At 73.3% G+C, this 43,493-nt stretch carries 34 protein-coding genes, 4 tRNA genes and 2 pseudogenes; 22 read left to right on the forward strand and 18 right to left on the reverse strand.

The window, feature by feature from the left end; genetic code table 11:
- Positions 1–489: DUF309 domain-containing protein (locus ABZZ04_RS35620; protein ID WP_356936380.1), on the reverse strand; the 489-nt coding region annotated here is incomplete at its 3' end.
- Between the two features lie 109 nt (positions 490–598).
- On the opposite strand from ABZZ04_RS35620, the gene ABZZ04_RS35625 reads away from it, so the two are divergent.
- The 5 genes from ABZZ04_RS35625 to ABZZ04_RS35645 all read left to right on the forward strand — a co-directional run bounded on the left by ABZZ04_RS35625 (position 599) and on the right by ABZZ04_RS35645 (position 6,777).
- On the forward strand, positions 599–3,154 hold the full coding sequence (locus ABZZ04_RS35625) for an AAA family ATPase (RefSeq protein ID WP_356936381.1): 2,556 nt from the start codon (positions 599–601) through the stop codon (positions 3,152–3,154).
- 49 nt (positions 3,155–3,203) lie between these two features.
- Positions 3,204–3,277 (forward strand) — tRNA-Pro (locus ABZZ04_RS35630).
- A 238-nt stretch (positions 3,278–3,515) separates the two neighbouring features.
- Positions 3,516–4,529, forward strand: coding sequence for a hypothetical protein (locus ABZZ04_RS35635; protein WP_356936382.1), 1,014 nt, complete (start codon positions 3,516–3,518; stop codon positions 4,527–4,529).
- 125 nt (positions 4,530–4,654) lie between these two features.
- Positions 4,655–5,791, forward strand: a complete 1,137-nt coding sequence (locus tag ABZZ04_RS35640; RefSeq protein ID WP_356936383.1) for a hypothetical protein — start codon at positions 4,655–4,657, stop codon at positions 5,789–5,791.
- Positions 5,792–5,931: 140 nt separating this feature from the next.
- Positions 5,932–6,777 carry a hypothetical protein gene (locus ABZZ04_RS35645; protein ID WP_356936384.1) on the forward strand — a complete coding sequence of 282 codons (846 nt, stop codon included), beginning with the start codon at positions 5,932–5,934 and terminating at the stop codon, positions 6,775–6,777.
- A 33-nt stretch (positions 6,778–6,810) separates the two neighbouring features.
- Here ABZZ04_RS35645 and ABZZ04_RS35650 read toward each other — a convergent pair.
- Positions 6,811–6,886 (reverse strand) — tRNA-Trp (locus tag ABZZ04_RS35650).
- Positions 6,887–6,989: 103 nt separating this feature from the next.
- Between ABZZ04_RS35650 and ABZZ04_RS35655 the strand changes: the two genes are divergently transcribed.
- Both ABZZ04_RS35655 and ABZZ04_RS35660 read left to right on the forward strand, forming a co-directional pair.
- Positions 6,990–8,396, forward strand: coding sequence for a hypothetical protein (locus ABZZ04_RS35655; protein ID WP_356936385.1), 1,407 nt, complete (start codon positions 6,990–6,992; stop codon positions 8,394–8,396).
- Positions 8,393–10,234, forward strand: a complete 1,842-nt coding sequence (locus tag ABZZ04_RS35660; protein WP_356936386.1) for an AAA family ATPase — start codon at positions 8,393–8,395, stop codon at positions 10,232–10,234. The genes ABZZ04_RS35655 and ABZZ04_RS35660 overlap by 4 nt, the downstream gene beginning before the upstream one ends.
- A gap of 53 nt (positions 10,235–10,287) precedes the next feature.
- Here ABZZ04_RS35660 and ABZZ04_RS35665 read toward each other — a convergent pair whose 3' ends face one another.
- The 4 genes from ABZZ04_RS35665 to ABZZ04_RS35680 all read right to left on the reverse strand — a co-directional run bounded on the left by ABZZ04_RS35665 (position 10,288) and on the right by ABZZ04_RS35680 (position 13,045).
- Positions 10,288–11,502 (reverse strand): ribonuclease inhibitor, encoded by a 1,215-nt coding sequence (locus tag ABZZ04_RS35665; protein WP_356936387.1) that lies wholly within the window; start codon positions 11,500–11,502, stop codon positions 10,288–10,290.
- Positions 11,499–12,854, reverse strand: coding sequence for an SDR family oxidoreductase (locus ABZZ04_RS35670; RefSeq protein WP_356936388.1), 1,356 nt, complete (start codon positions 12,852–12,854; stop codon positions 11,499–11,501). The genes ABZZ04_RS35665 and ABZZ04_RS35670 overlap by 4 nt, the downstream gene beginning before the upstream one ends.
- A gap of 38 nt (positions 12,855–12,892) precedes the next feature.
- Positions 12,893–12,965 (reverse strand) — tRNA-Ser (locus ABZZ04_RS35675).
- A 6-nt stretch (positions 12,966–12,971) separates the two neighbouring features.
- A tRNA-Gly gene (locus ABZZ04_RS35680) sits at positions 12,972–13,045 on the reverse strand.
- Between the two features lie 173 nt (positions 13,046–13,218).
- Here ABZZ04_RS35680 and ABZZ04_RS35685 point away from each other — a divergent pair.
- On the forward strand, positions 13,219–14,472 hold the full coding sequence (locus ABZZ04_RS35685) for a cytochrome P450 (RefSeq protein ID WP_356936412.1): 1,254 nt from the start codon (positions 13,219–13,221) through the stop codon (positions 14,470–14,472).
- Between the two features lie 94 nt (positions 14,473–14,566).
- On the opposite strand, the gene ABZZ04_RS35690 is transcribed toward ABZZ04_RS35685, so the two are convergent.
- The 5 genes from ABZZ04_RS35690 to ABZZ04_RS35710 all read right to left on the reverse strand — a co-directional run bounded on the left by ABZZ04_RS35690 (position 14,567) and on the right by ABZZ04_RS35710 (position 18,858).
- Complete coding sequence (locus ABZZ04_RS35690) at positions 14,567–15,061, reverse strand: FBP domain-containing protein (RefSeq protein WP_356936389.1); 495 nt, start codon at positions 15,059–15,061, stop codon at positions 14,567–14,569.
- 111 nt (positions 15,062–15,172) lie between these two features.
- Entirely contained in the window at positions 15,173–16,072 is a 900-nt protein-coding gene (locus tag ABZZ04_RS35695) for a hypothetical protein (protein WP_356936390.1), read from the reverse strand.
- Positions 16,069–17,082 (reverse strand): SPFH domain-containing protein, encoded by a 1,014-nt coding sequence (locus tag ABZZ04_RS35700; protein ID WP_356936391.1) that lies wholly within the window; start codon positions 17,080–17,082, stop codon positions 16,069–16,071. The genes ABZZ04_RS35695 and ABZZ04_RS35700 overlap by 4 nt, the downstream gene beginning before the upstream one ends.
- 53 nt (positions 17,083–17,135) lie before the next feature.
- Positions 17,136–17,963 carry an SDR family oxidoreductase gene (locus ABZZ04_RS35705; RefSeq protein WP_356936392.1) on the reverse strand — a complete coding sequence of 276 codons (828 nt, stop codon included), beginning with the start codon at positions 17,961–17,963 and terminating at the stop codon, positions 17,136–17,138.
- Positions 17,964–18,234: 271 nt separating this feature from the next.
- Entirely contained in the window at positions 18,235–18,858 is a 624-nt protein-coding gene (locus ABZZ04_RS35710) for a TetR/AcrR family transcriptional regulator (protein WP_356936393.1), read from the reverse strand.
- Positions 18,859–19,020: 162 nt separating this feature from the next.
- Here ABZZ04_RS35710 and ABZZ04_RS35715 point away from each other — a divergent pair, with 162 nt between their 5' ends.
- Both ABZZ04_RS35715 and ABZZ04_RS35720 read left to right on the forward strand, forming a co-directional pair.
- Positions 19,021–19,956, forward strand: coding sequence for a phosphatase PAP2 family protein (locus tag ABZZ04_RS35715; RefSeq protein WP_356936394.1), 936 nt, complete (start codon positions 19,021–19,023; stop codon positions 19,954–19,956).
- Entirely contained in the window at positions 19,953–20,957 is a 1,005-nt protein-coding gene (locus ABZZ04_RS35720) for a hypothetical protein (protein ID WP_356936395.1), read from the forward strand. The genes ABZZ04_RS35715 and ABZZ04_RS35720 overlap by 4 nt, the downstream gene beginning before the upstream one ends.
- A 218-nt stretch (positions 20,958–21,175) precedes the next feature.
- Here ABZZ04_RS35720 and ABZZ04_RS35725 read toward each other — a convergent pair whose 3' ends face one another.
- Complete coding sequence (locus ABZZ04_RS35725; protein ID WP_356936396.1) at positions 21,176–21,508, reverse strand: helix-turn-helix domain-containing protein; 333 nt, start codon at positions 21,506–21,508, stop codon at positions 21,176–21,178.
- Between the two features lie 156 nt (positions 21,509–21,664).
- Between ABZZ04_RS35725 and ABZZ04_RS35730 the strand changes: the two genes are divergently transcribed.
- Positions 21,665–22,630 (forward strand): DMT family transporter, encoded by a 966-nt coding sequence (locus tag ABZZ04_RS35730; protein ID WP_356936397.1) that lies wholly within the window; start codon positions 21,665–21,667, stop codon positions 22,628–22,630.
- 306 nt (positions 22,631–22,936) lie between these two features.
- Here the strand turns inward: ABZZ04_RS35730 and ABZZ04_RS35735 are convergent, their stop codons facing one another.
- Positions 22,937–24,952, reverse strand: coding sequence for an NADPH-dependent 2,4-dienoyl-CoA reductase (locus tag ABZZ04_RS35735; protein WP_356936398.1), 2,016 nt, complete (start codon positions 24,950–24,952; stop codon positions 22,937–22,939).
- A gap of 231 nt (positions 24,953–25,183) precedes the next feature.
- On the opposite strand from ABZZ04_RS35735, the gene ABZZ04_RS35740 reads away from it, so the two are divergent.
- Positions 25,184–25,711, forward strand: coding sequence for a DoxX family membrane protein (locus ABZZ04_RS35740; RefSeq protein WP_356936399.1), 528 nt, complete (start codon positions 25,184–25,186; stop codon positions 25,709–25,711).
- Positions 25,712–26,054: 343 nt separating this feature from the next.
- Here the strand turns inward: ABZZ04_RS35740 and ABZZ04_RS35745 are convergent, their stop codons facing one another.
- Both ABZZ04_RS35745 and ABZZ04_RS35750 read right to left on the reverse strand, forming a co-directional pair.
- Positions 26,055–27,698: an FAD-dependent oxidoreductase gene (locus ABZZ04_RS35745; RefSeq protein ID WP_356936400.1), complete on the reverse strand. Its 1,644-nt coding sequence runs from the start codon at positions 27,696–27,698 to the stop codon at positions 26,055–26,057.
- Between the two features lie 52 nt (positions 27,699–27,750).
- Positions 27,751–28,665, reverse strand: a complete 915-nt coding sequence (locus tag ABZZ04_RS35750) for a diiron oxygenase (RefSeq protein ID WP_356936401.1) — start codon at positions 28,663–28,665, stop codon at positions 27,751–27,753.
- A 243-nt stretch (positions 28,666–28,908) separates the two neighbouring features.
- On the opposite strand from ABZZ04_RS35750, the pseudogene ABZZ04_RS35755 reads away from it, so the two are divergent.
- Positions 28,909–29,508: pseudogene (locus ABZZ04_RS35755) on the forward strand (dienelactone hydrolase family protein); the annotation flags it as partial.
- A 107-nt stretch (positions 29,509–29,615) separates the two neighbouring features.
- On the opposite strand, the gene ABZZ04_RS35760 reads toward ABZZ04_RS35755, so the two are convergent.
- Complete coding sequence (locus ABZZ04_RS35760) at positions 29,616–30,116, reverse strand: nitroreductase family deazaflavin-dependent oxidoreductase (RefSeq protein WP_356936402.1); 501 nt, start codon at positions 30,114–30,116, stop codon at positions 29,616–29,618.
- A 226-nt stretch (positions 30,117–30,342) separates the two neighbouring features.
- Between ABZZ04_RS35760 and ABZZ04_RS35765 the strand changes: the two genes are divergently transcribed.
- The gene (locus ABZZ04_RS35765) at positions 30,343–31,434 is read left to right on the forward strand and encodes a PP2C family protein-serine/threonine phosphatase (RefSeq protein ID WP_356936413.1); all 1,092 of its coding nucleotides are present in this window, start codon (positions 30,343–30,345) and stop codon (positions 31,432–31,434) included.
- Positions 31,431–31,982, forward strand: coding sequence for a MarR family transcriptional regulator (locus ABZZ04_RS35770; protein ID WP_356936403.1), 552 nt, complete (start codon positions 31,431–31,433; stop codon positions 31,980–31,982). The genes ABZZ04_RS35765 and ABZZ04_RS35770 overlap by 4 nt, the downstream gene beginning before the upstream one ends.
- 48 nt (positions 31,983–32,030) lie before the next feature.
- Here the strand turns inward: ABZZ04_RS35770 and ABZZ04_RS35775 are convergent, their stop codons facing one another.
- A complete protein-coding gene (locus ABZZ04_RS35775; protein WP_356936404.1) occupies positions 32,031–32,777 on the reverse strand; it encodes an SDR family oxidoreductase in 747 nt (248 codons plus the stop codon).
- Positions 32,778–32,914: 137 nt separating this feature from the next.
- Positions 32,915–33,811, reverse strand: a complete 897-nt coding sequence (locus tag ABZZ04_RS35780) for an RNA polymerase sigma-70 factor (RefSeq protein ID WP_356936405.1) — start codon at positions 33,809–33,811, stop codon at positions 32,915–32,917.
- Between the two features lie 242 nt (positions 33,812–34,053).
- On the opposite strand from ABZZ04_RS35780, the gene ABZZ04_RS35785 reads away from it, so the two are divergent.
- From ABZZ04_RS35785 to ABZZ04_RS35815, 7 genes and pseudogenes are all read left to right on the forward strand, one after another.
- The gene (locus ABZZ04_RS35785) at positions 34,054–34,689 is read left to right on the forward strand and encodes a GNAT family N-acetyltransferase (protein WP_356936406.1); all 636 of its coding nucleotides are present in this window, start codon (positions 34,054–34,056) and stop codon (positions 34,687–34,689) included.
- Positions 34,690–34,878: 189 nt separating this feature from the next.
- On the forward strand, positions 34,879–35,448 hold the full coding sequence (locus ABZZ04_RS35790; RefSeq protein ID WP_356936407.1) for a hypothetical protein: 570 nt from the start codon (positions 34,879–34,881) through the stop codon (positions 35,446–35,448).
- Positions 35,449–35,472: 24 nt separating this feature from the next.
- Positions 35,473–39,447, forward strand: a complete 3,975-nt coding sequence (locus ABZZ04_RS35795) for an AAA family ATPase (RefSeq protein WP_356936408.1) — start codon at positions 35,473–35,475, stop codon at positions 39,445–39,447.
- A gap of 458 nt (positions 39,448–39,905) precedes the next feature.
- Positions 39,906–40,583 carry an urease subunit gamma gene (locus tag ABZZ04_RS35800; RefSeq protein ID WP_356936409.1) on the forward strand — a complete coding sequence of 226 codons (678 nt, stop codon included), beginning with the start codon at positions 39,906–39,908 and terminating at the stop codon, positions 40,581–40,583.
- Positions 40,576–42,603, forward strand: coding sequence for an urease subunit alpha (gene ureC / locus ABZZ04_RS35805; RefSeq protein ID WP_356936410.1), 2,028 nt, complete (start codon positions 40,576–40,578; stop codon positions 42,601–42,603). The genes ABZZ04_RS35800 and ureC overlap by 8 nt, the downstream gene beginning before the upstream one ends.
- A gap of 86 nt (positions 42,604–42,689) precedes the next feature.
- Positions 42,690–43,364, forward strand: coding sequence for an urease accessory UreF family protein (locus ABZZ04_RS35810; protein WP_356936411.1), 675 nt, complete (start codon positions 42,690–42,692; stop codon positions 43,362–43,364).
- Positions 43,365–43,406: 42 nt separating this feature from the next.
- A pseudogene (locus ABZZ04_RS35815) lies at positions 43,407–43,493 on the forward strand (urease accessory protein UreG); the annotation flags it as partial.

Below are 43,493 nucleotides of genomic sequence, written 5' to 3' on the forward strand. Positions count from 1 at the left end.
CCGCAGCAGCGGTGCCTCGACGGCGGCGTCGACGGGCCCGGCCCCCGCCGCCTCCCCGGCCGCCACCCGGCCGGCCAGTTCCCCGGCCCAGTCGACCAGCCCGCCGACGTCGAGCCCGTACGGGTGGTCCGGCACGAACGGGGCGAGCGCCGCCGCCCCGCGCCGCAACAGCCGGGCCCCGCCCGTCGCGTTGCCCCGGGCCGAGTGCGTCAGCCCCACGGCCAGCTGCGCCAGCCCCCGCCACAGCTCCCGCTCCGCCCGCGGACCCGACTTCCACGCGTCCTCGAACACCTCGTGCGCGTGGAAGGGCATGCCCGCGTCCAACAGCCGCTGGGCCTCCCGAACCGTCTCCCCGGGCGTACGGACCACGCCCTCGGGCTGCCGTTCGACGCCCGCCGCCCCACGGGGGAGGGGGCGCCCCAGCCCGTCACGGGGACGCGCGTTGCGCGCCCGGCCCTCGGCGTCCCGGTCCCTGCGAGTCTCGTCCACCCCACGATTGTGCCCCGCACCTGCGGTGAACTGTCGGAACCACTGTCCGTTGACCCTCGTGCACGACTAGTGTCGAAACCAATCCGTACCACCCTAGGGGAGGGTAGGCATGAAGCCGTCCCGGCCGCTGTACGAGCGTGAACCGGAACTTGCCGCTGCCGCACAGGCCGTGGACGCCCTATGCGGCGCCCAGGCCGCCGACCGATGCACGATCTGGTCCGCACGCGGCGGCGAAACGGTCACGTCCGTGCCGTTCCACGTCGTGCGCCAACTGCTGCAGCCCGCGCTCGACCAACTGCCGCCCGACGAGGTGCGCGCCCTGTTCGGGACCTGGTACGAGATCGCCGCGCCCGCGCTCGGACTCGCCGAGCCGAGCGGCCCGCAGCCGGACCCGCAAGGCGTGCGCGACGGCCTGGACTTCGTCGTCTCCCGGCTCGCGTCCCGGGTCAGCCACCGCCCGCTGCTGCTCATCGTCGACGACGCGCACTGGGCGGACGGCGAATCCCTCGCCTGGCTCGCCTCGTTCACCGCCCGCCTCGGCGAACTGCCCGTACTGGTCGTCCAGGCCCACCGCCCGGAGGAGCTGGCGGCGCGGCTGAAGGAGAGCGGGCCGGGCAGCGGCCACCCGTCCCAGGTACGGGTCGCGCTGCGCGCCCTCACCCCGGACGCCACCGCCGAACTGGTCCGCGCGGCCCTCGGCGAACACGCCGACGACCCGTTCTGCCGCGAGGTGTGGGCCGTCACCGGCGGCAACCCCTACGAGGCGGTCGAGCTCGTCGCCAAGGTGCAGGACCGCGAACTGGCGCCGCTGGAGGAATCGGCCGGACTCCTGCGCGAACTCGGTGCCTCCGCCCGCGGCAGCGGACTCGTCGCCCGGCTCGAACGGCTCGGGACCAACGCCAACCGCTTCGCCTGGGCCGCCGCCGTGCTCGGCACGGAGATCTCGCAGAGCCTCGCGGCCAGCCTCGCAGGCATGAGCCCGGCCGAGGCCGCCGACTGCACGGAGCGGCTGCGCGAGGCCCGCATCGTCACCGGCTTCGACCCGCTGGAGTTCGTCCACCCGCTGATCGCGAGCGCGGTGTACCGCTCCATCCCGCCGGCCACCCGCACCGCCATGCACGGCCGGGCCGCGTGGGCGATCACCCGGGCCGGGCTCGGCGCCGCCGCGGCCTCCAGACACCTGCTCGAGGTGCACCCGGACGACGACCAGGAACTGGTCGGCCAACTCCGCGAAGCGGCCCGGCAGCACCTCGCGGTCGGCGCCCCGGACGCCGCCCGCCGCTGCCTCGAACGAGCCCTGGAGGAACCGCCGAGCCCGCAGGTGAAGGCCACCCTGCTGTACGAACTGGGCTGCGCCACCCTGCTCAGCTCCCCGGCCACCACCGTCCAGCACCTGCGCGCGGCCCTCGACATGCCCGGCCTCGACGAGGAACGGCGGGTCGACGCCACCTACCGCCTCGCGGCCGCGCACTCCCACAACAACCAGCTGAAGGAGGCGGCCCTCGCCCTCGCGGCGGAGGCCGCGCGCACCGCCCCCGGACCCGGTCTGATGCGGCTTCAGGCCGGAGCCTTCCTCTGGGAGGGCATGCAGGCCACCGAGGACGACGGACCCGGCCGCTCCGCCCGGCTCGCCCGAAACGCCGACCACCTGCACGGCCGCGACAACGCCGAGCGCGCTCTGCTCACCATCCGTGCCTTCGACGCCATGTTGCGCGGAGAGAACGCCCAGCTCGTCGTCGACCTCTGCGAACGCGCCCTGGTCGACGGCCATCCCGCCCGGGGACTGGGCTGGACCGACGCGGAGTGGGGCTTCGAGCTGCCGACCCTCGTCGGCATCACCTACGCCTTCACCGACCAGCTCGACCGGGCCGAGCAGCTCTTCGGCGAGGCCGTCCGCGCCTTCGAGATCTCCGGCTGGAGCGGCGCGCACCTCGCGTTCGCCCACACCCTGCTCGGACTCGTCCACCGGCGTCGCGGCCGGCTGGCCGAGGCCGAGGGCTTCCTCCGCGAGGGGCTGCGCCTGGCCGACCGCGTCGGCAGCGGACTGCCCGTCCACTGGGACGCGGCCTGTCTGCTCATCGACACGCTCCTGGCCCGCGGCCGGGTCAAGGAGGCCCGCGAGATCGCCGACCGCTACGCCTTCGGCTCGCCCTACCCCAGCGCGATGGTGCTCCCCGACGGCCCGTGCGTACGCGGCCGGCTGCTGCTGGCCGAGGGCCGTACGAAGGAGGCGATCTCCGAACTGGAGGCGGCGGGCCAGGCACTCGAACCCCGGGGCAGGTTCAACGGGGTGTGGGCGCCCTGGGCCGGTGACCTCGCCCGCGCACTGGCCGAGGAGGACCCGGAGCGCGCGGCCCGACTCGCCGCGACGACCCGGACGCACGCCGAGCGCTTCGGCACGGACACCGCCATCGGCGAGGCCCTGCGCTGCGTCGCTTTCTTCGCGGAGCCCGAGGACGCCACCCATCTGCTCGCCGAATCCGTCCGGCACCTGGAGGCGTCCCCGTCGGCGTACGAGCACGCGCTCGCCCTCGTCGACTACGGCATCGCGATCCGCTCGCCGCGCGAACTCGCCAGGGCCCAGAAACTGGCCACCGCGTGCGGCGCCGAATCCCTGGCGAACCGTGCCCACCAGGCACGGGCGTCGATCCGGTCCTCGGAGTGAGGTAATGTTTGTCCTGCGCGGTCACCCGGGAACACCGGGGGATTCGCATCGGGACGTGGCGCAGCTTGGTAGCGCACTTGACTGGGGGTCAAGGGGTCGCAGGTTCAAATCCTGTCGTCCCGACTCGTGAGAGTCGCAGATCAGGGGTCGGTCCGGAGAAATCCGGACCGACCCCTCGGTCATTCCCGGGGACGGTCGAGATCGACATGCCCGGACGGGACCGACACGTCCGGGCGGTGTCGCGGGCGGCCGGTCCCGGCCGCCCCGCCCGGTTCCGGCCGCATCGGGACCGGCCTCCCCGGCCACCGCCGCAACCGTCACACCGCTTCGGCACCACGGAACCGACAGGAACGAGGAGCACATGAGCCCGCGCCCGCGCCGAAAGCACGTCGTCACTGCCGCGGCGGCGGCCCTGGCACTCGCGGGCGGGGCGCTCGCCCTGGGCATCGCCACCCGGGACGGGGCCGACGACGGCCTCGCCGACGCCTGTCACGGGTCCGTCGCCGTCGAGGAGGCCCGGAACTTCTTCGACGGCGCCGAGTTGGAAGGCAAGGGGCACACGGGGGAGTGGGTCGGCCACGAGACCGACTGGTGCTCGGTCTGGGCCAGGGACACGGACCGGAGCACCACGCTGCGGTTGCAGATACGGCCCGCCGCCGCGCACCGGAGCTCCGGAGCGGCCGAGGAGTCCGGCGCGGCGCCGATCGGGCACGGCTGGAACGGCTCGGTCGACGTCCGTGGACGCCCCCGGGCCGCCGTACTCGTGGACTGCGCCCCGCTCGCGGGCAAGGGACTGCTCGTCCTCAGCGAAGCGACGGAGGACGCCGACGAACTGACGGCCGGCCGGATACGTGATGTCGCCCGTCTCGCCACGGAGACCGCCCGCCGCGCGGCCGACCGCTTCGACTGCGAAGGGGCACTGGGCCAGCGGCCCGAAACGGTCGACCGCACCGGCGTCGCGACCCGCCCGGCCGCCGGGGCCGAAGCCACCTGCCGGGACGTCGTCAGCCCGCGCAACGCCCGGCTCGCACGCGTCACCACCGTCGACGAGTACCCGGCCGGCCGAGCCCTGACCGAGGAGTGCAGGGTGAACCGGGGCGAGCACGACCACGTGCGCCTCAACGCGTACTACGGCCCCTCCGCCCTGCAGGAGAAGTACCTCGACGACCGCTACCCCGGCAGCGTCACCGGTTCCCGCACCCGGTCGCACGCCTGCCGGGGCGGGCTGGGCACCGCGTACTTCAAGCTCACCCCTCCCAAGCGCGGCGACGGCCGGCCCGCCCCGGTCGACGCCCCGACGGCCGAGGTCTTCGACGAACTCCTCACGGCCTTCGCCAGGAGCTCCGGAGCGCGTCACGGATGTCCCATCAAGTGATGTCCCGTCAGGTCGCTTGATCCGCAGGAATGTTGCCGCGACCGTGATCCCCGTGTGATCAACGCGCCGTAGCCTTCACCCGGCCAGGGGGTCCGGGCGGACACGGTCGAGGCGGGGGACGACACATGACGTACCGGCGTGCGGTGATACCGGCACTGCTCGGAGGAGTACTGCTCACGGCGCTCCTGTGGTGGGCGGGGGAGAGCCTGCAGGCGCTGCGCCTGCAGGGCGCCACGGACGCGATCGGGGGCCGGGCCGCCGCCGAGCTCGAACGCTGGCTCGTCCCCTGGTCGTACGAGCCCCCGGCCGGGGCGTGGGCGGGCGTTGACGTGCCCGGGGGCCCGGCAGGGGGCGACGGGGCCCGCTACCTCGCGCTGCACGGGACCGCGTTGCGGATCAGGTTCGCCGCGGTGTTCGCCTTCTTCCTGCCCGGGGCGCTGCTCCTGGTCCGCGGGCTGCCGCCGGTGCACGGCCGGATGCCGGCCACCCTGCTCGCGGTGTGGGCCTGGGGAATCGTGGCGGGGACGCTGGCGGTGACCGTCTCCGCGCCGTGGCTGATCGCCTCGTACGGCCACGGCAGTTACCGTTTCCTGCCCCAGCTGGCGAGCGCGATCGCCGCCGGCCGGCAGATCCTGGTGGTGACCGCCCTGGCCGCGGCGGCGGTCGCGGTGCTCGCGGCACGGATCACCGTCAAGGGTGCCGGTCCGCTGCCGGGGGAGTCCGTCCCGGCACACGCCGCCCGGTCGGCCGCCACCGCCGGGACCGCGGTGATCGCGCTGTCCCTGGTGGTCCTCTCGTACCAGCCGGTCGCCGCCGCCGTCCAGACGGCCTTCCCCGGCAGCGGGCTGCTCGCCGAACCGGGCGATCTGCTGCGCCAGTGGCTGCTGCTCGGCGCCTGGTCGGACCCCGGGGGCTCCGACATCGGTGCCTGGCTCCTGTACCGCGCCGCCGATGCGTTGCTGCTCGTCGTGGTGTGGTGGGCGCTGCGGTCGCTGCCCGGACTGCTCACCCGGACCACGGTCCCGGCGATGGCGGTCGGCGCGGTCTGCGCGACCGTCCTCGGCCTGCCGGCGGGCCGGCTGCTGCGGGCGGCGACGGACGGCACGGCTGCGCACGGGGGACTGCCGCAGCTGTTCGCCACCCTCGGCGACGGCGTCCCGGCGGCCCTCACCTGCGGGATTCCGGCGGGAATCGCGGCGGCCGCGACACTGAGGGCGGCCTGCCGCAGCCGTGGTCCCGCCACCGGCCCGCAGGCTCCGTGAAACGGCCGCCGTGGCCCGTCCCGTCACGGGACACCACGGGCACGAGGGGGGTTCTGCCTGGTGGGGCGGGGTCCCGTACTCTTTCCCGGGGCCGGCCCGATCGGGGCGGGCGCGGCCCGGGAACGCGAGGGGGCGGAGCCATGCGGCACGACCGCGATACGGACAGGGCACTCGACGTACTGGTCTGTCTGGCCGGGGCGGACGACGTGCGGCAGGCGGTGCGGGAGCGGATCGGGGTCGCGGAGCGGCCGAGCGGGCTCGTTCCCGAACTTCACTGGACCAACCTGTCACGGCTCTCGGCCGACGCGCTGCCGGTCTCCGCCCGGCTGTGGGTCCTGGAGGAGGACCGGGCGGACCTGAACGAACTCCTCGTCCTGGCCGACGGGTTGCCCCCGGGGCTGAAGTCGGCGGTCCTCCGCGGCGAATCCTTCGGGCCCGGCAGGAAGGAACCCGTCCCGCTGCCGGAGACGCTGCGGTACCGACTCCGCACGGAAGGCGCCGAGCAGCTTCCCGCGGCGGAACTGATCCCCGCGCTGCGGGCCGCGAGGACCATGCGCCAGGGCCGCCGGGCCGCCCGCTCGACGGGCCGCGGGGACTGGCCGCGCGTCATCGAGGCCGACACCGAGCAGCAGTTGCCCGGGTACACGCGATGGGCGCTCGCGCTGCGCCCCGACTGCCCCCCGGTCCTGCGGGAACGCTTCTCCACCCACCCGGGCTACGCCCACCGGGTGCGGCTCGCGGGCATCATCGACGGCCCGGAGAGCTACGTACGGGAGTGGCGTTCGGCCCGCACGGTGCTGTGCGCCCTCGACACCGGCCGCTGGGCGTTCCCCACCAGGGAGAAGGAGGCCGAGGACGTACTGCGGCCCCTGGTGCGCGACTCGTTGGGGGCGAACGTCGAGGCGTGGGCCGTCCTGGCGCAACTGCTGCCGACGTTCACGGGAACGGTCCCGGAACTGATCGTGACCGCGGGCGCCATCGCCTGAGCCCCGAGACCTGGTGGCGGGTGAGGGGAGGGAGGCGGGGCGGCTGGAGTCGAACCAGCGTGTTCCGGTTCTGGAGACCGGTGCGACTGCCCCTGCGCTACGACCCCGCCCTGCCGCCGATCCTAGGCGAACCGTCCGGGCAGAAACACCGTCGCCCGTGAACAGGCACTCCTGATAAGCAAGGACGACGGGGTACGGAGGGGGCATCCGGGATGGCGTACGGGGAGCGCGGGGAACGGCAGCGCCATGTGATCGACCTGGCGGACCGGCACGCGCTGGAGCGGTGGCTGCCCGCCGACGGGGCGGTGATCGAGGAGGCGCGGCGGCTCAAGGAGGCCGCGCTGCTGGACCTCGGACTGTCCGGTTCGGTGGTGGCCTCCTGGATCCACGCCAAGTGCCGCCACCAGATACCGACCACGGCGGTGGAGACCGCCGCGGTGGTGGCGAGCGGCGACGGAACCTGCCTGCTCGTGTACAACCCGGAGTTCTTCGTCGACCTCGGCCTCGACGGGGTGAAGTTCGTCCTGTTCCACGAGGCGCGGCACCTGGTCCACCGGCACCTGTTCGTGGAGGCGGAACTGCGGGACGACCCGGTGTTCACCCTGGCGGCGGAGGTCTCCATCAACCACGTGGCGATGGTCCGGCTCGGCACGGAGGCACTCCCGCTCCGGGACGGCAGCCCGGTGGGCGTCGACCCGCGCGAGATCCACGCGCTCTACCGGGAGGACCTGCTGACGCACGGTCTGGACCCGGTGGACTACCCGGTCTTCGTCGCCACGGACATGTCGGTGTACGGCGAGCTGAAGCGGATGGCACACCCGTTGGTACCGGGGTCCGCGCTGTGCGTCCGGCTCTCGCACACCCACGTACCCACCGACCAGGAGACCGTCGACACCGTGGTGTCCTCCGTACTGCTCAACTCGCTGCTCGCGGCCCGCCGCGGCCACGCGGTGGCGGAGGCGGAACTCGGCGACCTGGTGGACCGCACGGACGGGGCGTCGGAGCGGGTGAGCCGGATGTGGGGCAGGCTCGGCGCGGGCCTGCTGCGCGGACGGACCCCGCGCACCGGGCGGGTCGACTGGTGGCAGCGGTGGCTGGTGGACGTCGTCGCCTCGAAACTGCGGGACGGCGAGCGGCTGGTGTACCCGAAGAAGCGGGGCGCGCTGCTCGCCGCGCTCGGGCACGACCCGCTCCTCTCGCGGCGCGGCCCGGTGCGGGACAAGGTGCTCGTCATCGCGTACGACACCTCGGGGTCGATGCCGGACCACGTGGTCCACTGGCTGACCGAACTGGTCGGCGGGATCGACGGGGTGGAGGCGCACTGGCTCTCCTTCGACGCCGTGGTGATGCCGTTCCGCCCCGGCGAGCGGGTCTACGGCGGCGGGGGCACGAGCTTCTGGTCCGTCGCCGAATACGTGGAGGGGCGGACGCTCGTCGACGGCCGGCCCTTCGAGGAGACCCCGGACGCCGTCGTGGTGCTCACCGACGGCCACGCGCCCCCCATCACCCCGGCCGAACCCGACAAGTGGATCTGGCTGATCACCGAGGGCGGCGACGACTGGCCCGACTCCCACAACCCCCCGATGGCCTGCCATCGCGTCACGACAGGATCGAGATGACCACGCCCCGCACCGTTCCGTGGCGGCCCGACGCCACCTACCCGCGACCGCCCGAGGGCTGGACGGGGGTGTCCCGGCTGGCGTCCTTCATCGACGCGATGATCGACATGGGGCAGACGGGCCAGGTCTTCGGCGGGCACGGCGTCGGCAAGACGGCGACGTTCTTCTCGCACGTCGCCGAGGCGTACCCGGACGCCGAACTGGTCTTCGTCCCGGCCGCCAACCTCACCCCGGACGACCTGCTGGTCAACGCCCCGGTGCGGGACGGGCGGACCGGGGAACTCGTGCTGCGGCAGCTGGTGATGGACCGGCTGCGGCCGGGGAAGCCGTTCGTCCTGCTCATCGACGACTCGCTGCAGGCCGGTGAGTCGGTCCAGTCGCAGCTGATGCAGATCGCCTGCAACTGGACGCTCGGCGGATACGACCTGCGGGCACTGGGCTGCATCGGAGTCTTCCTCACCGACAACGAGTCGCTGAACGAGACCGCCGCCCGCCGCGGCGACCTGGCGATCCTGGACCGGATGGTCACCATCAGGATCACCGCGAACGACACGGCCTGGCGGCTGAAACTGGCCGCGAAGTACCGCGACCGTGACCTCGGCGGGGTGTTCTCGCTGTGGGCGTCGCTGAGCTCCGCGCTGCGCGAGCTGCTGTCGCCGCGCACCCTGGACCACATCATCGCCAACGCCCAGGAGGGTTTCCCGCTGAGCTGGGGGCTGCCCCTGGTCAACGGGGAGCGGCTGAGGCTCTCCGAACCGCTCCCAGACGGCCGCCCGGGACCGAACCGCACCCAGGAGATCCTGGACCGGATCGCCCACGAGCTGGGCGTGCCGAACCCGGCCCGGATCGCCGACCCCGTGCGCCGGGTGGTGCGGGCGGCGCTGCGCAACCGGTGGACCGTGCTGCTCCAGGGGCCGCCGGGATGCGGCAAGACCGAATTGGTCCGGCAGACGGTCCGGGAGGGCCTGGACGGGCGGGAGCCGCTGTACTTCTCGCTGCCGGTGACCAACGTCGAGGACCTCTGCGCACCGATCCCGACCCCCGACGGGTCCCTGGAGAACCTGCTGGCGGCCGTGTTCACGGACGCGGGGCCGAAGGCGATCGTCTGGGACGAGTACAACCGCCCCAAGGACCGGGCGGCGTTCGCCAAGCTGATGGAGATCACCCAGGAGTGGTCGCTGGCGGGCCGGCCGATCGACGGGCTGCGGGCACAGATCGCGGTGCAGAACCCGCCGTACCACCTGGGCCGCAAACTGCTCGTGGCGCGGAACAACATCGCCCAGGCGACCCGGTTCACGGCCTCGCTGACGGTGGAGCCCGGCGACATCCCGGCCAACGAGTGGCTGATCGAGAAGTACGGGGCGGTGGCCGAGACCGTGCTCGAATGGTGGAAGCACGACATCGACGAGGACGGCCGGGCCTGGATCACCAAACGGACCATCGAGCGGCTGATCAAGCTCCACCAGCGGGGACTTCCGCTGGAGATGGGCATGGTGTACCTCGGGGACGGCGAATACGCCCCGGTGCAGTTGACCAGTCTCGTCGAGCGGCTGAACGACCGGCCGGTGACCGGGCTGCGGGAGCTGGCCCGGCAGGTGGACGCCTGGGAACGGCGGCTGCGGCGGGCCGCTGACCGGTCGTCGGAGGGCGGCGACGACAGCGACGTGGTGCACCAGATCATCGCCAACGCCGAGCTGTCGCAGCTGAAGAAGCACCGCAGGGCGGTGACCAGGCTGGTGGCGCTGCTGCCGCCGAAGCTGCGCTCGACCTACCTGGTCGGTGCTCCGGAGCCGTACCAGCGGTTCTGGATCGAGGTGTTCGCCGCGCTGCCCCGCTGAGGGCCGCCCGCGCCTCCCGGCGAGCCGGCACGCCCCGGGGCACGGCCCCGGAACTACCGGTCCCGGGGCGGGGGCGTCCGGTGGACGCTGCGGACGGCCTCGACGTCCGCGGAGACCGCGGGCCTCGGCAGATGTGCGCTGAACGCGTCCAGCCGGTGCCGGACACTGGTCGCGATGCCCTTGCCGAGGACGAAGCGGGTCGGGGTGGTGGCCCGGGGCGCCGCGTCCAGGAGCCGGTGCGCCTCGCGGCTGCGCAGCCCGGTGTGGGAGAGGACGAGATGGGTGAGGCGGTGCTCGCGGGCCGCCAGGCTCTCGCCGATCGCGGTCGCGGCGGCGAGGTCGAGACGGTTGTCCGCCGCGCCGAGGGTCCCGGCGGCCCGTACCCTGCCGAGGTCCAGGAGCTCGACACCCGCGCCGGCCGCCGCGACGACGAGCCGGGCGGCGGCCCGCGGCCCGACACCGTTGCTGGCGACGGAGATCCGGGCGGTACGGCCGTACGGCGCGCGCTCCAGGGCGTCGGCCAGGAGCAGCGCCCCGTCGTCGCCCAACCGGGCAGCGGACGCGTACAGTTCGCCGACCGCCCCGGCGGCGAGCAGCGCGGCGAGCGGGGCCGCGCCGGTACGGCCGAGCGGGTTCCCGCCGACGAAGAGCCGCTCCACCCGGCGCCCGGAGGCGGCGGCCCCGAGCAGGGCCTCGGCGAGCACGGCGAGGCCCGCCGGGTCCAGACCGGTCTGCACCAGGTCGAGGGTGCGCAGCCCGGACGCGGCGGCGACGAGGTCCGCCGCGGCCCGACCGCCGCCCGTGCCCAGCGGATTGCGCTTGAGCCAGACCCCGCTGACGACGTGTTCGGAGGCGCGCAGACTGTCCGCGATCCGGCACGCGCCGCCCGCGGTGATGCCGTTGCAGCCCAGGTAGAGGGTCTCGACGCCCGCCCCGACGGTCCGTTCGGCGACGTCCGTGGCCCCGTCGTCGCCGAGCCCGTCGGTGCCCAGGAGCAGGTGCCGGACCCGGGCCGGGGCCGCGGTGTCGCCGAGGGCCTCGGCTATCAGGGCGGCTCCTTCGGGGCCGAGGGCCTGCTTGCACAGGTCGAGCCGGCCGTCGGGCATCGCGGTCCCGGCCGGGAAGTCGAGCCGCCGGTCGGTGACCGCGCCGCCGCGCAGCCAGTCGATCAGCGGGCCGAGGTCGGCGATCGAGCGGGGCAGGACGTGGGGGACACCCGCGAAGGGCGTGTCCCCGGCGGGGCCCTCCGGCCCTGTGGGACCGGTCACCACGCCGCCTCCCGGTAGTCCTTGAGGAAGACACCGGACACGGGCGAACCCGCCTCGCCGCGCACGATCGGGTCGTACACCCGTGCCGCCCCGTCCACGATGTCCAGGGGGGTGCGGAAGCCCTCGGCGGCGATCCGGTTCTTCTTCGGCAGCGGGTTCTCGTCGGTGATCCAGCCGGTGTCGACACTGCACATGTGGACGCCCCGTGCGGCGAGTTCGGGCCCGCTGGTACGGGTGAGCATGTTGAGCGCCGCCTTCGCCATGTTGGTGTGCGGATGCCCGGCGGTCTTGCGCCGTACGGCGAAACGGCCCTCCACGGCCGTGACGTTGACGACGTACCGGTTCGGCTGGGGCGAGGCGAGCAGCAGCGGCAGCAGCCGGTCCACCAGCAGGGCGGGCGCGAGGGCGTTGACGAGCTGGGTCTCCAGCAGCTCGGCCGGGTCCAGCTCGCCTATCCGGGCGGACCAGGAGTTCACCGGGGCGTGGTCGGGCAGCAGCCCCGCCTCGTCCGCCTCCGCGAGGACCAGCGCGAGCGCGCCCGAGGCGGCGGGGGCCGCCAGGGCCCGCATCGGCGCGTAGCCGGGGGCGGCCCAGGCGCCCTCGGGGAGCGCGCCGGTCTCACCGGCGGCGAGCAGCGCGTACGACCCGGGTGGGCGGCGCACGGTCTGGGCGGCGTTGTTGACGAGGATGTCCAACGGCTCGCCGTCCCGGTGGAGCCGTTCGCACAGCCCCAGGACCTGGCGCGGGTCGCGCAGGTCGACGGCGACGACGGTGAGCCGGTCGAGCCACGTCCCGCTGCCGGGCTCCGCACGGAACCGGCGCAGGGTGTCCTGCGGGAAGCGGGAGGTCACGAGAAGCTCGGCGCCGTCGCGGAGCATCATCAGCGCCAGCTGGAAGCCGATCTTGACCCGGCCGCCGGTGAGCAGCGCCCGGCGCCCGGTGAGATCGGTGGACAGGGCGCGGCGGGAGGTGTTGTCGGCTGCGCAGTCCGGGCAGAGCGCGTGGTAGAACGCGTCGACCCGCCGGTAGAACGACTTGCAGACGTAACAGCGCCGGGGCCGGTGGAGGACCCCGTCGCCCGTCCCGCTCCCGCCGGACAGCGGTGCGTCCTCGCGCCGTGCGGGCGCACCGGTCGCGGTGGCGGCGACGACCGCGGCGTCGGCCTCGGCACAGGCGTCGCTGCGGGCCTTGCGGCGGCGCGTGCGGCCGTCGCGGGTGAAGGAAGCGGCGACCTGCTCGGCGCGCAGGCGCACCGGGTCGTCGACGGGCAGGGCGCGCAGCTTCGCGACCGTGCGGTCGAAGGACGCCAGTTCCTCGTCGCTGAGCCGCTCCCCGTCACCGGTCCGCGCCATGCCTCCTCCGCCTCCGTGCCCGTCGTCGCCCGCCCCGGCGGTCCCGGCCGGATTCGAACCGGCGTGTTCCCTCCGAGCAGGAGGGGGCGACTGCCTCTGCGCTACAGGACCGGGCTGCCCGGACGGCCGGATTCGAACCGGCGTGTTCACGACTTGGCAAGTCGGCGCGTCTGCCTCTGCGCTACGCCCGGACAGTGCCGATGATCATACCGACGGTGTCCCGGGCGCGGGCCGGGCGGGCTCCCGGCGGCACCGTCCGGCCGTTCGGCGGTGCTCGAGGCGCATTACGCTGGACACGGCAGCTCGACGCGGTACGGAGTCCTTCGCGTCCGTGCGAAGGCCCGTGCGCCCTCCGGGAGGCATGATGAGCCAGCAGCCGGTGCTCCTGCCCTACACCGACCCGGCCTTCGTGACGGACCCCTTCCCGCTCTACCGGCAGTTGCGCGACGACGGCCCGGTACGGCGCGCCGTCATCGCGGGCGGCCTGGAGGCATGGCTGGTCACCCGGTACGAGGACGGCCTGGCTGCCCTGTCCGACCCACGCCTGAGCAGCGACCTGCGCGACGCGTCGGACCCCCGGCTGGTCGAGCTGCTGCCCGCCACGGACCGTGAGTCGGCGCTGCGCAACATGCTCCGCTCCGACCCTCCCGACCACACCCGGCTGCGCCGCCTGGTCTCCGGGGCGTTCACCGCGCGCAGGGTGGCCGGGCTGCGGCCCCGCGTCCAGGAGATCGCCGACCGGCTGCTCGACGCGATCGGGCCGGACGGTCGTGCCGACCTCGTCGAGAGCTTCGCACTGCCGCTGCCGGTCACCGTGATCGGCGAACTGCTCGGCGTGCCCGCCGCCGACCGGGACGACTTCCGGCGGTGGACCGACGACATGATTCTGCGGGCCGCCGAACGGCCGGACCCGGTCCGGACGGACCGGGCGTGGCGGCGGATGCGCGGCTATCTGACCGGGCTTCTCGCACAGAAGCGGGCCCGCCCCGAGGACGACCTGCTCAGCGCGCTGATCGCGGCCCGGGACGAGGAGGGAAGGCTCGACGAGGACGAGCTGATCGCCATGGCCTTCCTGCTGCTGGTGGCCGGCTACGTCACCACCGTCAACCTGATCGGCAGTGGCATCGCGGCCCTGCTCGCCCACCCCGACCAGTTGCGGGCGCTGCGGGACGAACCGGAGCTGCTGCCGGGCGCGATCGAGGAGTTCCTGCGGTACGACGGTCCGGTCAACCCGGGCATCGCCCGGTTCGCGCGCGAGGACGTCACCATCGCGGGCGTGACCGTGCCGCGCGGCGCGACCGTGCTGATCGCGTCCGCCATCGCCGACCGCGACCCGGAGCGCTTCCCCCACCCCGACCGCCTGGACATCTCCCGGCAGGACAACGCCCACCTCGCGTTCGGGCACGGCATCCACTACTGCCTGGGGGCCCCGCTGGCCAGGCTGGAGGGACAGGTCGCCATCGGCACCGCGCTGCGCCGTCTGCCCGGCCTCGCCCTGGCCGTGCCGCCCGGAGAGCTGCGGTGGCGGCCGGGAGGCCTGCGCGGCCCCGAGCACCTGCCCGTCACCTTCACCGCCGGAACCCCGGCCCCCGGGTCCCCGCCGGACGCCGCCCGGTGAGGACCCGGCGACGGCCCGGGGCACCCGCCCGATCACCGGCCACCGGCCGCGGATCACCGTCCACCGGTCGTCGGCCGCCGGTCCCGTCCCGGACTCAGTCGATGAGCTTGGCCAGGAACGCGTCGAGATTGGCCCTGGTCCGCTCCACCTGTTCCTCCGTCGTCAGGGTCTCCTTGAAGCGGGCGCCCGGCGCGGCGGTCTTCCTGCCCCGCACGTACAGCGAACAGGCGAGGTCGGTGCAGACGTACAGACCGACCGAGTTGCCCTCCCGGCCCGCGGCCCCGGTCCGCCGGGCGGTCATCAGGGAGACGCCGTTGCCCGGGTGCGTGGTCAGACAGAGCGAGCACATGCTCCGGTGCAGGAAACCGCGCTGCCGGGAGGGGAACCGGAGCGTCACGCCGGTGAGTTTCCCGTCGTACTCGGTGACGAGATAGCTGCGTCCGGGGGCGGAGAGGTCGCGCCACCCCAGGAAGTCCAGGTCGTCCCAGGGCTGCTCGTCCAGGTCGCGGGGGAGCGGCAGGCGCTTGGCCTCCCCCTTGGAGCAGTTGACGAACGACGTACGGATTTCCTGTTCACTCATGGGCTTCATGCCGGGGACGCTAACTCTGCCTATGACCACTAGGCAAATGGTTAATGAGGCAAGGAAGGCTGCCTGTTCCGGGGGCCGGTGCGGTGTCCGCCCGGTCGTCGGGCCGGCCGGTCAGACGGTCAGCCGCAGCGAGGTCGCCGAGATGCCGAGCCGCACCGTCTGCCCCCAGGTCAGTTCCAGCGCGTCCGCCTCCATCCCGTCGCCGAAGGCCACCACCCGGTCGGACTCGACGGTGAGCCGCAGCCCCTGCCCGCGCTCCAGTTCGCCCGCGACCAGCGAGGTGCCGGTCGCCGGGGACGGCCAGGCCTCGCGGACGAACCAGAGGAGGCGCGGGTCGGTGGGTGCCGGGAGGCGGAGCCCGCTGTGCCGTTCCTGCCACAGCGAGCGGAGCCACCCCGTGGCGCCGGTGCCCGTGCCGACCAGGACGCCGGAGGACGCCTGCGGTTCGGCGGGGGCGTCGGGGGCGTCCGGGCCGAGCCGGTAGCGGGCGGTCTGGTGACCGGGCGGCCCCAGATAGATCTCGTTGAGGGCGACCAGGCGCTGGGTGTCGTCGGCCACGGCCTCGACCATGGTGAGTTCGTCCGCCGCGCCGCCGGGGGCCACGGCCGCCCCGAGCAGGGCGGCCGCGTCGGAGGGCCGGTGCCGGACGAGCACCCCCGGGTTGCGCCCGGGGTCGGTGTCGATGCCCACGACCGGCTGTCCGGAGAGGTACTTGGCGGCGTTGGCCACGAGCCCGTCCTGTCCGACGACGACCACCACGTCCTCGGGCCCGAACAGGAAGCGGTCCAGGTCCGCGCGCTCCACCCGCGACCGGCGCCACTGGAGCGGCACGGCCGCCGCCACGTCGGCGAGCGCCTGCTGGGTCCGCCGGTGCCGCCGGGCCACCTCGTCGATGGACCGGCCGCGGCTGGAGAGGAAGAACGCGGCCTGGCCGTGCGTGCCGTGGCGGGCCAGCAGCTCCTCGTACTCGGTGGTGCGGTGGACCAGTACCGCGCGCGGTGCCAGGCTCATGCCCGGGTCTCCGGGCCGGGCCGGCCGAGCTTGCTGAGCAGGCCGGTGAGCACGTCGGGGGAGAGGGTGAGGCTGTCGATGCGCGGCAGGTTCTCGGCGAGCCGGGTCGCGGCCAGGGCGTGCAGGGTCGCGTCGTCCACCTCGCCGTGCACCCGCAGCCAGGCGGCCTGGGCCTCGGCCCGTGCGGCGCCGACCTCGCGCGCCGCCTCGGCCTCGGCCCGCGCCAGGCGAACCTTGCGGGCCGCCTCCGCCTCGGCGCGCACCCCGTCGGCCGCCGCGTTCTCCTCGGCCTCGCGGCGGGTGTTGGTGCCGCGCTGCTCGACCAGTTGCTCCTCCCGGCGCGCCAGCTCGATCTGGCTGGCGAGCTCGTTCTCGGCGATGGCCCGTTCCCGTTCGACGGCCACGGCGCGGCGCTCGTAGGTGGCCCGGTCGGCCTCCTGCTGGATCTGCTCGCGGGCGGGGGTGCGCAGGGCGCGCTCCACCTCGGCCTCGGGGCGGATGGCCACCACCCGCACGGCCACCACGTCGATGCCCGTGGCGGGCAGCCGCGGTTCGGCGGCGAGCCCCGCCGCGACCCGGTCGCGCACCGCCGCGACACCGTCCACCAGGGCCTCGGCCAGCGCCGTCCTGGCCAGCACGTCCAGGGTGTGCTGCTGGGCGGTCTCGGTCAGCAGTGTGGCGATCTGCTCCAGCGGCGCGCCGCGCCAGGCCCCGGTGTCCGGGTCGATCGAGAAGTCCAGCCGGGCGGCGGCCTCGGCCGGGTCGTCGATCCGGTACGTCACGGTGGCCTGCACGGTCACGTCCTGGAAGTCGGACGTGCGGGCGTGGAAGGCCATCGCCAGCTCGCGGTCGTTGACCGGGACCTCCGAGAGCGCCGCGGTCAGCGAGCGGTACCAGAAGCTCAGCCCGGGGCCGTCGTGGGCGAGCCGGCCCCGCTTGTGGTGGCGGATGTGCGCGGTGGGCGCGGAGCGCAGATGGCGCAAGCCGAAGCGCCTGGTGATGTCGGCCATGTCGGTCCCCTTTTTCTCGTCACGAAGACGATAATGGGAACGGCTCATTATCGTCAAGGGGACGAAAATGGTCGGTCGTCGGGTTCCGCTCCCGGTGACCCGCTCCGTCCGTCCCGTACGGCGAGGAACCTGGCCGGCGCCTCGCCGCCGCCGTGCACGGCCAGATCGGCGCCGTTGACGTACGGGGCCAGTCCGCCCGCCAGATACAGACAGGCGTGCGCCACGTCGTCCGGCTCGGCCATCCGCCGCATGGGGATGACCCCGGCCACCGCGGTGGTGCCGCCCTCGCCGTACACCGACGCCGCGCTCCCGGTGCGGACCGGGCCGGCCGTGATGTGGTTGACGCGCACCCGTGGCGCCCACTCCAGGGCCAGCGCCCGGGTCAGTGCCAGCAGTCCGGCCTTCGCCGCCGTGTAGGCGGCCGTGCCCGGCTGGGGGGTGTGCGCGGAGACGCTGCCGATGTTGATGATCGAGCCGCCCCCGGGCTGCTCCCGCATGATCCGGTTGGCGGCCTGTGCCAGGTGGAAGGGGGCCAGCAGGTTCAGGGCGACGACCTTCTCGACGAAGCGCGGCGACATGGTGGCCGCGTCGGCGTCCGGGGAGCCGCCCGCGTTGTTGACGAGCACGTCCAGCCGTCCGAACCGTTCCGCCGCCGCGTCGACCAGGGCGGCGGCCGCCGCCGGATCGCGGACGTCGGCCGCCCGGAAGTGGGCCCGGCGCGACCCGCTCCCGGGCAGCTCCGGCGGCTCGCTCCGCCCGCAGACCAGTACGTCCGCCCCGGCGGCCAGGAAGGCCCCGGCGATCGCGGCGCCGATGCCCTTCGTGCCGCCGGTGACGAGCACCGCCCGCCCCGTGAAGTCGATCGGATTGCCGATGTCCATCGTCCGCCCCGCTGTCCTCGAAGTGCGCGTGCGGCCGGGGTCGTGCCGACCGGTCCGGATAATCTACCGAGCGTTTGTTTGGTGCAACAGCCGTCGGGTGGTGCGGAGGGGCGAAGTGGGAGGAACGAAGTGAGGGGAGGCGGAATCGCGGGCGGCCGGTGGCTCCCCGAGGAGTCACCGGCCGCCCGGACGGTGCGCCGCCCCCGTCCCCACGGTGCGGCGCCTGCGGGCCGTCGTCATCCGCTCGGACGGACGGCCCACGACTGAGAGGCTAGGTCGCGGAGGCGCCCAACCCGAGTGCGGGAAGGATCGCACTTTCGACGAAGCGGGTGAGATACCTCTCGTCCGCGTACTTCCCCTCCAGCAGCGGCCGGGCGCGCACCACGCCCAGCAACTGCGCGGAGACGAACTCCGCCGCGGGGGCGTCCGCCGGGATCTCGCCGCGTTCCGCGCCCCGCCGGACCATGGCGTCGACCGCCGAGACGGCGGGCGCGATCAGCGCCTCGCGCAGCGCGCACAGCAGCTCGGGGCTCTGCAGCGCGGCATGGCTCAGCGCGTGCATCAGCGGGGTGTCCTGCCCCGAACCCGCGCCGATCGCCCGTGCCGCCTCGCGCAGGTCGCCCGCGAGCGTGCCGGTGTCGATGTGCGGGAGCAGGGCCTGCCGGGTGCCGTGCAGTGCGGCCACCACCAGCTCGGGCTTGGAGCCCCACTGCCGGTAGAGCGTGGACTTGCCGCAGCGGGTCCGCGAGGCGACCCCTTCCATGGTCAGCGCCTCGTAACCGGACTCCCGCAGCATGTCGAGCACGGCCGTGTAGAACTCCTGCGCCCGCTCCGGCGTGATCTTCGAGCGGCGCGTGGTGTGGGTCGGCTCCGGGGCGACTTCCTGCGGCGGCATGCGCGTTCCCTCTCGGCGAATCTGCGACGAGGACATCCGATACGCCAGTGTACCGATACGCACGTGTACCGATACGCGACCGTATCGGTACACTGGCGTATCGATACGGCGTGGTCCAGACCATGCCACCGCAACACCGCTTCGTCAGCAAAGGGGCACCGGGTGATGTACGCCGGTAGCGAGCCAGCGGACCGGGAGCCGGACAGTTCTGCCCGACCGCCCCTCATCCGCGAGCTGCTTCTCGTCGTGGGACTCTTCGTGGTCTACAAACTCGGCCGGCAGGCCGCCAACGGCCATGTCGACGAGGCGTACGCCAACGCCGGACACGTCTGGGACCTCGAACGCTCCGTGCACCTGCCCGCCGAGGGCGCGGTGCAGGACCTGCTGCTGCGCGACGAGAGCCTGGTCCACCTCGCGAACACCTACTACGCGACCGTGCACTTCCCGGCCACGGCGCTCTTCCTCGTGTGGCTCTACTGGCGTCGTCCGCGCCACTACGTCTGGTCGCGCCGGGTCCTCGCCGCGCTCACCGGCGCGGCCCTCGTGCTCCACCTGCTCTTCCCGCTCGCCCCGCCGCGGCTGCTGGCCGCCACCGGACTGGTCGACACCGGTCAGGTGTACGGGCCGACGGTGTACGGGGCGACGCCGTCGACCGACTCGATGGCCAACCAGTTCGCCGCCATGCCGTCGCTGCACTTCGGCTGGGCGCTGATGGTCGCCGTCGGGCTGATCGTCGCGACCCGGAGCCGGTGGCGCTGGCTGTGGCTGCTGCACCCGGCCGTCACCCTGCTGGTGATAGTCGGCACGGCCAACCACTACTGGCTCGACTCGATCGTGGTCTCCGCGCTGCTCGCGGTGGCCCTCGCGGCGCTGCGGCTGCCGCGCGCGGAGCCGGTGCGCGCCCACCGGCCGTGGCCGTCCGCGACGGGCGTGCCGGTGGCGGCGGCCGTGTCCGGGGCCACCGGACCGGGCCTCCTCCCCGGCCCCCGGCCGCGTCCGGCGTCCTCGTACGACCTGTCCGGAACCACTGGAACGGCCGGGATGCCGGGAACCGCCGGGGCATCCGGAACCTCCACGGCCCCCGGGACCCGGCGGTGAACGCCACCGTGGCGGCCGTCGCGCTGTCCCTGGTCTCGGCCGTCGCCTACGCCGCGGCCGCGGTGGCACAGGCCCGGCTCGCCGGACGGACCGACCCGGACGCAGGTGTGCTGCGGCTGCTCGGGCGGGGCGCCTGGTGGGCGTCGGTCGGGCTGAACGCAGGCGGCGCGCTGCTGCACGTCGCGGCGCTCAAGTACGGCCCGCTCACCCTGGTGCAGCCGCTCGGCGCCCTCACCCTGGTCGCCGCCGTGCCGATGGGGGCCAGGGCCGCGGGACGCCGGGTCACCACGGCCGAATGGCGCGGTACGGCCCTCACCCTGCTCGGCCTCGGCGCCCTGCTCATGACCACGGGCGGCGCCGCCCCGCACGAGACGCTCGGCCTCCCCGAGGCCCTGGCCGTCGCGGCCGGGACCGTGGCCGTCGTCGCCGGACTCGGCCGCCCGGGAGCCCGCCCCGGCCTGCGGCACGCCGCCGCCTCCGGGATCACCTCCGGGGTCGCCTCCGCGCTCACCCAGACGCTGACCGTCTCCGTCACCGACCGCACGGGCCCGCTGCTCAGCGGGCGCGTGGTGGTCGTCGCCCTGCTCGTCTCCGCGTTCGCGGCGGTCGGGCTGCTGCTCTCCCAGACCGCCTACCGGGACGGCCTGGGCGCACCGTTGGCGGTCGTCACGCTCGCCAACCCGATGGCCGCCGCGGTCATCGGAACGGCCCTGCTGGGGGAGCACCTCCGGGGCGGGACGATCGGCCTGCTCCCGGCGCTGCTCGGGACGGCGGCGGCGGTGCGCGGGGTGTTCCTGCTCAGCCGCGCCCAGGCCCAGGTTCCGGCGGTCGGCGACCGGGGTGCCGCGGCTGCGCGGGCCGGAACGCCCTCACGCGTCGTCATCGGGAGCCGGGGTCCGATGGACCCGCCGCCTGTTCTCGACAGCTTCTCGGGGGAACAGCCGGGCAGTGAGGACGGCAGCCACCGTTTGGGCAATGAACTCGGGTACCAGTCCGCCTGATGGCGTGTGACATGCCGCTGTTGGCGTGATCGGTGGTGCGGGCCGTCCGCTCACGCCCGGCGGCTCGGGACTCGTCCCTCGGCGAGCCCCGGCTCCGCGCGGCGACCGCCGACCGGATCACCTCACGCTGCACGCTGATCCGGACCGGCACCGATCCCTGCCGCTCCGGGCCACCGAGGCCGAGCGCGACGCCCGGTGGCCTGAAGGGCTCGGAGGGCTCAGGCGGACGGAAGGGCCGGCTCGGTCCGCTCGACCGCGTCGAGGACGGAGCCGAGCAGACCGGGGAAACGGGCGTCGAGTTCTTCGCGGCGCAGCGTGTTGACGCGGGAGTTGCCCGGGGCGGCCTCCTGGCGGATGATCCCGGCCTCGCGCAGCACCTTGAAGTGCGCGGACAGGGTCGACTTGCTCAGGTTGATGCCGAAGGTCCCGCACGGCTTGCCATCGGCTCCGCTCAGGGTCCGCACGATCTGCATCCGGGCCGGTTCGGCCAGCGCGTGGAGCACGGCATAGATGTTGATGTCCTCGGCGCGGGGGTGGCTGAGCGGCTTCACGGCATTGTTCTCCTTGATCGAATTCGTGTGTTCGCTAGTTGGCGAACACTAGTTGACCGGCTCCCGGTCGCATGGATACGTTAACCCGAGTGTTCGTCGATCGGCGAACAAGTGAACTGACGAATCCGTGCTACGCGCACCACATGGGAGATCCGCATGGCCGAGACGAAGACCGTCGCCGCAGCCGCCGGGGGCCTGGCCACCGCCCTCGCCTTCGGCGGCATGTTCACCATCGCCAAGTCCGCCTTCGGCCATGTCGACCCCTTTCATCTCACCCTGGCCCGCTTCGCCCTCGGCTCCGCGATCTTCGTCGTCGCCCTGCTGATCGTCGAGGGCCGCAAGGCGCTGCGCACCGACGGCGGATTCCTCAAGCTCTGGGGCCTCGGCTCGCTCGGCTTCGCCGTCTTCAACCTGCTCACCTACGTCGGGCTCCAGTCCACCCCGGCCCCCACCGCCTCGCTGATCATGGCCGCGATGCCCGCCATCACCGTCATCGTCATGTGGGCCCGCACCAAGAAGCGTCCGACCGGCGTGACCCTGGGCCTGGTCCTGCTGGCCCTGACCGGTGTCGCCATGGTCCTGGGCAACGGCAACCCGCTCGTCGTCCTCACCGGCGGCATCGGATCCGGAGGCCTCTGCATCCTGGCCGGAGTCATCGGCTGGGTCGTCTACACCACCGGCGCAGCCGGTTTCCCGGCCTTCTCCGTCCTGCGCTACACCGCCGTCACCAGTGTCCTGGGCACCGTCACCATCGCGATCGTCACCCTCGCCTCCGGCGCCCTCGGCGCCATCCCCACCCCCGGCGTCGCCGACTACGCGGCCAGTTGGTGGCAGATCCTCTACATGGCCGTCCCCGCCACCGCCGTCGCGATCCTCGCCTTCAACCACGCCACCCGCACCCTCGGCCCCGCCAATGGCGTCCTGTTCATCAACCTCGTCCCCATCACCTCCTTCGCCATCGAGGCCTTCCGCGGCCACCGGCCCACCATCGCCGAACTCACCGGCGTCGCCCTCACCCTTGCCGCCGTCATCGCCAACAACCTCTACGGCCGCCGCACCACCGGGCGCGTCGCCCCGGCCCCGGCCGACGGAGCCGGGAAGACCCTGACCACCGTCGCCTGACCACCGGAAACCTTCGGTACGCGACCAGAGTCCCACGCAAGGAGGAAGGGGGGAGCACCGCACGGCGGTGCTCCCCCCTTCCTCATGCCGATCCTCATGCCGGAAACCGGATCTCCATGGAACGCGCCTGTCGGGGACGCGAATCACGAAGACCCGGAACGGACAGCACGCCGGCCACCCACCGGCCGTGAGGATCGCGTGCGGGAGCGGCACGGGGTGCGTCCCGGGGACGGCCGGGCGGGGCCGGGGCCGGTGCTCCCGGCTCCGGCAAAAGCAGCCGGCCCGGCCGGAAGCCCCCCGCCCCTGTCAGAGGGAGGCCGCCAGCTCCGTACCCTGGCGGATCGCCCGCTTGGCGTCGAGTTCGGCCGCCACGTCGGCGCCGCCGATCAGATGCGCCGGCCGGCCCGCGGCGAGCAGTTCCTCGTACAGCCCGCGGTTCGGCTCCTGGCCCGCGCAGATCACGACCGTGTCGACCGGCAGGAGGTGCTGCTCGCCGTCGACCGTGAGGTGCAGCCCCTCGTCGTCGATCCGGTCGTACGTGGCGCCCGCGACCGTCGTGACCCCGCGGTGCCGCAGCTCGGTGCGGTGGATCCAGCCGGTCGTCTTCCCCAGCCCCGCGCCGACCTTGCCGGTCCCGCGCTGGAGCAGATGGACGCTGCGGGGCGCCTTCGGCCGCTCCGGGGCGCGGAGCCCGCCCCGCTCGCGGTAGTCGGTGTCGACGCCCCACTGCCGGAAGAACACCTCGGGGTCGAGGCTCGCCGATTCGCCCGAGTCGGTCAGGAACTCGGCGACGTCGAAGCCGATGCCGCCGGCCCCGATGATCGCGACGCGGTCGCCGACCGGTGCCCCGTCGCGCAGGACGTCGAGGTAGCCGACCACGCTGGGGTGGTCCAGGCCCGGTATCGCGGGGGAGCGGGGCGTGACGCCGGTGGCGAGGACGATCTCGTCGAAGCTGTCGAGCGCGTCGGCCGTGACCCGCGTGCCGAGCCTCAGTTCGACCTTCTCCTCCCGCAGCCGGGTGCGGAAGTGGCGCAGCGTCTCGTCGAACTCCTCCTTGCCCGGGATCCTGCGCGCCACGTTCAGCTGGCCCCCGATCTCCCCGGCCGCGTCGAAGAGCGTCACCCGGTGCCCGCGCCCGGCCGCCGAGACGGCGCACGCGAGACCGGCGGGCCCGGCGCCCACGACCGCCACCCGCTTCATGGTGCGGGTGGGTGACAGGACGAGTTCGGTCTCGTGGCAGGCGCGCGGGTTGACCAGGCAGGAGGTGACCTTGTCGCTGAAGATGTGGTCCAGGCAGGCCTGGTTGCAGCCGATGCAGGTGTTGATCGCGTCGGCGCGGCCCTCGGCGGCCTTGGCGACGAAGTCGGGGTCGGCGAGGAACGGCCGGGCCATCGAGACCATGTCCGCCCGGCCCGAGGCGAGGATCTCCTCGGCGACCTCGGGCGTGTTGATGCGGTTGCTCGTCACCAGGGGGACGGAGACGGCGTCGCGCACCTTCTCCGTGACCCAGGTGTAGGCGCCGCGCGGCACCGAGGTGGCGATGGTGGGGATGCGGGCCTCGTGCCAGCCGATCCCGGTGTTGATGATCGTCGCACCGGCCGCCTCGATCTCGCGGGCCAGGTGCACGACCTCCTCCAGAGAGGAGCCGCCGGGCACCAGGTCCAGCATCGACAGCCGGTAGATCAGGATGAAGTCGTCGCCGACCCGCTCGCGGACCCGCCGCACGATCTCGACGGGGAACCGGATGCGGTTCTCGTACGAGCCGCCCCAGCGGTCGGTGCGGTGGTTGGTGGCGGCGGCGATGAACTCGTTGATCAGGTAGCCCTCGGAGCCCATGATCTCGACGCCGTCGTACCCGGCCCGCTGCGCGAGCTGTGCCGCCCGGACGAAGTCCTCGATGGTCTCCTCGACCTCGTCGTCGTCGAGGGCGTGCGGGGTGAAGGCGCTGATCGGTGCCTGGACCGCGCTCGGCGCCACCAGGTCCGGGTGGTGCGCGTACCTGCCGAAGTGCAGGATCTGCATGGCGATCCGGCCGCCCGCCTCGTGGACGGCCCGGGTGACGAGGGCGTGCTGCTCGGCCTCCGCCTCGGTGGTCATCTTCGCCCCGCCGGGCAGCGAACAGGCGCGGGCGTTCGGGGCGATGCCGCCGGTCACCATCAGGCCGACGCCGCCCCGGGCGCGTTCCGCGTAGAAGGCGGCCATCCGTTCGAAGCCGCGCTCGACCTCCTCCAGACCGATGTGCATCGACCCCATCAGCACCCGGTTGGGGAGGGTGGTGAACCCGAGGTCGAGCGGGCTCAGCAGGTTCGGGTACGGGCTCATGCGGTGGCTCCTCGCGCAGTGTCGTTCCGCCAGTTTTAGACCAGCGAAATACCCATGTGCAACAAGTTGCATAATGAGATGCGTCGCAGTGCCGTGGGCCGGGCCGTCCCCCGGACGGCGTAACAGCGGGGTACGTCGGCACCCTGTGCGCCGGAAAGTGGAACAGCGGCATCCGCCCGGTACGGACGGGTGGCGCACCACCATCCGACCCGGACCCCTGTGGAGACCCCCATGGCCTGCCTCAACAGGCGTGACCTCGGCCTGCTCGTCCTGCGCGTCGGCACCGGCGCGGTACTGGCCGCGCACGGCACCCAGAAACTGGCCGGCTGGTTCGGCGGCGGAGGCATCGAAGGCACCACCGCCGCGATGGAGGCGATGGGCTTCCACCCGCCGAAGCACAGCGCGGTCGCCGCCGGGCTCGGCGAGGCGGGCGGCGGGGTGCTGCTGGCCCTCGGCCTCGCCACCCCGGCGGCCGGAGCGGCCGCGGCCGGTGCGATGGCGGGCGCCGTGGCCGTCCACGCGCCCGCCGGGTTCTTCGCGCAGGGCGGGGGCTACGAGTACCCGGCGTTCCTCGGCTTCACCGCCGCGGCGATCGGTCTGACCGGTCCGGGCCGGTACTCCGTCGACCACGTGACCCGGCACGTCTTCGACCGGCCGTGGACGGTCGCGCTGGCCTTCGCGGGCAGCGCGGTCGCGGCGGCGGCCGTGGTCGGCAAGCGCGCCAGGGGCCGCGTCGAGATCGACCCCGACACGACCTGACGACCTGACGACCCGGCGGCCCCGCGCCCCGACGGCCCCACGACCCGACGGTCCGACAGGACCGGTGCGGCCCGGACGGTGTTCCCGTGCTTTCCGGCGGCGGCCCGGCGGCCCGGTGCACGGAATCCCGGCAGCGGACCGGGGAGCGCCGGGGCCACCGGACGGCGGGACAGGACCCGGGTGCTCAGGGACCGGGCGGCACCGAAGGGAGGGAGCCGCCCGGCCCCGGACCGCGCGCCGTGCGCGGAGGACCGGCGACACGTAAGTCCGGCGGCACGTGAGGCCGAGGAGGCGTCCGGGGAGCGAGGCGGCCGGGTACGGGAACCCGGCCCCGCCCCGGGTATTACGGCTTCCAGCGACCGCCCCGCGCCGCCGCCACCAGCTCCGGCACCGTGCCGAACTTGACCCGCGGGCGTCCGCCGTCGCGGCCCCGCGCGAGTTCGGCCCGCTCGATGGCGGCCAACCCCTTGGCGTCGACGACATGGCGGCTGCGGCTCCGGGCCAGGCGCGCGAACGCCTTGGGGGCGGGCGCGGGAGCGGGCAGGGCGCCCGCGACGGCATCGGCCAGGAGCGTGCCGACGGTCTCCGCGGCGCAGGCGCGGTTGGCGCCGATGCCACCCGAGGGCCCGCGCTTGATCCAGCCGACGACGTACGTCCCGGACCGCCCCGTCACGCGCCCGCCCTCGTGCGGCACGGTGCCGGTCGCCTCGTCGAAGGGCAGCCCCGCCACCGGGACGCCGCGGTAGCCGACCGCCCGCAGCAACATCCCGGCCGGGATGTCCGGTTCGCCCGCGTCCCCCGTCACGCGCACGCCCCGCACGGCGTCGTCGCCCAGCACCCGGACGGGCGCGGAGTGGAACCGGAACACGATGCGCCGCCCCGGTGCAGGGGCCCGCGACCAGTCCACCGTTTCGCGTGCGACGTCCCGCAGCAGCGCGGCCTTCCCGTCCGCCGCCGCGCCGTCGACGGCCGCGCCGATACGGGGGTCGTGGTCGTCCACGACCAGATCCACGCCCGGCAGGTGCCGCAGTGCGAGCAACTCGGAGGCGCTGTACGCCGCGTGCCCGGGGCCGCGCCGTCCCAGCAGCACCACCTCGCGCACCTTCGAGGCGCGCAGGGCGGCGAGGGCGTGATCGGCGATGTCCGTGCCGGCCAGCGCCGACGGGTCCGTGACGAGGATGCGGGCCACGTCGAGCGCGACATTGCCGTTGCCGGCCACGACCACCCGCTCCGAGGACAGATCGACGGCGTCCGGCGCGACCTCGGGATGGGCGTTGTACCAGGCCACGAACGAGGTCGCCGAGACGCTGCCGGGCAACTCCTCGCCGGGGATGCCGATGCGGCGGTCGGTGGAGGCGCCGACGGCGTAGACCACCGCGTCGTGGTGGGCGGCGAGCTCCTCCGCCGTGACGTCCCTGCCGATCTCGACCCCCAGATGCATCCGCACCCGGGGATGGGCGTGGAAGCGCGCGAAGGTGTCGCCCACCTTCTTGGTCGCGGGGTGGTCGGGCGCCACGCCGTACCGGACGAGCCCGCCGGCCACCGGCAGTCGGTCGACCAGGGTCACCTCGGCGTTGGTGTGCAGCAGCAGGTCCTCCGCGGCGTACATGCCGGCCGGTCCCGTACCGACGACCGCGACCCGGATCGGGGCGAAGTCGGCCGGCAGGCTGCGCTCGAACGAAGGCGCGTCCCAGTGGTGGAAGTTGGGCCCCGTGTCGTCCGACGGGGGCTCCCGGTCGGCGAAGTGCGCCGCGTTGATCGCGGCGTACTCCTCCTGCCCCTCGGGCAGACCGTCCACCGGGAAGATCGCGTCGACCGGGCAGGCGTCGGCGCAGGCGCCGCAGTCGATGCATGCCTTCGGGTCGACGTACAGCATCTCCGTGCTCCCGAACGCCCGTTCCTGCGGCGTCGGATGGATGCAGTTGACGGGGCACACGGCGACGCAGGTGGCGTCGCTGCAACAGGTCTGGGTGATGGCGTAGGTCATCTCGTCAGCTCGGGTCGCTCGGCTCGGATGCTCGGATGTTCGGGTGCGCGGGTCAGATCAGGTTGGCGCGCTTGTAGAGGGCCAGCGCGGGCCTGGTGAGGAGACGGGCCGAGGCCAGGAACTCCATCAGGCCCGAACAGCTGGACCGCATGAGGGACTTGTGGTGCTCGTTGGCCCCGGCCTCGGCGAGTGCGCGCCGGGTGTCGAGCCCGGCGTTCGCGTAGACCTCCCGGTTCACCATGCTGGTGACGATGAAGTAGGACGCGACCGCGATCACGAACGCGTTGAGCTGCCGGCGCACGGGGCCCGCGCTCCGCAGGCGCCTGCGGGTCTCGTCGCGCGCGAACTTCATGTGCCGCGACTCCTCCACGACATGGATGTTGTTGATGGTGCGCACGAACGGTGCGACCCGCTCGTCCCGCATCCAGTCGCGCTGCATGACGTCGAGCACCTCCTCGGCGACCAGGATCGCGGCGTACGCGGCCTCGCCGAACGCCAGGGTCTTGAACGCCCGGCCGAGCTCGACCACCGCACGGCGCGGCCGGTACGCGGGAGCGCCCAGCTTCGCGGCGCCCCGGGCGAACATGATGGAGTGCCGGCACTCGTCGGCTATCTCGGTGAGGGCCCACTGGAACCGCGGGTCCGTCGCGTCCGTCGTGTAGATGTCGCGCAGCACCATCTGCTGCAGGATCATCTCGAACCAGATGCCGGTGCTGGCCACCGAGGCGGCCTCCTGCCGCGTCAGCTCCTTGCGCTGCGCGTCGGTCAACTCGTTCCAGTACGCCGTGCCGTAGAGCGTGCTCCACTCGGGGCTGGCGCCGTGGAAGTCCTTGTCCAGCGGGGTGTCCCAGTCCACCTCCGTGGCCGGGTCGTACGAAAGCTTCGCCGACGATTCGAGCAGGCGTCGCGCGACGTCGTGCTCGTCGAGCCGGTCCCGGTCCTCCGGCCGAACGGTGCTGCTTGCCATGATGCGGCTCCTTGAATCGACAGATCGCCCCGACGCCGGCCCACCACCCCGCCCCGTACCCGCCCGGCGGGGTTCGTGGTCGCCCGGTGCCTCCCTCGCCGCTTGTTAGACGTCGTGTCTAGCAAGCTGTTAGACGGAACGTATAGCAAGAGTGCCGTGTCGGCCTACCCCTCGTGAGGAATCCGCTCCATCTCTCCCCCTTCCGACCCCCTGCCACCCACGGATCGCGGGCCGGGGGCGGCCATGTTCCGACGCTGCCCGGGTGCGGGGACGGCGGGACCGGACCGTACGCGGAAGCGGGGTCAACTCGCTTGCGGCGGAGGGGCGGAGCCGTGCGCGACGGCGCGCCGGGCGGCGGCGATCGTGCGTGGGTGCGTGTGCGGGTACGGCGGCCTCGTGCACACGCCCGACCTGTACGAGGGCCACACCTTCGACACCCTGGACGAGGGGGGCGAGCACATGACCAAGGTCGGCAGCGGTGAACTGCTCGAACGCGGCGTCCGCTCGGTGGACGGCTCGCCCGCCGAGCAGGTGTACATCGGTTTCTCCCCCGGTGTGCTCCCCGCGCAGAAGCTGGCCCAGACCCGGCCGGGCACCCGCGGCGCGGTGTTCGTCCACTCGTGCGTGCCGGCCTCCTTCTTCGGGACGTGGCCGTCGCGGCTCCCGGTCCGCGTCCACGCCATGGAGGCGGACGGCATGTTCACCGAGGAGGGCGACGCGGACGCAGCCCGCGGCCTCGTCGCCGAGGTCCCCGAGGGCGAACTGCACCTGTACCCCGGCGACCAGCACCTGTTCGCCGACAGCTCCCTGTCGTCCTACGACGCCGAAGCCGCCGCGCTGTTCCTCGACCGCACGCCGACGTTCCCCCACGACCTGGACACCGCCCGGACACCACCGACACCCACGGGGCCTGACCCGGCGGGACCGTGCGGGACACCGGGCCCCGGGGTTCAGGGCAGGCGTTGTCCCGCCGCGGCGTCGAGGCGTACGAACGGGATCTGTTGTCCGGCCCGGCGGAAGGAGTCCTCGCTGCCGTCGACGTCGAAGCCCATGAAGGCGCAGAGGCGGCGGGCGACGCGGGGGTGGGCGGGGGCGTAGCGGGCCATGATCTCGCCGCCCTCCTCCGCGGTGAGGAAGTGGGCGGTGACCGCGTAGTAGCGGCGGCCGGACTGGATCGTCGTCCGAGGGGTGTGGCGGAGGTTCTGGTACCAGGCGGACTTCGGGCCGAAGCCCGCGGCCAGGGTCCAGCTGCCGCGCTCGTGGGCGACGACCTCCAGGACCGCCTTCCGGTCGAGGCCGCTGGTGCGTCCCTTGTGGTGCAGCAGCAGGAGGCGCTTGCCGAACAATGGCCCCAGACCCACCAGGTACAGGCCGATCGGGAGCCGGGCCAACCGCCGCCGCCAGCCGGACGGAAGCCGGGGACGTCCCTCCGCCGTACGCCGTGGAGCCATCGTCGACACGCACCTTTCCCGGGCTCGGAGCGGCCGGGCCGACGGCCTCGATTGCGTAACGAGAACCCGCCGAAGACCCTTAGTCGATGCAACTATTGCATAGCCTAAAACGGCGGAGGGGTCCGGTCGGCCGGGCCGGGCGAGTGCGATACGAGTGGAGAGCGCCGTGTCCCGTGCAGGGCGACCGCGCGGCCCCGTGGTGCTGTACTGCCTGTCGGCCGTGGTGATGGCGGTCGTGGCCGTCGTGGACGTCATGGCGGGTCCCGGGGCGGGGTTCCTCCCCCTGGTGTCGCTCGGCCCCGCCTTCGCCGGACTGATCGGGACGTGGCGGCGCACGGTGCTGACGGGCGCCGTGGCGCTGCTGCTCTGCGTGGGCCTCGGCATGTACGACGGGCTCTTCCAGACCCGGCGCGGCTCCACGGCGATGGGCTCCGTGGTGGGCGTCACCGCGGCGGGCGTCGCCGGGGCCGTGATGCGCGGCCGGCGGGAGGCGGAACTGGCCAGTGTCCGCTCCATCGCGGAAGTGGCCCAGCGGGTGCTGCTGCGGCCGGTGCCGCGCAGTACGGGCCCGTTGCGGGTCGCGGTCTCCTACACCTCGGCGATGGCCGAGGCGCGGATCGGCGGCGACCTGTACGAGGTGGTCGCGTCCCCGTACGGAACCCGGGTGATCATCGGCGATGTGCAGGGCAAGGGGCTGGGGGCGGTGGAGACCGCCGCCGTGGTCCTCGGCGCGTTCCGCGAGGCCGCGCACGACGCGCGGGACCTGACGGCCCTCGGCGCCCGCCTGGAACGGAGCGTGGCCAGGGAGGCGAACGGCGAGAAGTTCGTGACCGCCGTCCTCGCGGAGGTACGGGGCGGTGACGAGGAGGTCGTCCTCCTCAACTACGGGCACCCGGCCCCGATGCTCGTCCGGCGCGACGGCACGGTCGACTTCCCGCTGCCGCCCGCCCACGCGCTGCCGCTGGGGCTGGGACTGCACGGTGGGAAACCGCCCCGGCCCTACCGGGTGGGTTTCGCGCCGGAGGAGCAACTGCTGCTCTACACGGACGGGGTGACCGAGGCGCGCGACGGGACGGGCACCTTCTACCCGCTCGGCGAGCGCTCCGCCCTCCTCGGGGACCCCGACCCGCAGGCCGCCCTCGAAGCGCTGCGCGCGGACGTGGTCCGGCACGTGGCCGGCCCGTTGCACGACGACGCGGCGATGCTGCTGCTGCGCCGCAGCGGGCCTCGGGAGGCGGGGCGGCGCACCGCGGCGACGGAGAGTGCCGGCGGAGGGGTGAACACTCCCGCGCCGAAGCGCGGTAGAAAGAGTGCATGACCGAGGAGAAGGACCGGGCCGGGAGCGCCGACGGTGTCGACGCGGTGACCCGTGCCGTCCTCACGGCGTCACGGGTGCTCGTCGCGGTCGCCGCGAACTCGCTCGCCGAGGTCGAGGACCGGGTGACCCTGGCGCAGTTCCGGATGCTGGTGGTGCTCTGGACGCGGGGCGAGGCCAAACTCGTGACGCTCGCGGAACTGCTGCGCGTGGCCCCCTCGACCGCGATGCGCATGGTCGACCGGTTGATCTCCTCGGGCCTCGTCGACCGGCGGACCAACCCCGGCAACCGTCGTGAAACCCTGCTCCGGCTCACCGAGGAGGGACGGCGCACGGTCGAGGACGTCACCGCGAGCAGGCGCCGGGAGATCGCCGCGATCGTCGCCCGGCTCGCCCCGGGACAGCAGACGGCCCTCGTCGAGGCGCTGACCGCCTTCAACGAGGCGGGTGGCGAACCGCCCGCGCCGGAGGGCCGGGCCGACGACCTGTACCCGCTCGGCTGGACGGACATGACGACGGAGCGCGACCCCGGGCAGGGCCCGGACCGCTGACCCGGGCACGTCCGTCCGGTGACGCCGGCACCGGGGCCGCCCGACGGCTCACCGCTGCTGCGCGAGCCAGTCGGCGAACCGGTTCCCGGCGATGTGCGCGTCCGGGCCGGGAAGCAGTGTGGACTCCTCCAGCCGGGCGCCGAAATAAGGGGCCCGGGCGTCGGTGACGACCTCGCGCGGATCGTTCCGGGCGGCGAGGTCCTCGCGGAGGAGCTCGTCCAGCCGGAACACCTCGGGACCGGCCACCTCCACCATCCCGCCGACGGGGGCCCCGACGGCCGCGCGGCCCACGGCGGCGGCCACGTCGTCGGAGCGGACGGGCCGGATCATGACGGGCGCCAGCCGGACGGTGCCGCCGTCGGTCGCCGAGGCCGCGATGCCCCGCACGAACTCGAAGAACTGCGTGGCGCGGACGATGGAGTACGGCATCCCGGAGTCCTTGATCAGCTCTTCCTGCACCTGCTTGGCACGGAAGTAGCCGCTCTCCTGAAGCCGCTCCGTGCCGACCACGGAGAGCGCCACATGGTGGGGCGTACCGGCCTCCGCCTCCGCCCGGAGGAGATTGGCGGTCGAGGTCCGGAAGAACTCCATGACGGCGTCGTCCTCGAACGAGGGGGAGTTGGAGACGTCGACCACGACCGAGGCCCCCTCCAGGGCCTCGGCCAGCCCCTTGCCCGTCAGCGTGTCGACGCCGGTGCCGGGGGAGGCCGGTACCGCCTCGTGGCCTTGCTCGCCGAGCCGGGCCACCAGCTTCGAACCGATGAGTCCGGTACCGCCGATCACTACGACCTTCATGATGGGAATCCTCTCGGGGTGGTTTCTGCACTCACCGGGGATGACAGGACGGCGGCGGCATCCGTGACAGGGGCCCGGAGGATCCCGGATGTTTTCCCCCGGCCGGCCGACGGGCCGACCCGGGCGGGGTGGGGTGGTCAGTCGTCCAGGGACTCCACGTAGGGCGACAGCTTGGCCGGGTTCATCACCCACATGATCCGGTCGATGCCCTCCGCCGACACATCGACGCACAGCAGGGCCATGGCGGTCCCGCCGGACGAGACGAGCACGGCCGCCCGTCCGTTGGCCTCCACCCACCGGACGTCCGCCTGCGGCCAGAAACGCGGTGCGAAGGCCACCAGGTACTTGGAGACATGCGTACGGCCGACGACCGGGATCCTCGAGGCCCCGCGTATCCCGCCGCCGTCGGAGTAACTGACGACGTCCGAGGCGAGTACGTCCTCCAGCACCGCCAGGTCACCCGTCCGCGCCGCGGAGAGGAACACCTCCAGCAGGCGCCGGTGGGCGGTCGGGCTGACTCGCTGTCTGCGCTCGGCGGTCAGGTGCTTGCGGGCACGGCTCACCAGTTGGCGGGCGTTGACCTCGCTCGTCTCCAGGATCTCGGCGACCCGCCCGTACGGGTAGTCGAAGGCCTCCCGCAGGACGTAGGCGGCGCGTTCCACCGGGTTGAGCTTCTCCAGGACGAGGAGGACCGCCAGTTCCAGAGCCTCGGCCCGCTCCGCCCCCAGCTGCGGGTCCGGGGCGGTGTCGACCGGTTCGGGAAGCCACGGGCCGACGTACGACTCCCGCCGCATCCGCGCGGACCGGGCCAGGTTGATCGCCAGGCGCGTGGTGATGGTGGTCAGGTAGGCCGTGGGTTCGAGGAGGTTCGTGCGGTCCGCCTGCTGCCACCGCAGCCATGCCTCCTGCACGATGTCCTCGGCCTCGGCGGCGCTGCCGAGCATGCGGTACGCGATGCCGAAGAGCCGCGGGCGCGCCGCGAGGAAGTCCTGCGTGGCCCGGTCGAGGGAGTCGGCGTCGACACCAGCATGCATGGTTCGGTTCCCTTCCGGCCTCGTCGCCCGCCATGTTACAAGCGGCCGGAGCTGCTGCGTCCGAGGTGGGCCAGGGACTTTGAACCGGCGTTTCACGACGGGGAGTTCGCCGCGGCCCGCGTCGCGCCCCGCTCGGCCGGTGAGTAAAACGGCTGCCGCGCACCGCCCGGAGAAGTAATGTTTGCTTCGATGAATTGACCATTACTCTGTCGGCGGCTCGGCCGCCGGGCCGGGAGGGCTCGATGGTTGCGAACACGGTCAGGATCTGGGCGGCGGGCTGGGCCGTCTCCCGGCGGACTCCTCCGCCGGTCGAGAAGCCCTGGGGGGTCCACATCGAAGTGGTCGACAGCCCCGTCGAGGCGGGACGCCATGTCCTGCCCGAGGCCGAGGAGTCGTTGGTCCGCAGCGCCGCCGCCTCGGTGACCGCGCCGCGGACATGGATGAAGATGCCCGCGGAACCGGAGCGGATCGAGCCCTGGCTGCCCCGGGACTGGGTGGTGGCCTGGGAGGACACCGGGCACCTGATGGTGGTGGACCTGATGGCCACGGACCCGGTCGCGCCCGAGGGGTACACCGTGACCCTGGAGACCGTCGGGGCCGTGACCTGTGCCAGGGTGCTGGACGCGGCGGGGACGACGGCGGCCCGGGGGCAGATGGCGTTCCTCGGCGAGGAGGTGGTCGTGGACCGGGTGGTGACCGACGAGGCCCACCGGCGGCGCGGGCTGGGCGGCCTCGTGATGCGTACGCTCGCCGACCACGCCCTGGAGACGGGTGCGGTCATCGGCGTTCTCGGCGCCACCGATGCCGGACGCGCGCTGTACGAGACGCTGGGCTGGAAGAAGCACGCGACGCTGGCGGAGTGCGTCTACCGGCCCTGAGACCGGGGAGGCCGGCCGTACGGTCCCGGTCCGCCGTACCGCCCCGGTCCGCGGCACCACCCCGGCCGGGCGGTGTTCCGCGACGTGGCGCGGCGCGCGTCATCGGGGAAGCCGTGGAATCCCCCGGGTTCCGCCGCATCCGCGGACGGGCGGTAATACGATCTGGCCCAGGTGGCCGAGGAGGCATTCATGGAACCGATCACGCTCGCTGTCCTCAGTTCCGTCGTCCTCACGGAAGGCGTCAAGTTCCTCTACGAACAGACCGGGGAACTGCTGCAGCGCCGCAGGGACCGCAATGGGGCGGACGACTCCGAGGACGCGGGCGGGAGCGATCCCGTGACACTGGACGTGACCGACCCCGGGCTCTTCCCCGCGACCGTGGAGCCGGCCCGTGCGGACACCGAGGTCGTCCAGCGGTTCCGGGCGGACCTGACCGCGTTCTGGCAGGTGCTGGCACCGTACGCGAACGGCATCACCGACATCGACCCCACGGACCGGACCCTGCTGGAGACGGCCGACGCGGTACGGAACATCCTCGAGGCGGTCTACGGCAGACGCCTCACCTTCGCGGGCGAGACCCGCACGGAGCGGGAGCTCGCGGTGTCGGGCCGGGTGAGGGCCGAGGAGATCGCCGGTGACGTGGCCGGTGTGCGCGCCCGCGGCGTCAACTCCGGCCGGGTGGAGGGCAGTGTCGTGGCCGGGACGGTGACGCGCGGCGGCACCGTGTCCGGGGTCGAGGTCCAGGGCGACATCGGCTGATGACACCGGCACGGGAGCACCGTGATGAGTGAGTTCGTCGGACGCTCCTGGATCGTGGAGCGCGCACTCGGCCACCTGACCCGGCGCGGGGACGGACCGCTGCTGATCGTCGGTCAGCCGGGTTCCGGCAAGACGGCCCTGGCGCTGGAACTGCTGAACAGGATCGGACCGGGCGACGCCTCCACGGTCGTGGTCGGACACCTGTGCCGCGCGGACGACGACGACACGCTCCTGGGGCACGGCCTCGTCGTGGAGCTGGTCGACGCACTGGTCCGCCGGGACGGGCACTTCGCCGAACTGGCGCGCGCGGAGCCCGGCCCGACCCTCAACGCCACCGTGACGGTCGGTTCCGCCGAGCCCGGAGCGCACATCCGGGGCATCAACATCGAGTCCCTGCGACTGGGGGCGGAATCGGCGCGTTCGGCCTTCAACCGCCTCGTGCGCAAGCCGCTGGAGAGCATGCCGGACCCACCGGCCGTCGTCCTCGTCGTCGACGCGCTCGACGAGGCACGGTCGATCGAGTCCCACGAGAACGTCATCACGCTGCTCGCCCACATGACCTCGGGTCTGCGCCGTACCGGACTGGACTTCCGAGTGCTGCTGACCAGCCGCGAAGTCGAGGAGCCGGCGCTCCGGGGCATCGGGGGCCGGCGCGTGCACCTCACGCACGACGCGCCCGCCGGTACCGACGACGTCCACGACTACTGCCTGGCCCGCCTGACCCGGGACGGATCACACCTCCACGCGGACGGGCCGGACCGGGCCGACCGCGACGGGGAACACCACCCCAAAGCCCGGTACCGGTCCCGGCGGACTCTCGCGTCGAGGATCGCGGCCAGGGCGGCGGGCAACTACCTCTACGCCCGCCACGTCATCTCGTTCCTGGACACCGACCGGTACGACGGGGACATCGACGCCGTCGAACTGCCCGGCGACCTCGGCGAGGTGTACGACGGCTTCCTCGACCGGGCGGTCGCGTCCCTCGCCTGGCGCACCGTCCGGCCGGTCCTGACCCTGCTGGCAGTCGCCCGCGCCCCCGGCATGAGCGCCGGACTCCTCGCAGCCGTGACCGCACGGAACCTCTCGGACGTGGAGGACGCCCTCGCCGACATCGGCGAGTTCACCCACCGCGAGGGCGACGCGGTGCGGATCTACCACGAGTCCTTCCGCACCCACCTCCTGTCCGGCACCCGGCACCGCGTCCACCCGGTCGAGGCGCACCGGGCCGTGGGCACGGCGTTCCTCGCCGGGCAGGCCGACGACCCCTACCTGTCCAGGTACTACAGCCACCACCTCCACCGGGCGGGCATGCACGAGGAGCTCTGCGCCCATGTGCTGGCCACCGTCGGCGGTCCGGGGGCGAGTACCGCCACCTTCTCCGGCGCGGACCTGGAACACCTCGGACACGCACTCGCGTCCGCCGTCCGGACCGACGACCTCACCGCCGCGGCCCCGGTACTGCTGCGCCGGGCCGGGGCCACCCGTCTCCTGACCGAGGACCCGTTGGCGGTGCTCGCCGGCACGGGCCCGGAGGCCGCCCGCGAGCTGGCGGGCGCCCACCCGTACGAACACGGTGCCCTGTGGCAGCTGATGATCGCTCACCGGCTCCGGAAGGACGGCCGGTCCGGCGAGTGTGCCGAACACCTCCGGTGGTTCGACGCCACCCACCGCGACGAACTGCCCGAGCGGTCACAGGGGTTGGCGGCCGTTCTCCTCGCGGGCCTGCAGCCCGAGGAGGGCGACGACCCGGCGACGGTCCATGGGGCCGAGCTGCTCGACGATTTCCACACGGGGATGCTGGCACGGCATCTGCTCGACCGGGGGTCCGTCGAGCGGGGGATGAACGCGGCGCGCCGGATCGAGTCCGTCGAGGCACGCGCCAAGCTCCACGGCTACGTACTGTGGTCGGCGGCCGAACGGCCGGGGCCGGTTCCGCCCCACCGCGTCGCCGAGCGGATCGCCGCCGAACTGGCGCGGCAGTCGTACGGCAGGAACGCCACGGTCGAGGCGGCGCACGCGACGGCCCTGTCCTGGGTGCCGCAGGAGCCGTCCGGGGAACGGCTGCGCATGCTCGTCCGGCTGTCGCGTTTCCCGATCGAGTATTCCTCGGCGCTGGCGTCGGTGCGCCCGCCCGTCGACACGGCCGCCCGGCACGAGGCCGAACGGGCGGCGCAGGAGATGGACCTGCTGCGCCCGCGCGACATGACGCCGTACGAGCGGCTGTGGGTGGACCTGAACGGTGCCCGGCTGGCGAGGCGTTCCGGCGCCGACGACCTGGCCGACGGCACCATGCGCCGGTTGCTGGGACGCCGGCCCGACCTGTTCGACACGGAGGGCCGTCTCCAGCCCGTGAGCCCGCCGCACGACGACTTCGTCCACGGCCCGTGCCAACAGGGGCTCGTCCTGGAGATCGCCCGTGAGTGCGTGCGCGCCGGACGCGTCACGGACGCGGAGGAGCTGGCCCGCGAGATGCTCGCCTTCCACGGCCACGACGGTGTGACCATCGCCGTCGACCTCGTCCGCCGGTTTCACGAACACGGCGAGGGCCTTCGCGCGGACGCGTTCCTGGACGACTGCGTGGCCCTGCTCCGCGAGCGGACGACGTCCCACCAGTACCTGGCGACGTACCTGTTGCGGATCTCCCGCGAACTGCCGGGGGTCCTGCCGGAACGACGGGCCTCGGAACTGGAGGCGGAGGCCGAGCGCCTCGTGTGCGAGCTGCTGAGCGACCGACGCACGGACCTCCGCTTCGACCCTTCCGGAATGGCGGTTCTGTACGCCCGACTGGCGGCCGCCCACCAGGAACGCGGGAACGACGGACGCGGGAACGACGGACGGGAGGGCGGCGGACGTGTCGCGCACTGTGTCGCGCGGGCCCTGTTCTGGGCGGACCACCCGGACCTCGACGGGCCGTCCGCCGGCGCACTCGACGCGGGGTACGAGTCCCTGGCCGTCCACTTCTCGGGGGTCCGGGGAGGAGCCGCCACGAGGACGGCCGCGGAACGGATGGGCGGGCGGCGCGCCGAACGCGTGAAGGCCGCGGCCGATCGGCTGGTCAGACGTGGCGACCGGCGAGGGGCCCTGGACCTCCTCGATTCGTTCGGCCTCAAGAACGACAGCGCCCGGATCCTCGTCCTGGCCGAGCAGGGCCGGCCCGAGGAGGCGCTCCGGCAGGCGATGGCCCCGGACGTACCCATCGGGGTGCACCTGGGACTGAGGAGAATGCTCCTGGACCACGGCGACACCGAACGGGCGCGCGCCCTGGCCGAAGTGATGCTGGAGCGCCTGGCGGACCTGAGGAGGCACGGCCCCGCGATAGGTTTCGAGGAGTGTCGCAGGGGGTTCCTCTTCGCCGAACTCCACGCGCGTCTCGGCATGTACGACGAGGCCGTCGCCGGTTTCCGGCGGGCCCGTACCCTCTTCTCCCACGAGGCCGACGACTGGTCGGCCATGAACGTTCAGATCGGTGGCGACCTCTACGCGCCGGGGGAGCGGGACGATTCCGCCTATGACGGGCAACGGGGCGGGCTGAACGAGACGGCTCTCGCCTTCGAGGGCAGATTCGCCGAGGCGGTGTTCGAGGGTGGGCACGTCGATCGGGCCCGTGAACTCGTCGAGGGCATCAGGACCTCGGAGCACGGGCGTTTCGACTTCCTGTTGCCGGGCGGCGGCCCGCTCGCCCCGAGGGCCGGGGCCCGGGCCCGGACGGCGGCCGCCTGCGGCTTCCTCGACCTGATGACCGACAGTCTGGACGAACTCCCCGCCGACGGCCCGGCCGTGGCGGGGGCCATCGCCACGCGCGCGCCCGAGACGCCGTACGGGCGGGTGCCGGGCAACCTGCACAAGGTCGTCACGGCCCTGGCCCCGTACTGCGCGGGCGACGCCGACGCGACCCTCGCCCTGTGCGCCACGCTCCTGGACGCCGCCCCGGAAGCCGCCGACGCCGTCCACCGCGAAGTGCGGGAGCGGCTGGACCTCCACGTCCCGACGGGCGGATAGCCGCCGCCACGGGCGATTTCCCCCGGACGGCCCCCGTCAACCGGCCACTGCCGGTGCCGTGGACCCGCGCGGTGTGCCGGTTCCTGACCGGACACCGGCGGGGAAGGAACGGTACGCGACCGCCGGGAGGGGGCGGCTCCCGCCCGGCCACAAGTGCGCCCCCGGGCCGATGACTTGCCGCGTCGGTGCAGAAACGTTCATGAGCCGCGCTCCCCGGCGGGCACGAACCCGGTCGGCCGGGAAGCGACGTTTCGGCAGCCGGGGCCCCGAACGCCCCACCCTCGCCGGAGTGTTCGCCCCGCCGTCCGTCCGGGGTGAAAGCGGGGATTCCGCATCGGTGTGCCGACCCGGGTCAGCACGATCTGCTGTGGCGCGGCGGGCCGGAACCTCCGGCCCGCCGGGCCCGGCGCGCTCGCGCCGTCGAACGGGACATCGGTCCCCGGAGCCGAGAGGGCACCATGCACTTCACTCCCCACGAACAGGAGCGCCTGCTGGTCCATGTGGCGGCCGGCGTGGCGCGGCAGCGCAGGGAACAGGGAATCAGACTGAACTATCCGGAGGCGGTGGCCCTGCTCACGGCCTACGTCTACGACCAGGCGCGTCTCGGCCGGAGCGTCGCCGAGATCATGGATTCGGGACGAGGGGTCCTGACCCGGGACGACGTCATGGACGGCGTCCCGGAGATGATCGACAACGTCCAGGTCGAGACGACGTTCCCGGACGGAACGAAGCTGGTGACGATCCACGACCCCTTCGACGAACCGCGCGGGGACATTCAACTCCACCCGGGGAAGGTCGACTTCGTCGACGAATCGGTACCGCTGAACCCGGGGCTGGACGTCACCGAGATCGAGGTGCACAACCCGGGCGACCGGCCGGTGCAGGTCGGGTCCCACTACCACTTCTACGAAGTCAACACGAAGTTGGAGTTCGACCGGAAACAGGCGTACGGCATGCGGCTCAACGTCGCGGCCGGCACGTCCGAACGGTTCGAGCCCGGGGACCGCCGCACGGTGGAACTGGTGCGCATCGAGGGCGAACGGAAGGTGCTGGGACTGCGGGGACTGGTCGGCGGGACACTGCTGGACCAGGCCCCCGAGGACCCCGACGACGAGGGAGCCGATGACCGTGACTGAGCGGAAGAACACCAGGACCACCGCGCGCGAGGACTACGTGGACCTGTTCGGTCCGACGACCGGGGACGAGATCCGGCTGGCGGACACCGCGCTGAGCATCAGGATCACCGACGACTGGTCGGGCGGCCTCGGCAAGGACCTGGCCGACCCTCCGCCGGACCCCGCGCCCGACGGGGACGGCTGCGGGGACGGGGACAGGAGCCCGGTCAGCCCGCTGGTGAGCAGGAGCGGGCACGAGATGGTCTTCGGCGGCGGCAAGGTGATCCGCGAGTCGATGGGCCAGTCGGCGACGCCGCGCGACCGTGACGAGGACGAGGACCGGGACGACGGCGGGGACGGAGAAGACGGTCCGCCGGACACGGTGATCACCGGTGTGGTGGTCCTGGACCACTGGGGCGTCGTCAAGGCGGACGTCGCGATCCGGGACGGGATGATCGTCGCCCTCGGCAAGGCGTACAACCCGGAGACCATGAACAGGATCCACGAGGGCCGGACGGACGGGCCGACGGACTTCGTGGTCGGCCCGGAGACCGAGGTGATCTCGGGCAAGGGCCGCATCCTGACGGCGGGCGGGGTGGACACCCATGTCCACTTCGTCTGTCCGGAGCAGATCGGGGAGGCCCTCGCGGCCGGGGTGACGACACTGATCGGGGGCGGCACCGGACCGGCCGAGGGATCCACCGCGACCACGGTCAGTCCGGGCAAGTGGCACGTCGAGCGCCTCTTCAAGGCACTCGACGGGTTCCCGGTGAACGTCGGACTGCTGGGCAAGGGCAACACCATGTCCAGGGAGTCGATGCTCGACCAGGTGCGGGCCGGTGTGATCGGCTTCAAGGTCCACGAGGACTGGGGTGCCACCCCCGAGGTCATCGACACCTGTCTGAAGGTGTGCGAGGGCAGGAACAGCCCGGAGGACGACGACCGGACGGACGGCCTGGTCACCAACAGCGTACAACTCGCTCTGCACGCCGACTCGTTGAACGAGGCGGGCTTCGTGGAGAGCACCAGGAACGCGTTCGACGGCCGCCCCCTGCACATCTTCCACATCGAGGGCGCCGGCGGCGGCCACGCCCCGGACATGATCACCCTGTGCGGGGAGGAGAACGTCCTGCCCGCGTCCACCAACCCGACGCGCCCCCTGACGGTCAACACCGTCAAGGAACACATCGACATGATGATGGTCTGCCACCACCTCAACCCGGAACTGGCGGCGGACCGGGCCTTCGCCGACTCCCGGGTGCGCCCCTCGACGATGGCGGCCGAGGACCTGCTGCACGACATGGGTGCCATCTCGATCATGTCGTCCGACGCGCAGGCCATGGGACGCATCGGCGAGATGGTCATGCGGACCTGGCAGACCGCCCACGTGATGAAGACCCGCTACGGCCAACTGCGCGAGGGCACCGCCGCGGAGCAGGAACGGCAGCGGCACGAGGCGGACAACTTCCGTGCCCGCCGCTACGTCGCCAAGTACACGATCAACCCGGCCGTCGCCCACGGCGCGGACGACCTGATCGGCTCCGTCGAGACCGGCAAGCTGGCGGACCTGGTGCTGTGGGAACCGAAGTTCTTCGGTGTGAAGCCGCACCTGGTCATCAAGGGCGGCCAGATCGCGTACGCGCAGGTCGGCGACGCCAACGCGTCCATCCCGACGCCGCAGCCCGTCCTGCCCCGCCCGATGTGGGGCGCGACCGGAAGGGCGCCGGGCGCCAACTCGGTGAACTTCGTCAGCCCGCAGGCCGCGGTCACCGCACAGGACCTCGGCATCGAGAAGTCCCTGTACGAGATCAAGGACACCCGCAAGGTGTTCAAACGGCACATGGTCCTCAACGACGCCACCCCGGACATCCGGGTCGACCCCAACACCTACGAGGTGTTCATCGAGGACGTCTGCATCACCGAACTGCGCCGGCGGAAGGAGGAACAGGCGCAGGCCGACGAGACGCTCTGCCCCCGGCGGCCCGCCCCCACCCACTACGCGTCGGAACTCCCCATGGCCCAGCGCTACTTCATCTTCTGACCGTGCGGCGGACGACGGGACGGGCGACCGGACGCCGCCCGTCCCGTCGTCCGCCGCCCCGCCCCGAAAGGCAGGGCCACCCGTCCATGAGCCGTACCGCTCTCCTCGTCCTCGCCGACGGCCGTTTCCCGGCCGGGGACCACGCGCATTCGGGCGGCGTCGAGGCGGCCGTCGCCGCCCGCGCCGTCCACGACCCCGTCACCCTCCACGCGTTCTGCCGCGGCCGGCTGCACACCACGGGCCTCACCGCCGCCGCGCTGGCGGCCGCGGCCGCGACCGGACACGACCCGCTCGTCCTGGACGAGGCGGCCGACGCCCGGACACCCGCACCGGCACTGCGGGCCACGGCCCGCAAGCTGGGCCGGCAGATGCTGCGCGCGGCCCGTGCCGCCTGGCCGTGCGAGGCGCTGGAACGGCTGGCGCACGACCTGCCGGGCGGCGCCCACCAGCCCGTGGTGCTCGGCGTCGCCGCCCGCGCGGCCGGACTCACCGCGCCGGACGCCGCGCACGCCACGGCCTTCGGCACCATTGCGGGGCCCGCCACCGCGGCCGTGCGGCTGCTCGGCCTCGACCCGTTCGACGCCACCGCGGTACTGGCCCGGCTCTGCGACGACGTCGACACCGTGACCCGCCGGGCCGCCCGCGCCGCCGCCCGCGTCGCCGACGAGGGGACCGGCGTCCTGCCCGCCGCGTCCTCGCCCCTGCTCGACATCACCGCCGAACAGCACGCCGCCTGGCCGATGCGTCTCTTCGCCTCCTGACACCGGACCCGGCCCGCCACACATCGAAGGAGTTCCGCACCCATGCACCTCGACCACGCATCCCACGGCCCCGCCGCCGTGAGCGCCGACGCCACCCGTCCCGACGGCACCCGCCGGGCGCTCAGGATC

The organism is Streptomyces sp. NPDC006435, assembly GCF_040612315.1.
In the GTDB taxonomy this organism is placed as follows: Bacteria; Actinomycetota; Actinomycetes; order Streptomycetales; family Streptomycetaceae; genus Streptomyces.

Coding starts and splice junctions, on each gene's coding strand:
- ABZZ04_RS35625 (WP_356936381.1), top strand. CDS start 599: ATGAAGCCGTCCCGGCCGCTGTACGAGCGTGAACCGGAACTTGCCGCT.
- ABZZ04_RS35635 (WP_356936382.1), top strand. CDS start 3,516: ATGAGCCCGCGCCCGCGCCGAAAGCACGTCGTCACTGCCGCGGCGGCG.
- ABZZ04_RS35640 (WP_356936383.1), top strand. CDS start 4,655: ATGACGTACCGGCGTGCGGTGATACCGGCACTGCTCGGAGGAGTACTG.
- ABZZ04_RS35645 (WP_356936384.1), top strand. CDS start 5,932: ATGCGGCACGACCGCGATACGGACAGGGCACTCGACGTACTGGTCTGT.
- ABZZ04_RS35655 (WP_356936385.1), top strand. CDS start 6,990: ATGGCGTACGGGGAGCGCGGGGAACGGCAGCGCCATGTGATCGACCTG.
- ABZZ04_RS35660 (WP_356936386.1), top strand. CDS start 8,393: ATGACCACGCCCCGCACCGTTCCGTGGCGGCCCGACGCCACCTACCCG.
- ABZZ04_RS35670 (WP_356936388.1), bottom strand. CDS start 12,854: ATGGCGCGGACCGGTGACGGGGAGCGGCTCAGCGACGAGGAACTGGCG.
- ABZZ04_RS35685 (WP_356936412.1), top strand. CDS start 13,219: ATGAGCCAGCAGCCGGTGCTCCTGCCCTACACCGACCCGGCCTTCGTG.
- ABZZ04_RS35690 (WP_356936389.1), bottom strand. CDS start 15,061: ATGAAGCCCATGAGTGAACAGGAAATCCGTACGTCGTTCGTCAACTGC.
- ABZZ04_RS35695 (WP_356936390.1), bottom strand. CDS start 16,072: ATGAGCCTGGCACCGCGCGCGGTACTGGTCCACCGCACCACCGAGTAC.
- ABZZ04_RS35700 (WP_356936391.1), bottom strand. CDS start 17,082: ATGGCCGACATCACCAGGCGCTTCGGCTTGCGCCATCTGCGCTCCGCG.
- ABZZ04_RS35705 (WP_356936392.1), bottom strand. CDS start 17,963: ATGGACATCGGCAATCCGATCGACTTCACGGGGCGGGCGGTGCTCGTC.
- ABZZ04_RS35710 (WP_356936393.1), bottom strand. CDS start 18,858: ATGCCGCCGCAGGAAGTCGCCCCGGAGCCGACCCACACCACGCGCCGC.
- ABZZ04_RS35730 (WP_356936397.1), top strand. CDS start 21,665: ATGGCCGAGACGAAGACCGTCGCCGCAGCCGCCGGGGGCCTGGCCACC.
- ABZZ04_RS35735 (WP_356936398.1), bottom strand. CDS start 24,952: ATGAGCCCGTACCCGAACCTGCTGAGCCCGCTCGACCTCGGGTTCACC.
- ABZZ04_RS35740 (WP_356936399.1), top strand. CDS start 25,184: ATGGCCTGCCTCAACAGGCGTGACCTCGGCCTGCTCGTCCTGCGCGTC.
- ABZZ04_RS35745 (WP_356936400.1), bottom strand. CDS start 27,698: ATGACCTACGCCATCACCCAGACCTGTTGCAGCGACGCCACCTGCGTC.
- ABZZ04_RS35750 (WP_356936401.1), bottom strand. CDS start 28,665: ATGGCAAGCAGCACCGTTCGGCCGGAGGACCGGGACCGGCTCGACGAG.
- ABZZ04_RS35760 (WP_356936402.1), bottom strand. CDS start 30,116: ATGGCTCCACGGCGTACGGCGGAGGGACGTCCCCGGCTTCCGTCCGGC.
- ABZZ04_RS35765 (WP_356936413.1), top strand. CDS start 30,343: ATGGCGGTCGTGGCCGTCGTGGACGTCATGGCGGGTCCCGGGGCGGGG.
- ABZZ04_RS35770 (WP_356936403.1), top strand. CDS start 31,431: ATGACCGAGGAGAAGGACCGGGCCGGGAGCGCCGACGGTGTCGACGCG.
- ABZZ04_RS35775 (WP_356936404.1), bottom strand. CDS start 32,777: ATGAAGGTCGTAGTGATCGGCGGTACCGGACTCATCGGTTCGAAGCTG.
- ABZZ04_RS35780 (WP_356936405.1), bottom strand. CDS start 33,811: ATGCATGCTGGTGTCGACGCCGACTCCCTCGACCGGGCCACGCAGGAC.
- ABZZ04_RS35785 (WP_356936406.1), top strand. CDS start 34,054: ATGGTTGCGAACACGGTCAGGATCTGGGCGGCGGGCTGGGCCGTCTCC.
- ABZZ04_RS35790 (WP_356936407.1), top strand. CDS start 34,879: ATGGAACCGATCACGCTCGCTGTCCTCAGTTCCGTCGTCCTCACGGAA.
- ABZZ04_RS35795 (WP_356936408.1), top strand. CDS start 35,473: ATGAGTGAGTTCGTCGGACGCTCCTGGATCGTGGAGCGCGCACTCGGC.
- ABZZ04_RS35800 (WP_356936409.1), top strand. CDS start 39,906: ATGCACTTCACTCCCCACGAACAGGAGCGCCTGCTGGTCCATGTGGCG.
- ABZZ04_RS35810 (WP_356936411.1), top strand. CDS start 42,690: ATGAGCCGTACCGCTCTCCTCGTCCTCGCCGACGGCCGTTTCCCGGCC.